Origin of the sequence: Asaia bogorensis (assembly GCF_900465345.1) — a bacterium.
In the GTDB taxonomy this organism is placed as follows: Bacteria; Pseudomonadota; Alphaproteobacteria; order Acetobacterales; family Acetobacteraceae; genus Asaia; species Asaia bogorensis_A.
The window spans coordinates 114,063-171,733 of the sequence record NZ_UEGO01000001.1 but is presented as its reverse complement, the minus strand read 5'-3'; the positions used below and the strand labels follow the sequence as shown (position 1 = coordinate 171,733).

51 protein-coding genes and 2 tRNA genes (2 of these 53 cut by a window edge) are annotated in these 57,671 nt (G+C 60.3%); 25 read left to right on the top strand and 28 right to left on the bottom strand.

The features are described from left to right. Positions 1-900: the 3' portion of an SGNH/GDSL hydrolase family protein gene (locus ED655_RS00820; RefSeq protein WP_122048621.1), read on the top strand. It extends 441 nt beyond the left edge of the window; 900 of the gene's 1,341 nt are visible here — the last part of the coding sequence; its start codon lies off the left edge, out of view; the stop codon is at positions 898-900. Between the two features lie 161 nt (positions 901-1,061). On the opposite strand, the gene ED655_RS00815 is transcribed toward ED655_RS00820, so the two are convergent. Together ED655_RS00815 and ED655_RS00810 are read right to left on the bottom strand one after the other, a co-directional pair. Then, a tRNA-Thr gene (locus tag ED655_RS00815) sits at positions 1,062-1,136 on the bottom strand. Between the two features lie 474 nt (positions 1,137-1,610). Further along, positions 1,611-2,141, bottom strand: coding sequence for an SRPBCC family protein (locus ED655_RS00810; RefSeq protein ID WP_240993431.1), 531 nt, complete (start codon positions 2,139-2,141; stop codon positions 1,611-1,613). A 127-nt stretch (positions 2,142-2,268) separates the two neighbouring features. On the opposite strand from ED655_RS00810, the gene ED655_RS00805 reads away from it, so the two are divergent. Continuing rightward, the gene (locus ED655_RS00805) at positions 2,269-3,240 is read left to right on the top strand and encodes a LysR family transcriptional regulator (RefSeq protein ID WP_162993332.1); all 972 of its coding nucleotides are present in this window, start codon (positions 2,269-2,271) and stop codon (positions 3,238-3,240) included. Positions 3,241-3,296: 56 nt separating this feature from the next. Here the strand turns inward: ED655_RS00805 and glnA are convergent, their stop codons facing one another. Beyond that, positions 3,297-4,784 (bottom strand): type I glutamate--ammonia ligase, encoded by a 1,488-nt coding sequence (gene glnA / locus ED655_RS00800; RefSeq protein ID WP_122048619.1) that lies wholly within the window; start codon positions 4,782-4,784, stop codon positions 3,297-3,299. Between the two features lie 457 nt (positions 4,785-5,241). Here glnA and ED655_RS00795 point away from each other — a divergent pair, with 457 nt between their 5' ends. After that, positions 5,242-6,438, top strand: coding sequence for an aminotransferase (locus ED655_RS00795; RefSeq protein ID WP_122048618.1), 1,197 nt, complete (start codon positions 5,242-5,244; stop codon positions 6,436-6,438). Here the strand turns inward: ED655_RS00795 and treF are convergent. Then, positions 6,426-8,723 (bottom strand): alpha,alpha-trehalase TreF, encoded by a 2,298-nt coding sequence (treF, locus tag ED655_RS00790; protein ID WP_122048617.1) that lies wholly within the window; start codon positions 8,721-8,723, stop codon positions 6,426-6,428. The two genes, ED655_RS00795 and treF, sit on opposite strands and share 13 nt — an antisense overlap. Positions 8,724-8,939: 216 nt before the next feature. On the opposite strand from treF, the gene ED655_RS00785 reads away from it, so the two are divergent. Continuing rightward, entirely contained in the window at positions 8,940-10,073 is a 1,134-nt protein-coding gene (locus tag ED655_RS00785) for an MFS transporter (protein WP_122048616.1), read from the top strand. A gap of 126 nt (positions 10,074-10,199) precedes the next feature. Beyond that, a complete protein-coding gene (tldD, locus tag ED655_RS00780; protein WP_122048615.1) occupies positions 10,200-11,663 on the top strand; it encodes a metalloprotease TldD in 1,464 nt (487 codons plus the stop codon). Between the two features lie 87 nt (positions 11,664-11,750). Here the strand turns inward: tldD and ED655_RS00775 are convergent, their stop codons facing one another. After that, positions 11,751-12,191: a hypothetical protein gene (locus ED655_RS00775; protein WP_240993430.1), complete on the bottom strand. Its 441-nt coding sequence runs from the start codon at positions 12,189-12,191 to the stop codon at positions 11,751-11,753. 55 nt (positions 12,192-12,246) lie between these two features. After that, on the bottom strand, positions 12,247-12,681 hold the full coding sequence (locus ED655_RS00770) for a hypothetical protein (protein WP_122048614.1): 435 nt from the start codon (positions 12,679-12,681) through the stop codon (positions 12,247-12,249). Between the two features lie 364 nt (positions 12,682-13,045). On the opposite strand from ED655_RS00770, the gene ED655_RS00765 reads away from it, so the two are divergent. The 3 genes from ED655_RS00765 (at position 13,046) to ED655_RS00755 (ending at position 15,644) form a co-directional block, all read left to right on the top strand. Beyond that, entirely contained in the window at positions 13,046-14,092 is a 1,047-nt protein-coding gene (locus ED655_RS00765) for a hypothetical protein (protein WP_122048613.1), read from the top strand. A 176-nt stretch (positions 14,093-14,268) separates the two neighbouring features. After that, on the top strand, positions 14,269-14,532 hold the full coding sequence (locus ED655_RS00760; RefSeq protein ID WP_062163636.1) for a DksA/TraR family C4-type zinc finger protein: 264 nt from the start codon (positions 14,269-14,271) through the stop codon (positions 14,530-14,532). Next, complete coding sequence (locus tag ED655_RS00755; protein WP_122048612.1) at positions 14,529-15,644, top strand: hypothetical protein; 1,116 nt, start codon at positions 14,529-14,531, stop codon at positions 15,642-15,644. Before ED655_RS00760 ends, ED655_RS00755 begins: the two co-directional genes overlap by 4 nt. Here ED655_RS00755 and ED655_RS00750 read toward each other — a convergent pair. The 6 genes from ED655_RS00750 to ED655_RS00725 form a co-directional block, all read right to left on the bottom strand. Next, positions 15,611-16,546, bottom strand: coding sequence for a 2-hydroxyacid dehydrogenase (locus ED655_RS00750; RefSeq protein WP_122048611.1), 936 nt, complete (start codon positions 16,544-16,546; stop codon positions 15,611-15,613). The genes ED655_RS00755 and ED655_RS00750 overlap by 34 nt on opposite strands. A 136-nt stretch (positions 16,547-16,682) precedes the next feature. Next, positions 16,683-17,558, bottom strand: a complete 876-nt coding sequence (locus tag ED655_RS00745) for a 2-keto-4-pentenoate hydratase (protein WP_122048610.1) — start codon at positions 17,556-17,558, stop codon at positions 16,683-16,685. Positions 17,559-17,648: 90 nt separating this feature from the next. After that, positions 17,649-18,461, bottom strand: coding sequence for a hypothetical protein (locus tag ED655_RS00740; protein WP_122048609.1), 813 nt, complete (start codon positions 18,459-18,461; stop codon positions 17,649-17,651). Positions 18,462-18,563: 102 nt separating this feature from the next. Beyond that, entirely contained in the window at positions 18,564-19,043 is a 480-nt protein-coding gene (locus tag ED655_RS00735) for a YaiI/YqxD family protein (RefSeq protein ID WP_122048687.1), read from the bottom strand. Between the two features lie 173 nt (positions 19,044-19,216). After that, entirely contained in the window at positions 19,217-20,779 is a 1,563-nt protein-coding gene (locus ED655_RS00730) for a Do family serine endopeptidase (RefSeq protein ID WP_162993331.1), read from the bottom strand. Between the two features lie 107 nt (positions 20,780-20,886). Further along, positions 20,887-21,333: a nucleoside deaminase gene (locus ED655_RS00725; RefSeq protein WP_122048685.1), complete on the bottom strand. Its 447-nt coding sequence runs from the start codon at positions 21,331-21,333 to the stop codon at positions 20,887-20,889. A gap of 203 nt (positions 21,334-21,536) precedes the next feature. Here ED655_RS00725 and ED655_RS00720 point away from each other — a divergent pair, with 203 nt between their 5' ends. From ED655_RS00720 to ED655_RS00700, 5 genes are all read left to right on the top strand, one after another. Next, entirely contained in the window at positions 21,537-22,310 is a 774-nt protein-coding gene (locus tag ED655_RS00720; RefSeq protein WP_122048608.1) for a gamma-glutamyl-gamma-aminobutyrate hydrolase family protein, read from the top strand. Then, positions 22,307-23,113, top strand: coding sequence for a pseudouridine synthase (locus ED655_RS00715; protein WP_051757741.1), 807 nt, complete (start codon positions 22,307-22,309; stop codon positions 23,111-23,113). Before ED655_RS00720 ends, ED655_RS00715 begins: the two co-directional genes overlap by 4 nt. Further along, positions 23,113-23,667, top strand: a complete 555-nt coding sequence (rsmD, locus tag ED655_RS00710) for a 16S rRNA (guanine(966)-N(2))-methyltransferase RsmD (protein ID WP_122048607.1) — start codon at positions 23,113-23,115, stop codon at positions 23,665-23,667. Before ED655_RS00715 ends, rsmD begins: the two co-directional genes overlap by 1 nt. Before the next feature lie 420 nt (positions 23,668-24,087). Next, complete coding sequence (locus ED655_RS00705; RefSeq protein WP_122048606.1) at positions 24,088-26,754, top strand: FtsK/SpoIIIE family DNA translocase; 2,667 nt, start codon at positions 24,088-24,090, stop codon at positions 26,752-26,754. A gap of 47 nt (positions 26,755-26,801) precedes the next feature. Then, the gene (locus tag ED655_RS00700) at positions 26,802-27,491 is read left to right on the top strand and encodes an RluA family pseudouridine synthase (protein WP_240993429.1); all 690 of its coding nucleotides are present in this window, start codon (positions 26,802-26,804) and stop codon (positions 27,489-27,491) included. Here ED655_RS00700 and ED655_RS00695 read toward each other — a convergent pair. The 12 genes from ED655_RS00695 to ED655_RS00640 all read right to left on the bottom strand — a co-directional run bounded on the left by ED655_RS00695 (position 27,464) and on the right by ED655_RS00640 (position 44,123). Next, entirely contained in the window at positions 27,464-28,483 is a 1,020-nt protein-coding gene (locus ED655_RS00695; RefSeq protein ID WP_240993428.1) for a glycosyltransferase, read from the bottom strand. The two genes, ED655_RS00700 and ED655_RS00695, sit on opposite strands and share 28 nt — an antisense overlap. A gap of 2 nt (positions 28,484-28,485) precedes the next feature. After that, positions 28,486-29,388, bottom strand: coding sequence for a dTDP-4-dehydrorhamnose reductase (rfbD, locus tag ED655_RS00690; RefSeq protein WP_122048604.1), 903 nt, complete (start codon positions 29,386-29,388; stop codon positions 28,486-28,488). Then, complete coding sequence (gene rfbC, locus ED655_RS00685; protein ID WP_122048603.1) at positions 29,385-29,945, bottom strand: dTDP-4-dehydrorhamnose 3,5-epimerase; 561 nt, start codon at positions 29,943-29,945, stop codon at positions 29,385-29,387. The genes rfbD and rfbC overlap by 4 nt, the downstream gene beginning before the upstream one ends. 10 nt (positions 29,946-29,955) lie before the next feature. Further along, positions 29,956-30,867: a glucose-1-phosphate thymidylyltransferase RfbA gene (gene rfbA / locus ED655_RS00680; protein WP_122048602.1), complete on the bottom strand. Its 912-nt coding sequence runs from the start codon at positions 30,865-30,867 to the stop codon at positions 29,956-29,958. Beyond that, a complete protein-coding gene (gene rfbB, locus ED655_RS00675; protein ID WP_122048601.1) occupies positions 30,864-31,919 on the bottom strand; it encodes a dTDP-glucose 4,6-dehydratase in 1,056 nt (351 codons plus the stop codon). The genes rfbA and rfbB overlap by 4 nt, the downstream gene beginning before the upstream one ends. A gap of 491 nt (positions 31,920-32,410) precedes the next feature. Beyond that, a complete protein-coding gene (locus ED655_RS00670; protein ID WP_122048683.1) occupies positions 32,411-33,688 on the bottom strand; it encodes an MATE family efflux transporter in 1,278 nt (425 codons plus the stop codon). 321 nt (positions 33,689-34,009) lie between these two features. Beyond that, positions 34,010-35,797: a DUF885 domain-containing protein gene (locus ED655_RS00665; protein ID WP_122048600.1), complete on the bottom strand. Its 1,788-nt coding sequence runs from the start codon at positions 35,795-35,797 to the stop codon at positions 34,010-34,012. Between the two features lie 50 nt (positions 35,798-35,847). Then, entirely contained in the window at positions 35,848-37,347 is a 1,500-nt protein-coding gene (locus ED655_RS00660; protein WP_122048599.1) for an efflux transporter outer membrane subunit, read from the bottom strand. Further along, positions 37,344-40,436: an efflux RND transporter permease subunit gene (locus ED655_RS00655; protein WP_062163623.1), complete on the bottom strand. Its 3,093-nt coding sequence runs from the start codon at positions 40,434-40,436 to the stop codon at positions 37,344-37,346. Before ED655_RS00655 ends, ED655_RS00660 begins: the two co-directional genes overlap by 4 nt. A 34-nt stretch (positions 40,437-40,470) precedes the next feature. Beyond that, positions 40,471-41,616: an efflux RND transporter periplasmic adaptor subunit gene (locus tag ED655_RS00650; RefSeq protein ID WP_122048598.1), complete on the bottom strand. Its 1,146-nt coding sequence runs from the start codon at positions 41,614-41,616 to the stop codon at positions 40,471-40,473. 283 nt (positions 41,617-41,899) lie between these two features. Then, entirely contained in the window at positions 41,900-42,712 is an 813-nt protein-coding gene (locus tag ED655_RS00645) for an SDR family oxidoreductase (RefSeq protein WP_122048597.1), read from the bottom strand. A 250-nt stretch (positions 42,713-42,962) separates the two neighbouring features. Then, positions 42,963-44,123, bottom strand: coding sequence for an AI-2E family transporter (locus ED655_RS00640; protein WP_235075438.1), 1,161 nt, complete (start codon positions 44,121-44,123; stop codon positions 42,963-42,965). A 367-nt stretch (positions 44,124-44,490) separates the two neighbouring features. Here ED655_RS00640 and pqqA point away from each other — a divergent pair, with 367 nt between their 5' ends. The 5 genes from pqqA to pqqE all read left to right on the top strand — a co-directional run bounded on the left by pqqA (position 44,491) and on the right by pqqE (position 47,724). After that, positions 44,491-44,571 carry a pyrroloquinoline quinone precursor peptide PqqA gene (gene pqqA, locus ED655_RS00635; protein WP_023978294.1) on the top strand — a complete coding sequence of 27 codons (81 nt, stop codon included), beginning with the start codon at positions 44,491-44,493 and terminating at the stop codon, positions 44,569-44,571. Positions 44,572-44,685: 114 nt separating this feature from the next. Then, on the top strand, positions 44,686-45,597 hold the full coding sequence (pqqB, locus tag ED655_RS00630) for a pyrroloquinoline quinone biosynthesis protein PqqB (RefSeq protein ID WP_122048596.1): 912 nt from the start codon (positions 44,686-44,688) through the stop codon (positions 45,595-45,597). Beyond that, positions 45,594-46,340 (top strand): pyrroloquinoline-quinone synthase PqqC, encoded by a 747-nt coding sequence (gene pqqC / locus ED655_RS00625; RefSeq protein WP_122038379.1) that lies wholly within the window; start codon positions 45,594-45,596, stop codon positions 46,338-46,340. Before pqqB ends, pqqC begins: the two co-directional genes overlap by 4 nt. Continuing rightward, positions 46,337-46,645 (top strand): pyrroloquinoline quinone biosynthesis peptide chaperone PqqD, encoded by a 309-nt coding sequence (gene pqqD / locus ED655_RS00620; protein ID WP_240993427.1) that lies wholly within the window; start codon positions 46,337-46,339, stop codon positions 46,643-46,645. The genes pqqC and pqqD overlap by 4 nt, the downstream gene beginning before the upstream one ends. Continuing rightward, positions 46,642-47,724: a pyrroloquinoline quinone biosynthesis protein PqqE gene (pqqE, locus tag ED655_RS00615; protein ID WP_122048594.1), complete on the top strand. Its 1,083-nt coding sequence runs from the start codon at positions 46,642-46,644 to the stop codon at positions 47,722-47,724. Before pqqD ends, pqqE begins: the two co-directional genes overlap by 4 nt. A 104-nt stretch (positions 47,725-47,828) precedes the next feature. On the opposite strand, the gene hemJ is transcribed toward pqqE, so the two are convergent. Genes hemJ through hemE form a run of 3 tightly spaced genes read right to left on the bottom strand, consistent with a single transcriptional unit; the run spans position 47,829 to position 50,049 of the window. After that, positions 47,829-48,281 (bottom strand): protoporphyrinogen oxidase HemJ, encoded by a 453-nt coding sequence (gene hemJ, locus ED655_RS00610; RefSeq protein ID WP_122048593.1) that lies wholly within the window; start codon positions 48,279-48,281, stop codon positions 47,829-47,831. After that, positions 48,281-48,985 carry an HAD family hydrolase gene (locus tag ED655_RS00605; protein ID WP_122048592.1) on the bottom strand — a complete coding sequence of 235 codons (705 nt, stop codon included), beginning with the start codon at positions 48,983-48,985 and terminating at the stop codon, positions 48,281-48,283. The genes hemJ and ED655_RS00605 overlap by 1 nt, the downstream gene beginning before the upstream one ends. Before the next feature lie 8 nt (positions 48,986-48,993). Continuing rightward, entirely contained in the window at positions 48,994-50,049 is a 1,056-nt protein-coding gene (gene hemE / locus ED655_RS00600) for a uroporphyrinogen decarboxylase (protein WP_122048682.1), read from the bottom strand. Between the two features lie 318 nt (positions 50,050-50,367). Here hemE and ED655_RS00595 point away from each other — a divergent pair, with 318 nt between their 5' ends. The 7 genes from ED655_RS00595 (at position 50,368) to ED655_RS00565 (ending at position 56,904) form a co-directional block, all read left to right on the top strand. Beyond that, positions 50,368-51,000 (top strand): Maf family protein, encoded by a 633-nt coding sequence (locus tag ED655_RS00595; RefSeq protein WP_122048591.1) that lies wholly within the window; start codon positions 50,368-50,370, stop codon positions 50,998-51,000. Positions 51,001-51,082: 82 nt separating this feature from the next. Further along, a tRNA-Ala gene (locus ED655_RS00590) sits at positions 51,083-51,158 on the top strand. A 170-nt stretch (positions 51,159-51,328) separates the two neighbouring features. Beyond that, a complete protein-coding gene (locus ED655_RS00585; RefSeq protein WP_122048681.1) occupies positions 51,329-51,622 on the top strand; it encodes a YtcA family lipoprotein in 294 nt (97 codons plus the stop codon). Positions 51,623-51,631: 9 nt separating this feature from the next. Next, positions 51,632-52,654 carry an efflux RND transporter periplasmic adaptor subunit gene (locus tag ED655_RS00580; RefSeq protein ID WP_162993329.1) on the top strand — a complete coding sequence of 341 codons (1,023 nt, stop codon included), beginning with the start codon at positions 51,632-51,634 and terminating at the stop codon, positions 52,652-52,654. An 86-nt stretch (positions 52,655-52,740) separates the two neighbouring features. Then, positions 52,741-54,855 (top strand): FUSC family protein, encoded by a 2,115-nt coding sequence (locus tag ED655_RS00575; RefSeq protein ID WP_162993328.1) that lies wholly within the window; start codon positions 52,741-52,743, stop codon positions 54,853-54,855. 28 nt (positions 54,856-54,883) lie between these two features. Beyond that, entirely contained in the window at positions 54,884-56,461 is a 1,578-nt protein-coding gene (locus tag ED655_RS00570) for a TolC family protein (protein ID WP_122048588.1), read from the top strand. Continuing rightward, a complete protein-coding gene (locus ED655_RS00565) occupies positions 56,458-56,904 on the top strand; it encodes a MarR family winged helix-turn-helix transcriptional regulator (protein WP_031240455.1) in 447 nt (148 codons plus the stop codon). Before ED655_RS00570 ends, ED655_RS00565 begins: the two co-directional genes overlap by 4 nt. A 77-nt stretch (positions 56,905-56,981) precedes the next feature. Here ED655_RS00565 and ED655_RS00560 read toward each other — a convergent pair whose 3' ends face one another. Then, positions 56,982-57,671: the 3' portion of a pyridoxal-phosphate-dependent aminotransferase family protein gene (locus tag ED655_RS00560; protein WP_122048680.1), read on the bottom strand. The gene runs 438 nt beyond the window's last position; the window shows 690 of its 1,128 coding nt (coding positions 439-1,128); its start codon lies beyond the right edge, outside the window — the gene reads right to left on this strand; the stop codon is at positions 56,982-56,984.

Sequence of the window (57,671 nt, the reverse complement as noted above, 5' to 3'; positions counted from 1 at the left end):
CTCGTATTTACCAGAGTCGTCACGGCCCACGATGCCTATAGCGTTGCTTACCTCGCCGGGCCTGCGCCCAACGGGAGTGTCGTTCCGGGCCGGTTCCTGCCTGTGCCCCACGGCGAAACTGCCGAATGGGGTTTCGCCCGGGGTGACTTTGTCAATTCTGACAGAACAGCCATGAGGCTGAGCAATACAACCCGAGACATGGCCCTCTTTTATGTTGCTGGCCTCGTTTACAGCAGTCATACCCCGGGCCTGACGCTCATGGCCGTGGGCGACAGCCTGACGCAAGGCTATGCAACAGCGTCCGACTATGCTGGTTTTGGCCGCATCGCCGCAGCTATGCTGACGGCTTCCGGCCAGCCAACGTCATATGTCGATGCTTCCTGGGCCGGGCAGACAACCGGGGAGTTCCTCGCGCGCGCCTATGCCCTGCTCGATCTGGGCATACGGCCTGACTACCTCACCATCCCGATTGATAGTCCCAATGATTATGATGAGAAATCAGGGCAATTAAGCGGGCGTCCTGGGGCTCAGACAGTCATGATGCAACATATCTCGGCTTTTTCCCTGGCCGAGTATGCTCGATCTCTGGGCGTTGTTCCGATCATGATCCCGCCACTTCCCCTAGGGACGAAAGGGCAATGGGACGCTCCCGAGCGCTTTGATCCAGCAAACTACATCCCAAAAAGCGCAGGAACAGAGAACATCTGGTTCAATGCCCCTGCACTTATCTGTTCCTGCAAGCCTTCAATGTCGACGATACCTGAAATACCTGTCGTTGATCTGGCTCATGATCAGGCACATTACTCTGCCGCGCTGCAATATCGCCTTGGAACTGCGCTGGCAGACCTCATTATGCATCATCCCGGAGGGGGTACATCAAGACCATCCGGATCTCCATAGATGCGCTTCCACCTCACATGACCTGACACTGGCGAATCCTGGTCACGGCTTTGCCGCAGGTGATGGAAAATCCAACGGGAGCCGGACAGCTCGCCTCTCGCCCATACCTGGGGGAACCGAGACATGTCGGATTTGGGCGAGGCGTCAATTTCGGAGGATCATGGTGCCGGGTGAGGGATTTGAACCCCCGACCTTCGGTTTACAAAACCGCTGCACTACCACTGTGCTAACCCGGCATGGCGCATGAACGGGATGCTTTTCGTCGTTAATCGCAGATTCGTCAAGATCTTTCCCGCGCAACGATGATGACGAACTGCTCGGCCCCTCGCACCTCGGCGGCACGTTCACTTGTGAAGGGTCATTCCTTTCGATGCATGCACGGGCCTGAGAACAAGACAAACTTGAGCCCGATATGTATCCCGATGCTAGCCAAGCAGCCTTTTTCCGATCCCCACATGCCGGTTTCATACGCGCACGGATGGAACGCATCCGACTGCTGAGGGTACAGCCGCACACTAACCGGACGCGAGCGCCGCAACGCTCTCAGCTCTTGATGGAACCGTTATGCCTCTTACCGCTGCAACGCCCTGAACCGAACCTGCACCAGAGTTGCCGACAGATCGACCATGCCGCCAAACCGATAACAGTCATCTCTCGGGCCTGTCTCAACTGCGCCATTGACGATTAACCCCCTGGCTTGGATACCGATGTCAGAATGAGGCCTGCGCTTCTCTTATCAGCCCATCCAGCCAATCCTGATGGCCATTGAGCATCGGGTTGGGCCGGATCGTGGCCAGTGCCTTGGCGGGTGCCCCGTTTTGGGTCTCCTGCGTCAGGACACGCAGACGGTTGCCAGCCAGCATCTCGACAAGCCAGGCATGATGCACGTCAAGCCGCGTCTCGGTGCCCTTCTCTCCCGCCCAGCCATGCCAGGCCAATCTGCCGGGTCTGCCGTGTTCGGGTGCCACATATTCCGTGACGTGGGCCTCGACAGGGAAACCGAAGGTTTCAAAGGCAAAGTGACATCCTGCCGATAATTGCGGGCCATCGCCCTTGTGAATACGCGGGTTGGCGGCGTTCGCGTAGTAGCGGGGCCATTCGTCCGGATGGGTCAGAAGTGCCCACACGCGAAGCAACGACATGTCAGCCACGATGCACTCATTGGAAACGAAATTATCCGCCTGGCCGGGTAGGTACCCCTCAGGCCAGAGAATGGCGTTCATCACAGGATAGGGGGTCATGGGGGTATCTCCTCTTCACTACTCCCTGAACTGTCAGATTTGTCCCATCATGAAAAATCATGGTTGATAATCCAATCCATCACTTTATGTGATGAATCGAACATCCTTCGTGGAGGGGAAAGCTCTTATGGACAGGCTCGGAAGGCTCGATCTCACACAGCTGCGTGCACTCGACCTGCTCGTCACCACACAAAGCGTCACCCGTACCGCATCCCTCATGAGCGTCACACAACCTGCCATAAGCAACATGCTTGCCCGGCTGCGTGAGACCTTTGACGATCCGCTCCTCGTGCGTCAGGGGCGGTCACTCGTCTGCACCCCCCGTGCCCTTGCCTTGGCCCAGCCATTACGTGCGATTCTGACTCAGCTCGATAGTCTGGCAGAGCCTGTCATTTTCGATCCGGCAACCGCCTCTCTTACCCTGTCTGTTGCCGCCACCGATTATGCGATCCACACGGTTCTCCTCCCCTTTATCGCCAGATTGCGGGTCGTGGCGCCTGGCATACGCATTGCCCTGCATGACCTGAACGGGGAGACAGCGCAGGACCATCTTGAACGTGGGGTTCTCGACTGGGCGTTGCTTGCCAGCGAAGCCTGCACGCCAGCACTGCATGCACAAAAGCTTTTTCATGAGACATGGCTCTGTGCGACCCGTCTTGGGCATCCCGCCCTCTCCGGAAGCATGACACTCGACCGGTTCTGCAAGGCTGATCATGTGGTGGTATCGCCGGACGGAGGCGGCTTCGAGGGCATGACCGACGTTGCGCTGCGCCGTTTGAGCCTGAAACGCCACGTGGCCGTTTCGACCTCGGGCTTCCTCATGGTGCCTGATCTTCTGACCCGCACAGATCTTGTCGCCGTGCTGCCCTCACGCCTTCTGGCGACACGTCATGATCTGACGGTTTTCGCGCCACCTGCGCCGCTCGTCCTGCCGGGGTTTGACAAATATCTTGTCTGGGGAGAGCGCACCCATGTGGATCCTGCCCACCGCGCCTTGCGTAAGCTGCTATCCGAGACGTGCCAAGACCTGGCACTTCCCTCTCCCAACCAGCACGGCCACAGCCTGACAACCGAGGTCATGCCAACCCACGCAGGGTGAGAGAAATGGCGCAGACATAAAAAAGCCCGGCGCGAAGGCCGGGCTTTTTCCTCGGGTCAGACCGAGTAGTACATTTCGAACTCGGCCGGGTGCGGCGTGTGCTCGAACTTGTAGACTTCTTTCCACTTCAGCTCGATGTAGCTCTCGATCTGGTCCTTGGTGAAGACATCGCCTTCGAGCAGGAACGCGAAATCGGCTTCAAGGGCCTGAAGGGCTTCACGGAGCGAACCGCAGACCGTCGGGATCTGGGCCAGCTCTTCCTTCGGCAGTTCGTACAGATCCTTGTCCATGGCTTCGCCCGGATGGATCTTGTTACGGATGCCGTCGAGACCAGCCATCAGCATGGCGGCGAAGGCAAGGTAGGGGTTGGCGGTCGGATCCGGGAAGCGGACCTCGATGCGCTTTGCCTTCGGACCTACCGAGTACGGAATACGACACGAGGCCGAACGGTTGGCAGCCGAGTAAGCGAGCAGAACGGGGGCTTCAAAGCCCGGGATCAGACGCTTGTAGGAGTTGGTCGACGGGTTGGTGAAGGCGTTCAGCGCCTTGGCATGCTTGATGATGCCGCCAATGTAGAACAGCGCATCTTCCGACAGGCCAGCATACTGGTCACCTGCAAAGAGCGGCTTGCCATCGCGCCAGATCGACTGATGCACATGCATGCCCGAGCCGTTATCGCCAGCGATGGGCTTCGGCATGAAGGTGGCCGTCTTGCCATAGGAATGGACGACGTTGTGCACACAGTATTTGTAGATCTGCATGAAGTCGGCCGACTGCACCAGCGTGGCAAACTTCGTGCCCAGCTCGTGCTGCGACTGTGCCACTTCGTGGTGGTGCTTTTCGATCGGCAGGCCCATCTCACCCATGGTGGAGAGCATTTCGGCACGCAGGTCGCCTTCGCTATCGACCGGAGCAACCGGGAAGTAACCGCCCTTGACCACCGGACGATGGCCCATATTGCCTTCCGGGTAGTCCTTCATCGAGGCGTCAGGGCCTTCGATGCTGTCGAGCTGATACGTGCCGTAATTCGGGCCCGTGCCGAACTTGACGTTGTCGAAAATGAAGAACTCGGCTTCAGGACCGAAGAAGGCGGTGTCACCCAGGCCTGTGGTCTTCAGATAGGCTTCAGCAGCCTTGGCCGTCGCGCGCGGGTCGCGGGCATAGAAATTGCCGGTGCGGGGCTCGACGATATCGCAGATCAGGATCAGCTGCGGCTTGGCCGAGAACGGGTCCATGACGGCTGTGGTCGGGTCGGGCAGGAGCACCATGTCGGATTCGTTGATGGCCTTCCAGCCAGCAATCGACGAACCATCGAACATGAAGCCTTCAACGAAGGTGTCTTCCTCAATGGTGGTGTGCCACTGGGTCGTGTGGTGCCACTTGCCCTTCGGGTCGGTGAAGCGCAGGTCAACCAGCTCGACGGAGTGTTCCTGCATCAGCTCGAAAACGCGCTTTACAGCGGCGCTGTCCGGCTTGCCCGGCTTGGGCGCTGCAATCGTGGAGGACGCAGCCTTGGACGCCGCGGCTGGAGCTTTTTTCGCCATTTGTCAACTACCTGTTTCTGCCTCAAGGGGCCGCACTGATCGGCTGCAAAACGATTAGGACAGGATTCGCGAACTGTCGAGTATTCCAAAGGTTTTTTACGCGTCTGACATAACGAAAAAGACCCTCTTCGAGCCCCATCCGACCCCCCATATCCCTTTCCGGAAGCAAAACGACGCATGACTGACCAACAAAAATAGCATATCGGAGCGTTTCGCTCCCTTATCGTTGTTTTTTTCTGCCTCGCACGCGACTGTGATGTGCCTTGACCGGTGGAGTCCCGGTTTCAACCGGGCTGACAGCCGACAGGACTGCGAGGCCACGCCCCTTTCACACGGCCGGAACCACGCCGAGCCCCCATCGACACCATGAAGGTGCGACAGCACGCGGGATCGGGCCGATTTTACACCCCGCATTAAGCCGGTATCATGCCCTGTCCCTTTCCAGCGCAGGCCCGGCATGAAAAAACCAAACGCCTTTCTCAGCTCTTTGCCAACCACCATTTTCACCACCATGTCCCAGCTTGCCGCTGCACATGGGGCGGTGAATCTGGGGCAGGGCTTTCCCGATACGGAAGGCCCCGCTGCGCTGATTGATGCGGCTGCGGAGGCGCTGAAAGACCAGCGCAACCAGTATGCTCCCCTGACCGGCCTGCCCGAACTGCGTGAGGCAGTGGCAAGAGCCAATGCCCGTGACTATGGCTTGCAGGTCGATCCGGCGCAGGAAGTGATTGTGACGGCAGGCGCCACGGAGGCGCTTGCCGTCAGCATGATGGCACTCATCGAGCCTGGTGATGAGGTCGTGCTGATCGAACCGCTTTACGACACCTATCTGCCCATGCTGCGTATGCTTGGTGCCGTGCCGCGCTGTGTGCGGGTGGAAGCCCCTGACTGGCACCTGCCTGAAGCCGATCTGCGGGCGGCCTTTTCGGCCAGAACGAAGCTCCTTCTGCTCAACTCGCCCATGAACCCCAGCGGCAAGGTCTTCACCACAGACGAGCTCGATCTTATCGCCTCGCTTGTGCTCGAGCATGATTGCTATGCCCTGTGTGACGAGGTTTACGAGCATCTGACATTCGGGGTGAAACATATCCCGCTTATGACACGGCCCGGCATGCGCGAACGCGCCATTCGCATTGGCAGTGCCGGAAAGAGCTTCTCGGTAACCGGGTGGAAAATTGGTTACATCACTGCCTGCCCTGATCTCGCCGCCGTCATCGCAAAGGCTCATCAGATCGTAGCGTTTTCCAGCGCACCGAACCTTCAGCGCGCTGTCGCGAAGGGGCTGGATCTGGGAGAGGCGTTCTTCACCGAACTATCCGACAGCCTGCGCGTGCGACGCGACCTGTTTGCCAATGGGCTTCATGCGCTCGGCTTTCCTACCCTACCCGCTGACGGCAGTTATTTCGTCGTCGCCGACATTACCGCCCATGCCCGGGGACGCGATGACGTGACGTTCTGCCGCGATCTCGTGACCGAGGCCGGAGTCGCCGCGATCCCGGTCTCGGCCTTTTATGACCCGGAAGGTGCGCCCCCACCGCGCCACCTGATACGCTTTGCGTTCTGCAAGACAGACGCCGTGCTTCACGAAGCGCTCAGGCGTCTGGCTCTCTGCTACACACCGACCCCAGATCAGAGTTCTGTTCAGGAAGGCTGATAGGCGGTCATCTTGCGGGTCGGCACACGCTGATCGAGGGGGGTGGGCTCTGCACCGCTCGCTCCATTGGCCGCCCCGTTGGCCGCTTCCCTGGCCGCAGCATCATCCGACGCTTCACCAGGCTTCTTGGCCGGGTTGGCTACGGTCCCCTCAGTAGAGGCCACCTTGGATGCGTCCTGCTGCGCGTCACCATTTATGGCGCTCGCATGGGCGGTTTTCTCCTGAGCACCGGTCTCGACATCCCCTGCCGGTTTCGCCGGGGCCATCACTGGATCATTGGCCTCGGGACCAACCGCGCTATAGGGGTCGCTTGGGGGCAGAACATCAATAGGCGGCTGGCTGGCAAGCGGGTTACGCTGAAGTATCTTGCTCGTATCACCAGGATAGCGACGCATCAGCCCAAGCAGGGTGCCATTGGTCCAGCCAAAGCCGATCTGCATGGGATACTCCCCCCCGCCCTTGCCTCCGGTGGCACTGATTGTCGGGGATTCGACGTCGTATTTCTCGAGCAGCACACCTGATTTTTCATAGGTGCCGATCACACGCGCCATCCAGCGCCGGGCAATGGTTTCAGCCAGTTCCGTATCGCCGTAGTTGTTGAGCCCCTTTATGGCCATCCACTCCTCAGGTGCCCAGCCATTGGGCGCGTCCCATTGCTGCCCACTCTCATGGTCGGTCGCCATGATGCCACCGGGCCGCAGAAGCTTGTCCCTGATCGTTTCCGCAACCGCCATCGCCTGATCCTGCGAAGCAATACGCAGGAAAAGGGGCATGGCTGTCGCCGCAGAGAGCACATCGGTCAGGCGACCCTTGCGCCAGTCATAGTCGTAAAAGGCCTGACGATCATCGTCCCAGAACACACGCCGCATGACGGCCACGCGCTCATCGGCGCGCTGACCATAAAGACGGGCCAGCTTGCGTTGCCCTGTCAGGGCGTAGGCATGTTCGAGTGTCTGCTCCAGATGCACCATCAGGGCGTTCACCTCAATGGGTGCCAGATCGGTCGTGTGAATGGTCGCCAGTGTATGGCCATCGGCCAGCCAGCGTGACGAGAAATCCCAACCGGTTTCCGACCCGGCCCGCAGATCACGATAGACATCCGCAGGTGCGCGCGATGGCGCGCGGGCAGCCGTTGCAACGTCTTCAGGATAGCTCTCATCACGGGGCGTATCGAGATCATCCCAGTGGCGCAGCAGCAGGGTTCCGTCATTCAGGCGCACCACATGGCGATAGGCCTGCCCCGGCTTGAGCGTGTCCGCCCCTTCCATCCAGTAGGCGTACTCTTTCTGCAATTGGGGAAGGTAGCGTTTATAGGCCCCCTGCCCGTCATGCTGCGCCAGAAGATCGACCATCAGCGAAAAGAAAGGCGGCTCTGAACGGCTGAGATAATAGGTGCGTGTGCCATTGGGGATATGGTCATAGCGATCGATCAGCGATGCCATATCGCCGATCATCCCGCGCAGAAGATCCCACTGCCCGGTCTCGTACAGACCGATCATGGTGAAATACGTGTCCCAGTAATACAGCTCCGAAAAACGCCCTCCGGGCACCACATAGGGATGAGGCAGGGGTAGAAGCGAGGAGTAGGACATGGGCTTGTCAGGCTGACGTGTCAGAACGCCCCACATGCCCTGAATATAATCATAGATGTTCTCATCCGCCTTGCGACGGTAGGACACATCACGCCTGATCGGCGGCGAGAAATGCTGCTGATAGAAATCACGCAGATTGAAATCCGGGTGATGACGCTGCGTTTCCCAGTCGTTCAGGAGATCGGCTGGGGCCTCGTCTGGGCGCGAATCAGCGACATTCTTGAAGTCGGGCGCCAGATGCGCACCACCGATGGCGGCAAAAAGCCCACCCAGCGCGATGGAAGGCGAGCGCAGATCCTGAGGCACGGAGGCGACATGCAGCGACTGTGCGGCTTCGCTTGCTACCGTAACGCGGCGTGATGGTGCCTGCGAGCCTGTGCTCTCGGGCTGCGTCGCTGATGACGCAACCGGGGAGTCACTTGCCTTGCTCGCATTATCCGGATTTCGGGTTTGTTTTTCAGTGCCTGTTGCATCGACACGCGCTGGAGTCTGGGGATTCGTTGCGCTGGAGACAGACGCCTTGGCTCCGGCGCCGTTATCCTGAGCCTGCGCCCAACCTCCGCCCAGAACGAGCAGGGACACGCCCAGACAAAGCAGTTTCGACGCCGATAATTTGCGCTGACGCGTCCATTGCCCAGCGTTTCCGGTCTGGCGTTGTGGCGGGAAAGCAAGGGAATGGCCCGACTGCGTCATGAATTCTCCTTGAGCGCGGTTCTTCAGTGAACACGATCCTTCAGGGGCTGGTTTGCCTTCTCCGTATCAGGCTCCCGGCTTCACCGGGCAGCAGGCTCTTCACGATCTCGCCCGGACGGCATGGCATTGTTTTGTCATGCGCACCCGCGCTGTCCGATGGCATTGGAGAGCCCTGTTGAGACATGGACGATGCATGCCACTGAAGGACGGGTTTTGATGATGAACAGGCCAGAGCTGAAGAGGTTGCAAAACAGCACACGAACCGTCTTCTTTCTGACGGGGGCCATATTTGCCCTCTGGTCATGCCTTGTCCCCGTCGTGAAACATCATGGCGGGCTCAACGATGGCAGCCTGGGCCTGCTTCTGCTTTGTCTCGGCTGCGGGTCCGTACTGGGCATGCCTCTTGCCGGATCATGGGTGGGTCGCTGGGGCTGCCGTCCCGTCGCCCTTGGCGGGCTGGGCCTGGCCAGCGTGGTACTGCTGCCCCTGTCATGGCTGAGTTTTCTGCCCGCTCTGGCGCTGGGCATTTTCCTGCTGGGCGCAGGGCTCGGTGCGGTGGAAACAGCCATCAACATCCAGGCTGTGGAGGTCGAGCAGCGCAGCGACACGCCCCTGCTTTCGGGGTTTCATGCCTGGTTCAGCATAGGGGGTGCCGCAGGCGCCGCGGCTTCTCCTGTGCTCACCCTGACCGGTATGCCGCTCTGGTCCATCATCCTGTCAGGACAGATCCTTGTGTTTGTTCTGGCCCTTCGTGTGTGGCCCGGGCTGCTGCATCAGCCCGAACCGGGCGGTGGCGAAGGTTTCGCGCTGCCCCGTGGGCTGGTCTGGGTGCTGGGACTCCTGACGGGCATTGCCTTTCTGGCCGAGGGCGCGGTGCTCGACTGGGGGGCTGTGTTTCTGCAGGGGCGACCCTCGTTCGGCATACAACCGGGCTGGGGCTACGCCGTGTTTGCGACGGCCATGACCCTTGGGCGACTGAGTGGCGACCGCGTCATTGCACTATGCGGGCGTCCGCTCATCATGGGTCTGGGCGGGCTCTGCGCGGGGAGCGGATTTGCGCTGGTCGTGATGGCCCCTGTCGCCCCGCTCTCACTGGCGGGGTTCTTCCTGATCGGGCTTGGCTGCGCCAATATCGTGCCTGTGCTGTATAATTGCGCCGGGCGACAGCAGGTCATGAAAGCCTCGACCGCCGTCGCCGCCATCACCACCCTTGGCTATGCCGGGATTCTGGCCGGACCGGCCCTTGTAGGTGCCGTCGCTCATGCCACCAGCCTCTCCAGCGCTTTCCTCATGCTGGCCGCCCTGATGATCGTCGTAGCCGGATTCTGCCGTCTGGCCCGCCAGAGCTGATGCTACCAACCTGACACCACCAACCCGGCCATCAGGGATGTTTTTTGTCCCTCTGTCGGGTTTCCCCTCGCATTTGAAGGGCGGAGAGGCCATGTGTCTGGGTTCAAGAAGGAGCTTTTGGGAATCATGACCTCTCACGCCGACGCCACGCCCCTTTCTGCCCTTGCTGTGACCGATCGCCTGTTTTTCGAACGGGCAGACAGCACCCTGACGCGGGATGAGGCGGAGAAAATCGTCAGCCGGTCGCTTGAGGGCATCGAGGATGGCGAGCTCTTCCTCGAATATCGCGAAAGCGAGTCCATTGTGCTTGATGACGGCGTGATACGCTCCGCCAGCTTCGATACGTCATCGGGGTTCGGTCTGCGTTCCGTCATCGGTCCCGAAACCGGCTTTGCCCATTCCGACGAGATCAGCAAAAGCGCCCTAGAGCGTGCAGCAGGTGCGGTCTCGGTCGTGCGTCAGGGGCGCAGCGGCACGCTTGCCGCGCCGCCGCAGGCCACGAACCGCCGTCTTTACGCAGCTGAAAGCCCCCTGAGCGATACGGATTTTGCCGCGCGCGCCGCCGTACTGGGTGAGATTGACACCTATGCGCGTGGTCTCGGGCCCGAAGTTGTGCAGGTTTCGGCCAGCATCGCGACAGAGTGGCAAGCGGTACAGATCATGCGCGATTCAGGCTTTCGTACAGCTGATCTGCGCCCCCTCGTCAGGCTCAATGTGTCGGTGGTGCTTGAGCGCGATGGACGTCGCGAGAGTGGCAGCCGCGGTATGGGCGGACGCTACAGCCTGTCACGCCTGCTGGGGCGCGAAACATGGCAGGAAGCGGTGGACGAAGCGGTACGCCGCGCCAAGGTAAGTCTCGAGGCCGGCCCGGCACCCGCTGGCGAAATGGATGTCGTACTCGGCCCGGGCTGGCCCGGCATCCTGCTGCATGAAGCGGTCGGGCACGGGCTGGAGGGTGATTTCAACCGCAAGGGCACGTCGAGCTTCAGCAATATGGTCGGCAAGCGCGTGGCCGCCCCCGGCGTGACCGTGGTGGATGACGGAACGCTGGCTGAAGGGCGCGGCTCGCTTACCATTGATGATGAAGGCACTCCCTCGGGTCGCACGGTCATGATCGAGGATGGCATCCTGCGCGGCTTCATTCAGGACCGGCTGAATGCCCGATTGATGGGCGTGGCGCCGACCGGCAACGGGCGTCGCCAGTCCTATGCCCATGCGCCGCTGCCACGCATGACCAACACCCTCATGCTGGGCGGTGATGCCACAACAGAAGAGATGATCCGCTCGACCAGAAAGGGCCTCTATGCGGTCGATTTCGGGGGCGGACAGGTGGACATCACCTCGGGAAAATTCGTCTTTGCCATGTCGGAGGCCTATCTGATCGAGGAGGGCAAGGTGACACGCCCCGTCAAGGGCGCAACCCTGATCGGCAACGGGTTCGATGCCATGAACAAGATTTCCATGATCGGTCAGGACGTGGCGCTGGACCCCGGTATTGGTACATGTGGCAAGGCGGGTCAGGGCGTGCCCGTGGGTGTGGGTCAGCCCACACTGAAACTGGCCGGGCTGACAGTTGGCGGAACAGCCTGACGGAGCCTTTCGGCAGGTACGCACCCGTCATGTTCTCGCGCCCCGCCTGATCGCAGGCGAGGCGGGAACGTTCTGAGGGGCGTTGGTTCAGTCCTTCCGGCGGCGTGTGGCGCCAAAAGCCATGCCCGTCACCATGGCCGCATAGACCAGCGCCATATCCCGCTTTGAAAAGACCAGTTCCCAGCCGGGGGTGAAACGCTTTGGGGTCGCCTTGTAATCGACCAGGGCTGAAACCGGACCAAGAGCCAGCGTCACCAACAGCGCCCTGAACAGGCCCGGCTGTTTTCCCAGTGCCCGATCGTACAGCACGGCCCAGAACAGCACGGCTGCCACATTGGTGGCGGCACCGGTGCCGGAATGAATCAGATCCACCTCGTCACACGAGGCGGCATCATCTCCCTTCAACCAGTGAGCGGTGCAATTAACCCCTCTGACCGCCCTGCCGGTTCTGGCCTTGCCAAGTGCCAGAAGTGCTGCATTGCAGGCAAGGGAGCCGTAAAGCGTGATGGCAGGAAGACGGGAGCGCATGAGCATCAGTCCTTGAAAACCATTGAATATCGGGATTTTTCGGTCCTCTGACCGTTCAATAGAGGATAAGGCAGATTGCCCCACCAATGATCCCCATCACCCAGAACGTTGAAATAACGATCTGATGCCGTATGGCGCGCAGCGCCAGCATGCGCATCAGGGGATCGAGCCGATAGGGCAGAGGGCGAGAGGTGTAAGGTGACCGGGGGGCATGGCTGTCCTCCATGTCGGCGGCGGGGCTCAGCCTGTCCTCAGCGCGGACCAGAACGGATACGCACCATTGCTCTCGCAGCCTGTCCAGTTCACTACGTCGATAGAGGCGCTGGGAGCGGATTGTCAGCACACCCGGGCCACAGCGGAAGAAATGCAACGTTCTAAACAGACCATGTGTGAGCCCAAGATGAGCCGCTGCCTGAACTGAATCGAGCAGTTCCTGCTTAGGAAGCGCCCGGACCACCGAAGCGCCATTCCCCTGATCGAGACGTTCCACGCTCTTCCCTCCCTCTCAGCGTCGTGAACGAAAGCCAGGGAGACGGGTTCGGCTTATTTCCGGCGCCGTGACAAGTCGCGCTCCTCAACGCGGCGGTCCATAGGAACCAGAGAGGAGACCTGCCGAACACACTTGCCAAACCGCAGTGAAAAGATCGCAGCAGCCGGAACCACATGGGCGCTCAATGACCCGGTCGGATCCAACGCCCCATTGTCATGCGGCTCGATGATCCCGCACGACAATGTGGCTTGCCCGGGAAGCGGCTCCGGACAGAGGATTGGCATAGATACACTGATCCACCAGCCGTTGTCAGATCTACCGACGGCTTGGATCAGTGATCGCAGCAGCGAGGATGATAGCCGCGATGAAACAGGTTCTATCTGCTTTTTTCTGCGCAATACTCAGCCTGCTTGTTTTGACAAGCCATCCCCGTGCACAGCCTGACTCATGTATTCTGGGCGCATTCACCCTGCCGATTCTTGGTGGGCTGGGCGATGCGCCTGTTCTCCCGGCAACGATGCAGGGAAAACCTGTCGCTCTCTATTATTCGACAACCGTCGATGGGCTTTATGGCGGCGATATCGCGGCTTACGGCGGTCGTGACACCGGCACACATACGACGATTGTGCAGGATGGTGCGCAAATCAGCGATACCCCCCTCATGAAGACAGGAGAGCTCAAGCTCGGCACACTCGATCTGGGAACAGTTTCCATGGTCAGATTGCCGCAATTCCCCATGCGCTCCGTCGGTTTGCGCCCGGTGATTGGGGTGATCGGCGCACATCAATTCGATGGTCTGGCGGTCCTTATGGACATTCCGCATAGCGCGTTCGCACTTATTCGCTTCAGTTCAGACAAATCCTGCGAAGGGGCTGCCGCAAGATTTCTCGGCCCCGGTGAAACGCATCTACCGCTCGGCGCAGAGCATCGCGCGCAGATTACCCTGCACGGGGTAAGGCGGTCTCTGGCACTGGACCCAAACGCAGCATTCAACACCCTGCCTGCCACCTGGATGACGACACCTGACATTAAGAAGGATCGCAGCGTTTCGGGCGAGTGGCCTGCGCCACCATCCCCCCGTGATGAAACGATCACCCTGCCGGCAATTTCCGAAATCGCCGGGACAGCTTTTCATCTGCAGGGCAGCGCAGGCTCCGGTTCATCCGGTGACGACAGCGGGGGCGTTCTTGGGCAAGTATTCTTCGAGCACCACGTCGTTCTTTTCGATTATCCAAACCATGTGGTCCACTTCCTGCCCTCACGTCATCAGAGATCAGGGAAAGGAAGCGCGCTGCGCTTTCCTCATACTCTGAGAAACGAAGGGGAGGACCTCATGATCCGTCCCCCTTCAGGGACATGGCCGCTCACACCCATATATTCTGGTGCAGGGATCCAACCCGGCCTGAATTGAGCAGATACCAACCAGAGGGCACATGATGGCCTTGTGACCTCTATCGAGGCATGGCCCAGCAAACGACACAGGGCTGCACGCGTGCTGAAAGCCTGAAAGGCGCATTGTGCACGGGCCTTGAGAGCGGGAGATAGAATACCAACATCTGTCTTGTTCAGAATAAAAGGATCAGGCTGATGGCAACGGGTTGGGCTCCCGATGGAGCCGTTCAGGATCAGATCGATGATACGATTGCCGATGCGGTAAGCCGTGCACGTGCGGCCATGCCGCATGGCGAGAGCTGCGCCGAATGTGTGAATTGCGGAGAGGACATTCCTGCCGCCAGGCAAAAGGCCTTACCCGGCGTGCGGCTTTGCATTGATTGCCAGTCCGAGCGCGACAGAAGGCCGGTTTTTACAGGAATCAATCGCCGCGGAAGCAAGGACAGCCAGCTCAGATGAGCGTGGCAGGCGCCATACTGCATATACTGGCGCGGTGTTCCTTCATTCGTCATGTAATGCGTGGGGCCTTCTGCCTTGTCCTCCCACTCTGCGTTGTCTCTTGTCTTGCGGGAGAGGCTTCAGCCCAGGGGCAACCGGCACCGCCCGATTGCATCGAAGGCGCGGTCACCTTGCCGCTTCTGGGTGGATCGGGCGACTCACCGATCATCCCTGCCACGTTGAATGGCCGCCCCATCGCTCTGTATTTCTCTCATGGCTTCGACAAGCTTTATGTCGGGAATATGGACGGCTTCGACACTTACGACACCCACCGATCCGGCATGATCACGACAAATGGGATCTACACTGACCCTCAGCCCATCATTCAGGCAGGACAGCTGGCAATAGGCCCCCTCGATATGGGAACGCCGGACATGATCCAGCTTGAGGATTATCCAACCCAGAAGATCGGCTCACGGCCTTTGATCGGGGTGATTGGGCGCGAAGCTTTCTCACATCTCGCCGTGCTGGTGGATATGCCCCATAGCGCCTTCGCACTGATCCGGTTCAGCCGTGATGCGGCGTGCCGCTCTGCACCCGCCGCTCTGATCGGCGCTGGAGCACAGGCCCTGCCTTTACATGGAAAAGGGCTGATCCCGGTCAGCATTGATGGTGTGGCCCGTGATTTCGTGCTCGATGCCGATACACCGGTCACGACGATACCGGCGATATGGCTCGACCCGGTAAAGGACGATCCTGCTGACCCGGCAGGAAATTCCGGCGTCGCGCTTTACGGCACCATTCACTCGCACCTCAAGCGCACAACCGTGAGGTCGATGCATATGGGGGCGATATCACTCGATCACATGTCGGTCTATGCTCAGGACGATCTCGGCATGGGGTTGCTCGGAACCGATTTCTTCCAGAACCATATCGTCCTTTTCGATGATCCGGATGACCGGGTCTATCTCCTGCCCAGCGCATCGCAGCCCAAAAAACCGGGGGAAAACCTCCATTTCGACCGGTTTCGCACCGGTCGAACGAGCGTGGAGGATCTTTCAGGCAGGGCGCGCCGTATTGATCGTAAAAACCGGGCCGGTCAGAGCACTGGCGTCAGAAGCGGCTTGCCCTGAAAAAACGCGGCAAGGTTGTCGAACACCAGACGCCCCATGGCGTGACGCGTCTCGACGGTCGAACTCGCCCGATGGGCCTGAAGCACCACGTTATCCAGTGCCCAGAATGCTTCATCCATCCTGGGCTCCTGCTCGAAAACATCCAGCCCGGCACCACGAATGGCCCCGGTCTGCAAGGCCTCGAGCAATGCGGCCTCATCCACCACGCTGCCGCGTGCCACATTGATGAGGAAGCCGGTCGGCCCAAGCGCCTCGAGCATCTCACGATCAATCATATGGAAAGAGCGCGCGCCGCCCGAGACACACAGCACCAGCACATCGGCCCATTCGGCCAGAACGCGCAAATCTGGATAGAACGGGTATTGAGGTGTGTCACTCTGCTCACGCGAACTGAAATAGGCGATGGTCATGTCGAAGGCGGCAGCGCGCTTGGCCACGGCCTTGCCGATGGCCCCAAACCCGGCAATGCCCAGCTTGCGCCCCTTGAGCGTCCATGAGTTTGGCACGGTTTCATGGCCCCAGCGCCCGGCGCGTACGAAACGATCACTTGTCGTGATGCCCCGCATCGTATCGAGCATCAGACCCATGGCCATATCGGCAACATCTTCAGTCAGCACGCCCTGAGCCGTAGCCAGACGGATCTGTCGGCGGCGACATTCATCGAGGTCGATCCTGTCGTAACCCACGCCATTGACCGAGATGACTTTAAGATTGGGCAGGGCATCCATGATGGCGCGTGGCAGGCCACTGCCACCACCGGTTGTCACACCCTCTATCCGCTCAGCCAGCGGCCCAAGCGCCTCCAGCGAGGTGAACTGATGCAGATGAAAAGGCGACCCAAGCTGCTCGTTGAAGCTGGCAGGCATCGGGTCGATCATCAGAATATCTGTCTTGGTGGCCATGATACGTCCGTCATGCGGGTTGCAGATCCTGCAACCCTAGGAAGAACCCGACCACTTTGTGCATCACCTTGGCGTGACGCGAAGAATACGCCGATGATGAGTCCACACGTGGCCGGTATGATCCATGCCAACGCGCTTAGCTGCGAAAGGGCGCACCTATGCGGGTTTCGACCGGGAAAAGCCCCTCGAAGGCAACACAGATTTCGGCCGGATCTTCAAGAAACAGTGTGCCCATGGTCGAGCCTGTCGTGACCACATCGCCAGCCTTGAGCGGGCGTCCGCGTTCGATAGCGTGATTGGCCAGCCAGGTGAGAAGACGAAGCGGGTCGCCCGCCTTGTTGCCACCTTTCTGATCGTAGCGCTTCTCGCCATTCACCAGCATGGTCATGGGCAGGGTGGTGGGGGTGAAGTCGCGCCACTCGGTAACGCCACGCCCGACCACCAGCACGCCATGGCTGCCCTGATCGGCCAGATGCGACAGATTGTGCTGTGTATCGGGCGCGACGAAACGCGTATCCAGCAATTCGATGGCAGCGTGGATGCCCCCGATGGCTCCGGCCACCTCTTCCACGGTCCAGGGCGTCTCACGCGCAGGCAGATCTTTCGCGAAGGAATAGGCAATCTCTGCCTCAACGCCATGAAAGCGGCAGAAGGACGGAGACAGATCATGTCCGCTTTCGAACACCGTTGCCCGGTGCAGCGGTGCACATGCCGGAGTCGCCGTGGGTGTGGCTGCGCCCACCTTCCATCCCACGATCTCCCCCTTGCCCGACGCGCTCAATGCGCGTGCTACAACGTCCTGCACCGCATAGGCGGCCTTGGGATTGATGGGAACGATGGTCTCGGGGACGGTATGCAGCGGCTTGTTTGTGCGCCGGGCATCGAGAAGGAGCGAGGCCAGATGTTCATCCGGCGCTGTTTCCCGGGCGGTATCCTGTATCGAAGCGGTCATGAAATCGGTCATTTCCAGAACAAGGTCGTCAGCAAGAAGGCATAGGTCGTCATGCACCATCCTTCCGTTCAGCCAGCCGAATGGGGGACAATCTGACCACAGGATCAAGATGACACAAATGTAAGAATTTGGCCATCTTTGGTTTTGAGTTCATGAATGCCCGAAAAGATTGCCTGTCCCGGTCTGTTCGGGTCGGTCGAGCGCGAGAGCCTGGAAGAAGCGCAGATCGAAGCTGCGGGAGACGACATGGTGCGCTGCAGCGATCAGGGTCGCGACCACAAGACATCCCGCTATCAGATACGTGCCAGGGGGAGAACTGGCGGTGATTTTCTCCAGCAGAACAGTCGCCAGAGCGAAAGGGATGGCCATAACGACATTCCAGAACACGTAGCTCCATACATGCCCTTTCATCGCCTCGAAGCTGCGCCTGATCCGAAAACCTGCATGCCCGCTTTCCCACGCCACATAGCTCATCATGAGGCAGCGCACGATCAGCCAGATCCAGAAAGCGCCCAGCAGACACAGGAAAAGCATACCCCCTGCCTTCGCCGGAAAACCCGCGTTTCCGTTGACATAATCACTGAGGCTGGAGGCCGCCAGCAGGGTCAGTACGGTCGGAAGGCCCTGAACGATCACGTTGACGCCCAGTGACTGCCATGCGCCCCGGTCCAGCCGCCAGAGGCTGACACCTTGCCAGGGTGTCAGACTGGCCCGGGTAACGGTGAGCGTCAGAAACCACATCGCGATCGTGTCGAGACCACCCAGCATCAGCGGCTCAAAATGCGCTGAAACGCCATGACCTGTTATCCCGTCCGGCCAGTTCGTCTGTCTGATCGCCGCAAACAGACAACTTGCGATGATCAGACCGCCTGACAGCGTCAGGACATCCGTGCGGTTGAGGAAGCCCAGTCGGAAACTCTCGCGCATGAGTCGGCCAGCGTCCGAAAAGGAGATCTTTTTCATTCCCGCAGATCCTGTTTCTGAAGGGCCCGGTAACGGGGAGAGGGAGTCACGAACGAGGATCGCTCAGCGCTTTTTCACGAGGGAGATAATTTCGCCCGGACACTAGCTGGGCGGCAGGGTCATGGGGCGCAGGCGCGGTTTGCGCGCCTTGTTGACCAGCGTATCCAGTGCGGAGAGGAAACGCGAGCGATCGGCCTTGCCAAAAGCAGCACCACCCGGCGTCATCATCCCTGCCGAACGCAGATCGGTCATGAGGTTACGCATGGCCAGTGCCATGCCGATGGCATCGCCATCGAGCATACGCCCCTTGGGGTCGAGAACATGCACACCTTTTTCGACACAACGTGCGGCGAGCGGGATATCGGCGGTGATCACGATATCATTCTCGACTGAACGCTCGGCAATCCAGTCATCGGCCACATCAGGGCCGGCCTCAACCACAACACGTTCGATCAGGGGGGAGTCAGGCAGGGCAATCATGCGATTGGCCACAACCAGCGTATGCAGGCCATAGCGCCCGGCCACGCGATAGACCTCGTCCTTGACCGGACAGGCATCGGAATCAATGAAGATACGGGTCATGCCGCTACTGTGCCGCAGCCCGGTCATCGTCGCAAATCCTGCGCGACCGGCCCTGACCCTGCCGCTATGAAAAAAGGGGCAGGGTTTGCTTACCCCGCCCCTTTTTTCAGTCTCTCACAGCCTCACGAGGGCTGTTTTCCCCATGCCGCTCAGGCATGGAGCGTCTGACGCACTCAGTTGCCGTCATCATTGCTGTCATCATCGCTGTCGCTGCCGCCCGGAGCGATGGCAATGAAGATCTGCTGACCATCGCGCAGCACGCGCAGCAGCACGGGCTGCTTGTTCCTGAGCACACCACGCACGGCGGTCAGCACAGCGCGGGGGTTGTCGACGGCCGTATTGCCAACACCCTGAATGATGTCACCCGGACGCACACCAGCCTGTTCGGCAGGTGACCCGGGAACGATCTGGCTGATCACCGCCCCCTTGACGGTGTCATCCACACCAAGCTGCTGGCGCATGTCGCGCGAAAGCGGTGCGAGGGAAATACCGATCTTGCCGCCATTGGTCTGGCCGCTATCGTCTCCGGCGCCGGAATCCGCTCCCTCGCCATCTTTGGGCATATTGCCGATCTTGGCGGTGATGGTCTGGCTCTTGCCGTCACGCAGGATGGTCAGCGTCGCATCCGTGCCGGGTTTCATCGAGACGGTATGCACGACTAGATCGTGAACGCTCTTGATCTTGGCCCCGTTCAGCGCCGTTACGACGTCACCGCTCTTCAGGCCAGCCTTGTCGGCCGGGCCGCCCTTGGTGACCTGCGCCACAAGAGCCCCTTCAGGCGGCGCCCCCGGCTCGCTCGGCTTCAGCCCGAGAGCCTGCGCCAGCGTGGGTGAAATGCGCTGCATCAGCACACCTAGATAGCCACGCGTGACGTGACCGGAGGTGCGGAGCTGGTCCACCACACTCTTGACCGTGTTGGACGGAATAGCAAAGCCAATGCCGATCGACCCGCCTGAGGGCGAGATGATGGCCGCGTTCACACCAATCACCTTGCCATTCTGGCTGAAAAGCGGACCACCCGAGTTGCCATGATTGATTGGCGCATCGATCTGGATGAAATCGTCATACGGTCCGGCATTCAGATCGCGACCGCGCGCCGAGACGATACCCGCCGTGACCGTGCCACCGAGACCGAACGGGTTACCCACAGCCACAACCCACTCACCCGGCTGCACATTGTCTGAATCGCCCAACTCGATGAAAGGCAGCTTGCCGTTGGGCTTGATCTTGAGCAGGGCCACATCGGTCTTGGGGTCACGACCCACGATCTTGGCAGGCAAGGTCGTGCCATCGTCCAGCGTGACCGAAACCTTTGTGGCACCGTTCACCACGTGGTTGTTCGTGACGATATAACCATCATTGGAGATGATGAAGCCCGAGCCGCGGGCCTCGACAGTGCGACGGGGCTGCTGCTGCTGCGGCATCATCTGGAATGGGAAGGGGAACGGGAAGGGCATGCCCTGCGGCATCTGCTGGCCGCCACCGCCGCCGCCTTCTTCCTGCTCGGCCACATCGGCGCGGATGTGGGAGGTGATGGAAACGACAGCAGGCTTCACCTGCTTCACCAGATTGACGAAATTCGGCAGCGTCTGAAGCTGGGTCTGGGGCGTGATCGGCCCTTCTGCCCAGGCGGGAGACGAGGCACCAACCCCGATGGACAGCGCAGTGGCTGCAACCAGAGCCAGTGAACGGAATGTGCGTGAAGGCGTCAAACGAACAGGCATGGCGTCAGTCATGATCTTTCCAGCTTTGGCACCATCAGGGTGCGGTGTGATCAAGAGAACTTATGAACCGTCCTTCGGTTCGTCCAGAATAGGGGCGCGTAAAAACGTGGTAATCCGTTTCAGGACGCGCGCGATTCCCGCAATGTTATGAAAAACTTCTTCAGCAATTCAGCATTTTCATGCTCGCGCACCCCGCCAATCACTTCAGGCCGATGCAGACAGGCCGGTTGCTCAAAAATACGTGGTCCATGATCGACCCCGCCCCCCTTGGGGTCGTAGGCACCATAAATCACCCGTCCAAGGCGAAAATGCGTCATGGCGCTTGCACACATGGGGCAGGGCTCCAGCGTCACGACCAGGGTGCACGAGGCGAGCGACCGCGACCCGAGCACCCGCGCCGCTTCCCTCATCGCAAGAATTTCCGCGTGGGCACTGGGGTCGAGCCTTTGCTCAACCTCATTCGAGGCACAGGCCAGAACCTGTCCATCTGCCCCAAGCACGATCGCACCCACGGGCACCTCGCCCCGTGAGGCCGCATCACGGGCTGCGTCTAGAGCACAGCTCATGGCCTCGGACGGGTCCAGACGCGGCGGGTCAATGCCATCGTCACGCCTATCAGGGGGGGCGCTTTCATCCCCCGTCCGGGTGAGAGAGGAGGGGTGATGACTGTGCTTCTGCCCCATGCCGTATGACCCCCCTCCCATCGTTCGTCGTGCTATCCTGCACGCCTGCCTTCTGTTTGCCGGAAAACCCTGCTTACATCCACCTCATGACACGCGTGCCCCTCATCGGCCTTACCCTCGATATCGAGGCGGGTGGCCCAAAGGATTTTTCCCGCTGGCCCTATCACGCCCTGCGGCAAAACTATTTCGATGCCATCCGCAACGCAGGCGGCCTGCCGGTGGGGCTGCCCCACGAGCCCCATCTGGCGCAGGCCTATATGGGGCGTCTGGACGGGCTTGTTGTCACCGGAGGCGCGTTTGACCCCGACCCTGCACTCTATGGTGAGGCCCTGCATCCGCAGACGACCCTCAAACCGGGACGCACGGACGCCGAACTGGCCTATATTGCAGCCGCCCGCCATCGTAGCCTGCCGGTACTCGGCATCTGCGGCGGCATGCAGCTGATGGCCATTGCCTGGGGTGGGACACTGCACCAGCATCTTCCCGATCATGCACCGGGGCCGATCGCTCATGAACAACCCAACCCGCGCGACGAAGCCGGTCACGATGTGATCCTCGTCCCCGGATCGCGCCTGGCCCACTACACCGGGTGCACCACCATGCGGGTCAATTCCTCCCATCATCAGGGCGTGCGCGACCCTGGGGGTCTGTTGGTGAGTGCCCGTGCCCCTGATGGCCTGATCGAGGCCATCGAGGCCCCCGACGCCGACACGGACACCGGCAACGACATTGGCAACGGAATTTTTTATCTGGGGGTGCAGTGGCACCCGGAATTCGCTATCGATCCGGGTGACGCGCGTCTATTGGCTGGTTTCATCGACGCGGCCCGACACGCGACACCACAGGACAGACGAGCATGACCGAAGAACAGAAGGGCGAACGCATCGCCAAATGGATGGCCCGCGCAGGTGTGGGCAGCCGACGCGACATCGAACGCATGATCGAGGCCGGTCGCATCCGCATGAACGGCTCTTCGGTCGAGCATCCCGCCACCTTCGTACAGGATGGCGACATCATCCAGCTCGATGGCAAGGTGATCGGGGGCAAGGAACACACCCGTGTCTGGCGCTATCACAAGCCGGACGGGCTCATGACCACCCATCGTGACCCGCAGGGACGACCCACCGTGTTCGACTCCCTGCCTGAGGGCATGCCGCGTGTTGTCAGCGTCGGGCGTCTGGACATCAATTCCGAAGGGCTGCTTCTGCTCACCAATGACGGTGAGCTTGCCCGCCGCCTTGAGCTGCCTTCCAATGCCTGGATACGCCGCTATCGTGTGCGCGTGTTCGGCGTTGTGGACGAGCGCAAGCTGGCCGCTCTGGCTCATGGCTCGGAATTCGATGGTGTGCGCTATGGTCCCATTGAAGCCGGTCTGGACTCGCAGAAGGGCGATAACGCCTGGCTGACCGTCAGCCTTCAGGAAGGCAAGAACCGTGAAATCCGGCGCGTCATGATGGGTCTCAACCTGCATGTCAGCCGCCTGATCCGCGTCTCCTATGGCCCCTTCCAGCTTGGCACGCTGCAAAAACGCGAGATTGAAGAGGTGCAGGGCAAGATCCTGCGCGAGCAGATCCCCGGCCTTGCAGCGGCCCCACGTCGCGTGCGCCGGGTGGTCAGGGATACAACCCCCGACACGACCAGCCCGGATGCCGAAGAAGAATAATGCGTATCGTCGGCGGTGAACGCAAAGGCGTCGCGCTTCAAGCGCCACGGGGCGAGACCACCCGCCCCACTTCCGATCGCGCCCGTCAGGCCGTGTTCGACATGCTGGCCCACGCCCCCTGGGCCGGTTCGGACTTCCTGAGCAGCGCCCATGTGCTCGATGCCTTTGCCGGCACTGGCGCGCTGGGGCTCGAAGCCCTGTCACGCGGCGCCGCCTCCGCCGTTTTCATGGAGCAGGACCGCAGCGCCCGCGCCGTGATTTCGGCCAATATCCGCGCCTGCCGCTTCGAGGACCGCGACCTGTCCGTGCTGACCTGCGATGTTACGCGAGCGCCACGCGCGCCGCGCCCCTGCACGCTCGTCTTTCTGGACCCGCCTTATGGCAAGGACCTTATCCCGTCTGCCCTCAAGGCTCTGGCCCGCTCTGGCTGGATTGCCCCTGAAGCCATTATCGTGGCTGAGACCGCAGTGAAGGACGAACTCGCCATCGAGCTTCCCTTGTTGACCGAACGGCGCTTCGGTGTGGCCCAGGTCAGGATCTGGCGCGCATCCTGACGCCAGATCGTCTCAGCAGGGCTCTTTGCGGCGTCCGAGCAGGAAAATCGTATCCGCTCAGCGCCTGACATCAGACAGTGCCCCAGACGACCACCGTCCCCTGGTGGAAAACGATGCAGTCTTCCAGCACAACCTGCCCTTCCGGCGCTCTCTGTGGATCCGGGCGGGCGAAAGCTCCTGCTCCTCCTGTCTCTGCCCGGGAAACGCCCGGCCCACGATCCTTCTGTGGCATTGGATGGGATCGCCTCCTGTCGAGCAGGGCAATAACACCTCGTTAACGGCAGATTTCGGCCTTTTTTGCTCTCGTCTCCGCACGACGTTCCGCTATAGTTCTGCCACACGACACGTATAGATCCAGACGATGCTCGATGCCCCATGCGCGGGGTATGATGTATTGCGCAAAGACAGGAAGACGCGAATTTGGCTTCGTTCAGCCGCTTCTTTTCATCAGGCACGACAAATCCCAGAGAGCGTGGCCCGTTTCAGGACAGGCTGACGGAACTTGGCGGATTTATCCTGCTGGCCCTTGCTCTCGCGCTGGGTGTGGCCCTGTGGAGCTATAACCCGCAGGATCCGTCATTCGACACGGCCACGACAGCGATGCCGACGAACCTGCTGGGTCAGCCTGGGGCAACACTGGCTGATGGGCTGGTGCAGTGGCTCGGACTGGCGAGTGCGTTGCCGATTATTGTCATGCTGTGCTGGGCCTGGCAGATCATGCGCCATCATGCGCTGAGCGTACCGGTACTGCGTTTCATTGCGTTTTTCTGCCTTTTGCCCGTAGCGTCAGCCCTGATCGCCACATTGCAGGTATTGATACCAGCACTCACGACAAGCTGGCCCTCCCGCGCGGGGCTGGGGGGACAACTTGGCCTTGTTCTGGCGAGCCATCTTGTTGCCACGGGTCATGCAATCATGGGACGTGCGGGAGGCGTTGTTTTCTCCCTGCTAGGATTGCTGCTGGCGATACTGCTCGTTCCGCTGGCTGTTGGACTACGTCGCAGTGAATGGCGTGCCCTGTTTCATGGGGTACGTTCAGTGGGGCGCGGTTCGGAAAACCTGGCGCGACGCATGAGCAACAAGGCACGCCAGTCCGCTCCGCCAGACTGGAGCAGCTATGAACCTGTCGAGGCGAACGCCTATCGGCACGAACATCCCTATCCTGCCCCGAGGCGCGGCCAGGAAGCGGCGCGTGCCCCTTTCATTCCAGCCAATACCGGCTGGTTGCAGCCCCCTGAGAAGATCGAAGAGCCAGTACCAGCCACGCGCACGCCGCAGGCGTCGAACCCTGCGCCGGTGGCTGTCCAGAAACAGCCCCCCTCCAACCCCTACGCCATGCAACTCGCCCAGATTGCGCGTGATCAGGATAGTGCGCCAAGAGCGGCAGCCGTAACGCGCTATTCAGAAATCGAAGACACGACATCATTTACGGAAGAACAACCTTCACCGCCGCCGCAGGAAGAAGAGCCCAAGCGTGGATTTTTCGGCTTTGGTCGCACACGCTCCGAGCGCAGCGCTCAGCCCCAGCCTGCACCCGCCGCCCGTCAGGGTTGGGAGAATACAGGCTGGCAGCCGCCATCGCTGGGCCTGCTGCGCAAGGCACCTGCTCATGGCGGCAATGGCCCGTCCAATGAGGTCTTGCAGGCAAATGCCCGCCTGCTGGAACAGGTTCTTTCCGATTACGGTGTGCAGGGTCAGATTGGTGATATCCATGCTGGCCCGGTGGTCACGCTTTACGAGCTCGAACCGGCACCCGGTATTCGCTCGGCCCGCGTGATCGGTCTGGCGGATGATATTGCACGCTCGCTTTCGGTGCTGAGTGTGCGTATCGCCACCGTGCCGGGGCGCAATGTCATTGGTATCGAAGTCCCCAACGCTTCGCGCGAGACGGTGTATTTCTCTGAGCTGCTGGATACACCCGAATTCCATGAACCGGGGGCGCAGCTGCGTCTGGCGCTCGGCAAGGACATTGCAGGCAATCCGGTTTATGCCGATCTGGCCAAGATGCCGCATCTGCTGATTGCCGGTACCACAGGCTCGGGCAAATCGGTGGGCGTCAATGCCATGATCCTGTCGCTGCTCTACCGGCTTACGCCGGAAGAGTGCCGCCTTATCATGATCGACCCGAAAATTCTCGAACTCTCGATCTATGACGGGATTCCGCATCTGCTGACGCCTGTCGTAACCGAGCCGAACAAGGCCGTGGCCGCGCTCAAATGGACCGTGCGCGAGATGGACAAGCGCTACCGTTCCATGGCGCATCTGCAGGTGCGCAACATCACGGGCTATAACCAGCGCGTGCGTCAGGTCCGCTCGACGGGAGAACTGGTGACGCGTCGCGTGCAGACCGGTTTCGACCCCGAGACCGGCCAGCCGGTTTTCGACGAACAGCAGCTTGCACTCGAGACGATGCCGCATATCGTGGTGGTGATCGACGAAATGGCCGATCTGATGATGGTGGCAGGCAAGGAAATCGAAGCTGCGGTGCAGCGTCTGGCTCAGAAAGCCCGTGCGGCCGGCATCCATGTGATCATGGCCACGCAGCGTCCCTCCGTCGATGTGATTACCGGCACCATCAAGGCCAATTTCCCGACGCGTATTTCCTTTCAGGTGATCAGCAAATTCGACAGCCGCACCATTCTCGGTGAGCAGGGTTCCGAGCAGCTTCTGGGCCAGGGCGACATGCTCTACATGCAGGGCGCGGCCCGTATCACCCGCGTGCATGGACCTTTCGTGGCCGATAGCGAGGTCGAGGATGTGGTGGCCGATCTGCGCAGCAAGGGCGAGCCTGTCTATAACGACGAGGTGATTTCCAGCCTCGAGGATGAAGGTGGAAGCGCCTCTTCGAGCGGAAACGGTATGGGTGGCGGCAATTACGATGCCGAATCCAGCCTGTTCGATCAGGCTGTCGATCTGGTAACGCGTGAGGGCAAGGCCTCGACCTCATTCATCCAGCGTCACCTGTCGATCGGCTATAATCGCGCGGCCAAGATCATCGAGCAGATGGAGAAAGAGGGGATCGTGAGCGCTGCCAATCATGTGGGCAAGCGCGAAGTCCTCGCCCGCCGTCAGCGCGACGAGGATTGACCCCCCCCCTCCCCTGCCCTGACGCCGTTTCATGCCCAGCCTGTACGATGACTGACCGCCCGATGACCGACAATGCGATAAGCGACCGCTTTCCCTATCCGGTTCTTTATGAGAGCCCGCGCCTGGTCGTGATCGACAAACCTGCCGGGCTTCCGGTCCATCCAGGGCCCAAGGCACGCCATTCTGTCGAAGCGCTTTTTCCCCTGCTGTCGCGTCGCAAGGATGGCCCGTGGCTGGTGCACCGCCTCGATACAGACACCTCCGGCTGTCTGATGATTGCCCTGCGCAAGCAGGCCCTCGTGGAGGCACAGGCGCTTTTTGCCTCAGGCAATGTCCGCAAGACCTACTGGGCGGTCGTGCATCGCGGTCCTAAGGAAAACGAAGGTCTGATCGACGCCCCCCTGCGCAAGGTAAGTACGCAGGCTGGCTGGCATATGGAAACACACCCCGAAGGACAAAGCGCCCGCACCTCATGGCGTGTCCTTTCCCGCGGCAGGACTCATGCCCTTCTTGAACTGACCCTGCTGACAGGGCGCACTCACCAGGCGCGCGTTCATTGTGCGCTGCTGGGTTGCCCCATTCTGGGTGATGAGCGCTATGGCGGCGGACAGGCTGCCCTACACCTCATGAGCCGCTCGCTCGATCTGTCTTTGCGCGATGATCAGGTGAGTGCACGGGCAACCCCTCCTGGTTTCATGCGCGAGAGCTGTCAGAGTTTCGGACTGGAATTGCCGTAAAGCAGGAACCACAGCCGGAACAGCCACGTCTCGGCCATACGCTGGCGCACAAAGCCACGTTCCTCGATCAAGAAACGCAGTCGCTCCCTGATTCCGCCACCCAGCGCCTTGCGCAAGCGCAGCAGAAATGCCCGTGATTGCGGCTTGAGATGCACCGAAAGATCCGGTTGCAGAAGATGCGTCACCAGCGCGACATGAAGGGCCATGAACGATGTGGGACCGCGCCGTATGGCACGCAGACCACGGGTCAGGATCGAGCGTTCGACCCCGACTGCATTGCGACGATGCTGCCGGTAAAGTGCCACACAGCGCTCATCGAAAATGAATTGTCCCCCCATACCCAGAACGAGGGCGTAGCTCCACCAGTCATGAAGTATGCCCTTGGGTGGCAGGGTGGAGCGTATCAGTGCTGACGCTGCCGGATTGAGCAGGATGGTATGGCCCGTAGCCAGATTCTGGATGAGAGATGTACGAAAATCAGGCCGACGGCGAAGCGGCAGCGAAGGCCCCGATACCGTAAGAGATTCGTCGGTCAGATACTGACGCGCACAATAAAGGGCAGGTCCCTCGCAGCCCCTCAGGGCCTGACGGCCCCATTGCAGTTTCTCGGGAACCCAGACGTCGTCCTGATCTGCAAATGCGATCAGCGCATCCGGCGGCGCCGCATCGAGCAGGAGCACATAGGAACGGGCAACACCGATATTGCCGGGTTCAGCGTCAATCTCGATGCAGCGCCCCTGACCACGATGCTCCTGAAAGGAGAGCATGATGGCGCGTGAGGCATCATGCGAGCCATCATCACGCCAGTAGAGGCACCAGTTTCTCTCTGTCTGTGCCAGAAAGCTGTCGAGCTGCTGGTTGAGATACGCCTCACCGTTATAGACGGACAACAGAATCGCAACGGGCGGCACCGAGGCCGCCCGCTCCGTATCACGTCCACCCACCGCATAGAGATGCGGTGGTGAGGTCAGAACACTATTGCCCTGCGCCACGCTCAGGCCGACTGCGCCGCAAAATGCTCGTCAACAGCACGGGCAACGCCATCGCGCCATTCAGGCAGGCGGATACCGAAGACCTGTTCGAGCTTGCTGCAATCAAGGCGCGAATCCTGCGGGCGCTTGGCCGGGGTAGGCCAGTCCTGCGTACGAATGGCGGTCACCTCGACCGGCATGGTCTGGCCATGACGCACGGCCTCTTCGAGGGCAGCAACCGCCAGGCCATGCCAGCTTGTCTCACCTGTGCCACAGGCATGATAGAGGCCGGCAAACCTCTCCTGCCAACCGGCCTCGATCTGGTCCGCAATCCCCAGAATGGCCTTGGCCAGATCATCGGCATTGGTGGGGCAACCATACTGATCGCCCACAACCTTCAGATGGGTGTTCTTGGCCCCGGCATTGACCATGGTCCGCACGAAGTTCTTGCAGTGCCCGGAATAGACCCAGGCCGTACGCAGGATCACGCTCTTCGGCTGCGCCTTCAGCACGGCCTGCTCGCCTGCCGCCTTGGTGCGACCATAAACCGTCTGCGGCGTGACAGGGTCGGTTTCGACATAGGGCGAGCCCTTGTCACCGGCATACACATAGTCGGTCGAGACATGAATGAGCGGAATGTCCTGCGCCGCGCAAAGACGGGCCAGCTCGGCCGGACCGGTCTCGTTGGCCGCTTTTGCGCCCTCGATTTCGCTTTCCGCCAGATCCACCGCCGTCCAGGCTGCCGCGTTCACCACCAGAGAGGGCGTGTAACGCGCCAGCGTCGCTGCCATGGTCTCGGGGCTGGCAAGATCGAATTCGGGACGACCGACAACGATCACACGATCTCCGCCAAGGGTCTTCAGCGACGTGGCGAGCTGACCTTGTCCACCCGTGACGAGGATCGTTTTTTCAGATGTCGTGCTCATGAATACTGGAACCATCCCTTGGCTTCAGTGAAATGAGGCGCAACCTGATCCTTGTCGGACAGAACGACCTCATCTGCGCTGATTGGCCAGTCAATGGCCAGATGCGGGCAGTTCCAGATGACAGCGCGTTCCGAGGCCTTGTCGTAAAGCGACGTGCACTTGTACTGAACCTCGGTGTTTTCCTGCAGGGTCACGAACCCATGCAGGAAGCCCGGCGGCACCCAGAGCTGCGACCAGTTTTCCTCGGACAATTCCGCTGCGACCCATTTGCCGTAGGTGGGCGAGCCGGTGCGGGCATCGATCGCCACATCCCAGATCGCGCCCTTGGTGCAACGGACAAGCTTGCCCTGGACATAAGGCGCAACCTGGCAATGCAGGCCGCGCACGACGCCCTTCTGAACGGAAAGGCTCTGATTGTCCTGCACGAAGGTCAGATCGATCCCGGCCTCAACCATCTTCTGATGGTTGTAGGTTTCCGAGAAGAACCCACGTGAGTCACTGAAGCGCCGCGGCGTGACGAGGATGACGTCAGGAATGGCGAGACGTTCGACTTTCATGAACCTGCTCCTAGTGACGGCCTGAATGAGACTGGTTTGCCAGCTCAAGCAGCATACGACCCAGTTCGGTCTTCTTCTTGGCGTTCCCCTGGATCAGAAGCTGTTCGCGATCAATGAAGCCCATGCGATAGGCTACCTCGGTCGGCGAACCGACAAGCATACCCTGGCGGGACTGGATCGTCTGAACGAACAGGCCGGCCTGCATCAGGCTGTCCGGCATACCGGCATCAAGCCACGCGCATCCACGGCCAAGACGATCGACCTGAAGCGTGCCTTCTTCCAGATACATCTGGTTCAGGTCAGTGATCTCAAGTTCACCGCGCGGGCTCGGCTTGACCCGCTTGGCAAATTCCACAACGCGATGATCATAGAAATAGAGGCCGGTGACAGCCCAGCTCGACTCGGGATGCGTCGGCTTTTCAACAATGCCGAGCGCGCGGCCGCTCTCGTCGAAGCTGACCACGCCGTAACGCTCGGGATCACGTACCTGATAGGCGAAGACGGTCGCCCCTTCAGGACGAGACGCCGCCGCACGCAGCAGCACGCCCAGATGGTCGGCGAAAATCAGGTTGTCACCCAGCGCCAGGGCACAGGGCGAGCCGTCAATCCAGTCTTCCGCAATCAGGAAAGCCTGGGCCAGACCATCGGGAGAGGGCTGCTCGCGATACTCGAAACGCACGCCAAACTGCGACCCATCGCCAAGCAGACGCTTGAACTGCGGCAGGTCATGAGGCGTGGAGATGATCATGATATCCTGAATGCCAGCCAGCATGAGCGTGGTCAGCGGATAATAGATCATCGGCTTGTCATAAACCGGCAAGAGCTGCTTCGAGGTCGCCAGCGTCATGGGATGCAGGCGTGTGCCCGATCCACCAGCCAGAAGAATGCCTTTCATCGGCTTGGATGCAGCGATGGCGTTCATGCTTTTGTTCCCAGTCTCTGTCCGGTGTAGCGGCGGGCGCGAATGCCTTCCCACCAGTTGCGGTTATCGAGGTACCATTGGACCGTGCGACGGATGCCCGTTTCGAAATCGTGCTTTGCCTTCCAGTCCAGAGCCTTCTCGGCATGGCTGGGGTCGATCTCGTAGCGGAAATCATGGCCGGGTCGATCCGTTACAAAACGGATCAGACGCTCGCGCGGACCTGCCGGATCGGGCGACAGCTCGTCAAGTACAGCGCAGATGGTCTTGACCACATCGAGATTGGTGCGCGGCTGACGGGCACCAATGGCGTAGGTCTCGCCCGGTTGGCCCCGTTCAACGGCCTTCACAAGAGCCTCAGCGTGATCCTCGACAAACAGCCAGTCACGGATATTCTCGCCCTTGCCATAGACAGGCAATTCCTTGCCTTCGAGCGCGTTGATCGTCACCAGCGGGATGAGCTTCTCGGGGAAGTGCCAGACGCCGTAGTTATTCGTGGTGTTCGTCACAAAGGTCGGCAGCCCATAGGTATGATACCATGCGCGCACGAGATGGTCCGAAGCAGCCTTGGATGCTGAATAAGGGCTGCGCGGATCGTAGGGCGTCGTCTCGGTGAACGGCGGATCATCGAGCTCGAGATGCCCAAAGACCTCATCGGTCGAGATGTGATGAAAGCGAAAGGCCTTCTGCGCGTCGGCATCAAGGGTCTGCCAGTAACGTCGCGCGGCTTCCAGTAGCGCATAGGTGCCGGTCACGTTGGTTTCGACAAACACCCCGGGCCCGTCAATGGAGCGATCGACATGGCTCTCGGCCGCCAGATGCATGACAGCATCGGGACGATACTCGTCAAAAAGCTTCTGAAGCTCGACACCATTGACGATGTTGACGGCCGCATGGCGATAGCGTGGATCAGCCGCCACTTCGCCCACAGTCTCTTCCGAGGCGGCATAGGTCATGCAATCCACGTTGAGAACTTCGTGTGAGGTCTGACGGATCAGATGCCTGACCACGGCAGATCCGATGAAACCACACCCACCTGTCAATAATATACGCATCGCTACTCTCAGTCACAGCATTCAATACAGGCAGCATCTGGGCCACTTTGGCCCGCGCCAAGGGTACCTGATTACAATCCGAATGGGGCATGTGGAAAGACGATATATATAACAAAATACGCTGAAGTAGCGTCACATTGCTCGCTCATAACAAACATTGCATATGATACAAGGCAGGCATCCGATCCGATGCGCAGTACCGGACTTGCCGGGGTATTATATTCTCGAAAAATAATATTAAAACTTCAAATAAAATCTTGCCAAAATCTGTATCATCATTATTTTATATTTTATTTACAGAATAATATACTGTAAATATGTGGCATTGGCTTTTATATATTTACCGATTTTCCATTATAACATGAAATTGTCATTGTTTATTGCTTCTATACAGGTTGCGATTTTCCTCTCCTATGTCGCTCCTGTGCGAAATATAAGCCCTGATTCCATGTCTCTGGCAGGGTCAACAGCCTGTGATCATCACGGGAACGTCATATGCGTCTTATCACCCTGAAAGCCGTCAGTGCGGCAAAACTGCCAAACAGAACCACGCCCAGCGACTGACCAACCAGAATGCCTATGGGGCCATAATGCGACCCTATCCAGACGAAGGGGATCGTTCCCAGTGTCGCCCGGCCCCAGTTGAACGCGGTCGAATAGAGCGGATGGCCCAGATTATTGAAGGCCGTGTTCGAGACGAACAGCAGCCCCACGAAGAAATAACTCGCCACCAGCCAGCAGCAGAACAGCGTGACGATCCGGATTGCCACCCCCTTGGAGGCGAACAGGTGCAGGATAGGGGTATGAAATGCAGCCAGAATGGCCCAGGTGAGCAAAACACAAAGTCCGGTCAGCTTGAGCGAGGCATAGAGCGTCTCGCGCACCCGGTCTTTTTTCCCTGCTCCCAAGTTCTGCGACATGATCGGCCCGACCGATCCGGTCAGGGCAAACACGAAAGCAAAGGCGACCGGCACGATGCGATCGATCGTCGCCTGCCCGGATATTGCCTCCAACCCGAACCCGGACATGAAATGGGTGGTGAACAATCCGCCAACAGGGGTTGCCAGATTTGTCGCAATGGCAGGCAAGGCCACAGCACCGATCTGACGCGTTGCAGGCGCAATGGCCCATAGGCGTGGCCATTCGAGCATACGGTGCTCACGCAGGCTCACAAAGCCAAACAGCACCACAGCGCTGCGGGAGAGAATTGTGCTGATCGCCGCCCCGGTCAGCCCCATATGGAACCCAAAAATCAGAATAGGGTCGAGAATGGCCGAGACAAAAGCACCTACCAGCGTCACCTGCATGGAGCGGCGGGCATCTCCCACGCAACGCAGCAACGCCGATTGCGCCATGCCGTAACAGACCAGGGGCAGGAATGGTGAAACCAGATGTAGGAACCCGGTTGCCTGCGCCAGAGCCTCCCCTCGTGCACCCAGCAGGGCCAGAAATGCCGAGGCGAAAACCGCTGTCAGACAGCCCAGCACGGCCGTCACCGCGATCATGACGACCATGAACGCCGAGGCAAACCGCCGCGCCCTGATGATCCGACGCGCACCGATGAGCCGGCCAATGACTGCCCCGAGCCCAATGGTCATGCCAATCGACACTGCTACCTGAACATAGCCCAGCGCAGCGGCAAAACCGATTGCCGCAGTCAGGGCCGGGTCATGCAGATGCGAGATATACCAGAAATTGAGCAGATCGACCGCAAAGACGGCCATCAGTCCGATAGCCCCTGTGCCCGCCATCACGATGACATGGCGCATGATGCTGCCATGAACGAAACGCGCGGGTCGGGTGGCCTTCAGATCAACCGCAGGTTCCGAGTCCTGAACCGTTGATGCATCAGGGGATATCTTGGCGGGGGAAGGAGCAGTCAAAGACATATCCTCCCGATCCTGCCCGTTTCCCGCCCTTCTGGAAACGACAGAAATCCCCAATGATCCTTTTTTTGAGAGCCGCCCTATCGATCAGAGCGCTCAGGGACGAGTGCGAGGCTTTGTCCTGCCCTCATCCCTGCTCGTCCCGCGTCGCTTGCGCAAGAACGACCATCCACTATCGAGGCGAGTGCCCGCGCCTCCCGGGTCTTACTTTTCGCTCTTCACTGTCTTGATCCAGGCATCCACCCGGTCGGCGAGAAGGTTGAGCGGCAGGGCGCCACCAGAGAGAACGACATCGTGGAACTTGCGAATGTCGAATTTCGGTCCCAGTTCCGTCTTTGCCTTTTCGCGCAGGCGAAGAATGGTCTGCTGGCCCAGCATGTAACCCAGTGCCTGACCGGGCCAGGCAATATAACGGTCGGTCTCGGCCTGCATGTCCGGCTCGCTGGTGGGCGGATGGGCATGGAAGAATTCCAGCATCTGGGCGCGGGTCCAGTGCAGGTCATGCACACCGGTATCGAGCACCAGACGATCGGCACGCAGCAGCTCGCCATTCAGGCGGCCATAATCGCTGTAGAGATCCTTGTAGAAGCCCAGCTCCTTGCCAAGGCCCTCGGCGTACAGCGCCCAGCCCTCGATATAGGCGTTATAGGAGCCCTGCTGGCGAAAAGGCGGCAGCGGCAGGGATTGAGCGGTGGAGATCTGGAAGTGATGACCCGGAACACCCTCATGATAGGCGGTATCCTCGATCGTGTAGATATCGCGCTTGGCGAAATCGCCGGTGTTGACGAACACGATGCCGGGGCGTGAACCATCGGGCGTTCCCTGATGGTATTCGGCACCGGCAGCCTCAGCCTCGCGATAGCGCTCGACGGGGCGTACTTCCAGCTTCGTGGTCGGGATCTTGTCGAAATCGCGGGTAAGGGCGGGCTCCATCTGCGCGATATACTTGCGGTACAGATCGATGATCTGCTCGCGCGACGTTGCGTAGAGCTTGGGATCCTTGGCTACCGAAGCGCGCAGGGCTGCAAGGTCGGCAAATCCGAGCTTATGAGCGATCTCGCCCATTTCGCCCTCGATCCTGGCAACCTGATCGAGCCCGAGCTGATGGATTTCCTTGGGGGACATGGTGGTGGTGGTCAGGGTGCGGATATCGTAGCGATAAAGCGCATCGCCACCGGGGAGGGCCCATACACCATCCTGAGCCCGGCCATGCGCCGTGTAGCCCTGCTTCATGAAGGTCGCGAGGCGCTGATAGGCTGGGCGCACATCATGATCGATCGCCGTCAGAATAGCCTTACGGAGTCGCGCCTGATCGGCAGCAGGCACAGCGGTCGGGAATTTCGTGACGGGTTCGCCAAACGGGCTCTTTTCGCCAGCGGGCGCCGCAATCTGCTCCACCTGCTGCTCTGCCTTCTCAAGGAGGAAGCGCGGCGGCATCAATCCGTCTTTCTCGCCAAGACGCGCCAGGGCAATTACCTGATCGATCGCCTTGGGGATGGCGCGCAGGCGAGCAAGATAATCCTCATACTGCTTCGTGGTGTCGAAGGGGATGCTCGAAACGAAACCCGGATATTCCAGCTGGGCACCATTCATCTGGTCGATCGGCATCTCATAGGTCTTGAGACGGATCCCTTCGAGCGTGTCCTGGATCTGCTGGATGATCATCGCGCGGCTGATCTGTCGCTGGTCATCAAGTGACGCTGGCGCGATAGCCTCGAACTTCTTCAGAAAGCCCGTCAGAACAGGCACAGACCCCTTGATATGGGCAAGGGACAGATCGCTCCAGCGGTCGTTGTAACGGTAATCGCCAATCGACGTCGCCAGTTCAGGCGCGTCTTTAAGCTCGTACTGCCACTTCTCGTCCAGAAGGCGATCGAACGCGGCCGCCGCCTTGTTCTCCGACGGTGCAGCAGGGGCTGCCAGAGCCGTTGTCGAGGCAAGAAGGCAGCCAAGCCCCATCAGGGCGAGGCGTGAGGAGCGGGGGAATCTCATAAGCGTCGGATCTCCTGAAGCGCGCCGGACGCACGGAGATCCGAACCGGGTCAGAACGCCGCGTGCCAGTCTGTCGAGGGAACCTTCATAGCGGTATCGTTACGATGCCACCACCCTCCCCCGAGAGCCTGAAACAGGGCGACGCTATCGGTAAAGCGCGTGGCTCTGGCCTGAATCAGGTTGAGCCGCGCCTCAAGTTCGATCTGCACCGCCGCCTGGAGCAGCACCGGGCTGATATCGCCATAGGACATCTGGCTTTGTGAAATGCGCAGACTGCGCACAGCCGCATCCTCATTGGCTGCGCTGATGGTAAGCGCGTCGGAATCATCCTGAAGGGCATGCAGCGTGTCAGCCACGTTCTGCATCGAAGTCAGCACGGTGTTCTTGTACTGCTCGGTGGCCGCCAGAAGATTGGCGCGCGCCTGACGCTCCAGATGCATCAGCTCAAAACCCTGAAAGATCGGCTGGGCCACCATCGCGCCGATCGACCAGTTGCCATAGCCGGGGGTGAAGAACTGGCTCATGGCATTGATGGCCTGACCCGGTGTCGCGGAAAGCTGCACATTGGGCAGACGGTTGGCAATGGCGACGCCCACCTGTGCACTGGCGCTGTGCATCTGCGATTCCGCAGCGCGTATGTCGGGGCGCTGGGTCAGAAGCGCGCTGGGCAGGCTGACCGGCAGGGTCGCGGGCAGGCGATAGGCCTCAAGCGGAATCTCCGGCAACACCTCGTCGGGCGTCGTGCCGACCAGTGCAGCAATCTGGTCGTGAGCCTGCTCGGCCTGCAGATGCAAGGGGGGCAAGGTCGCCTGCGCCTGGGTCACCGCGGCTTTCTGGGCCAGAAGCTGGGCTTCCGAAATATCCCCAAGCCTGAACTGCTTTTCCATCACACCAAGAAGCTTCTGCTGGTTGGCAATGATGTCGCTCGTGGCGTTGATCTGGGCGTTGAGGCTCGACTGCGTGATGAGCGAGACAATCAGCGTATTGATCAGCGTATTGGTGGTGGCAATCAGCTGGAAGCGCTGCATTTCTGCCTGCGCCGCCTGGGATTCCACCTGACGGCGTAACCCGCCCCACAGATCGGGCTGATAGGAAATGTTCAGCTGAAGCGTGTGCAGGTTATACAAATATTCATTATTGCCCGGCACAGGTGACAGCGCCTTGGACGTCTTGTTGCGTGTCGGGTTGAATGAGGCCGAGATGCTGGGCAGCAAGGGTGCGCCCGCGACCTTGGTTTGTTCATAGGCAGCCTTGAGCGTCGCCTGTGCTGATCTGAGTGACGGGTTGTTCTGCAATGCCCGTGTAACCAGGGCATCGAGTTGCGGCACACCCAGCGCCTGCCACCAGGCGCCCGACAGATCGGCCCCGGCGGTCAGGGTCTGGGCAGCTCCCGCTGAGCCGGTTCCGGTCGTGCCATGAATGGAGGCTGGGAGGGCCGTACTCTGGTAACCGCCCGTTCTGAGCATGTCAGGACGATGGAAATTCGGGCCAATGGCGCAGCCCGAGAGCGCCAGACTGGCGGCGCAGGTCAAAAGCACACGGCGTTTCATGACACACCTCCCGAACGGCGCGCCTTGCGGCGTTCGATGTAATGCTCCAGCTCGAAAAAGAAGACCGGCAGAACAAAAAGGGTCAGCAGGGTTGCAATGCCGAGCCCGCCCACGACAACCGTCGCCAGACCACGCTGCACGTCGGTGCCGACGCCTGTTGCGAGTGCTGCGGGCAGCATGCCAGCGCTGGCAACCGTAGCCGTCATCAGCACGGGGCGGAAACGTTCAGCTGCACCGGCCAGAACGGAATCATGGATGCTCAGCCCCGCGCGATGATGGCGGTTGATGGCCGCAATCATGATGATGCCGTTCTGCACCGCCACGCCAAACAGCGCGATAAAGCCCACAGCCGTCGCGATATTGAGTGTCTCGCCGCGCAGATGAAGCGCGATGAGCCCGCCCAGCGTGGCCAGCGGCACAACACTGAGCACCAGCACAGCATGACGGAACGTCCCGAACTCCATGAAAAGCAGCAACAGCATGATCGAGAACATCACGAGCAACGCCACGCCCAGACGGGCCTGCGCACGCTGCTCCTGCTCGAAGCTGCCAGCCCATTGCAGGCGATATTTGCGGGGGTCAAAATGCACCTGTGAGGCGATGCGCTTTTGCGCGTCCTCCAGATACTGCGAGAGTGGGCGCACACCATTATCGACGCGAATGGTGATCTGACGCTCACCCATCTCATGGGCGATATTGCTCTCACCCATATGCAGCCCGACATCGGCCACCTCGGCCAGTGTCACCGGGGCGCCTTCGGTCGAGCGCAGGGGAAGCGCGCGTATGGAAGCCAGATCGGTCAGATCATGCGAGCCGACATGCAGCGTCGCGTTATACACGCGATCTTCCACATAGACCTGTGTGATGGCGCCATCGCCAATCGCGTTCTGCACAACGGTGCTGATGTCGGACACGTTGATGCCATAACGTGCCGCCTGCTCGCGGCGTGGCGTCACCATCAGCTGCGGAATCTGCGGCTCCTGAAAGATCGAGGCATCGGTCGTGCCAGGCACCTCATGCAGGATATTCACGATCTGACGGCCAATGCGGCGCAGTTCGTGGAAATCATTGCCATAGACACGCAGCACGAGCGGCGAATGGGCACCGCCCACCAGATCGTTCATGCCATCCTGAATCGGCTGGCTGATCCCGAAGCTGATGCCGGGGATCTGATAGAGACGCTCGCGCAGGCGGGCGATGAACTGGGCCTTGGTCTCGCCGCTGGCCCACTGGTCATAGGGCTTGAGACCGACCGGCATTTCGATATGCGAGAACGTCCACGGATCGGTGCCGTCATCGTTACGACCAAGCTGGGTGATGGCGTAGGAAGTCTCGGGGAATTCGCGGACGGCAGAGCGAACCTCGCTTGCAATACGGCTGCCTTCATCCAGCGAAATGCCCGTGGGCAACTGCACCTGAAGCCAGAGCGCGCCCTCGTCCAGATCGGGCAGGAACTCGCGCCCGACCGTGGCCCCCAGAATGACCACCGAGAGCAGCGCCGCACCACCCCCGATATAGGTCACGAGCGGGCGGGCCAGCATGTGATTGAGCCCACGCTCATAGGCATGATGCAGGGCTTCGAGCGGGCGGTTATGCCAGATGCGTCTTGGCTTGTACAAAGCCAGATAGCTCAGCGTCGGGATCAGGCAGAGGGCACAGGCCAGCGCGCCCATGAGCGCAAAGCTCACCGTATAGGCCATGGGCCGGAACAGCTTGCCCTCGCTCCCCTCGAACGCGAAGAGCGGCGAATAGGCCACGATGATGATGAGCGTGGAGGAGAAGATCGAGCGTCCCGCGATACGCGCCACGCTCAGGACTTCGGTGCTGGTCAGGGTGGCCTTGGGTGATTCCTCGCGCAGGCGCAGGATCGCCTCGGTAATCACGATGGCCCCGTCCACGATCACACCGAAATCGATGGCCCCGAGCGAGAACAGATTGGCCGCCATGCCAAAGAAATGCATGAGCACGAAAACGGTGGAAAGCGCGAGTGGTATGGTAACGGCAGTAACGACCGCACTGCGGGGGCTGCCGAGGAAGAGAGTCAGAATGACCAGAACGAGGCCGATACCCTCGACCATGGTCTCGCCAACCTTATGGGTGGTGGCCTTCACCAGATTATCGCGGTCGATATAGGGAACAAGCCGTACATCGAGCGGCTTCAGGCGCTCCTGAAGCCCGTCCACCACGTGATGCACGTTGTCCAGAACGAGAGACGGGTTGGCACCTGACAGCATGGTCACGATGCCCTCGATGGTATCGGGGTTATTGTCCTTGCCCAGAATACCTTCGCGGATCTGATGCCCGAACTGCACCTGCCCCAGATCGCTCAGCAGCACCGGCGTGCCGTTATGCTGCGCCACGACGATGCGCTTCATGTCGTCCAGCGTGTGGATCATGCCCACACCACGCACGATATAGGACTGCTCACCGCGCGTGATACGCCCGCCCGCCGCATTGGCGTTGTTGTTCTTGATGGCGTTGACCACGTCATCGGTGCTCAGCCCGTAACGCAGCAGGGCGTCCGGCTTGAGCACGAGCTGATACTCGCGCGTCAGACCGCCGAAATTATTGACGTTGACGATGCCCGGCACACGCTGAAGCGTAGGGATGACAATCCAGCGCTGCACGTCCGAAAGCTGCATCAGATCCATCGAATCCGATTCCAGCGTGTAGCGGAAAATCTCGCCGGCAGGTCCGGTGATCGGGCCAAGCTGCGGGGTCACGCCATCGGGCATGCTCGCCGTGCCGAGCAGTTCCAGCACCAGCTGGCGCGCCGTGAACACATCGATGCCGTCATGAAAGATCAGGGTGATCAGCGACAGGCCGAACGTGCTGCTCGAACGGCTCTCGGTTACGCCCGGCACGGCTGCCAGAGCACGCTCGAGCGGCACGGTAACCTGCTGTTCCATTTCCTCGGCGGCCAGGCCGGAAACCTGGGTGGTGACCTGTACATTGACCGCCCCGAGATCGGGATAGGCCTCGACGGGCAACACACGCCAGGCATAACCGCCCGCAAGAGCCAGAAACACGGCGCAGATGAAAACGATATGGCGGCGCGCAAAGCACCAGGAAATCAGGGTCGCAATCACGGATTAGGAAGCTCTCATCTGCGGCGCTGACAAATCAGTCGTTATCGTTGAGAAGAATGGCGCCGCGCGTGACGATATGCTCACCACCCTGCAAGCCCGAGAGAACGCGAACGCTCTCCCCCTCATCATAGCTGACCGTTACGGCGCGACGGCGGAAATGCATGGGAGCACCATCCTGCACGAAGACCGTAAGGCGGTCGTTGTTCATCAGAAGGGCGGTCTTGGGGATGATCACCATGTCCGGCTGCTGAACCGCAATCTCGACATCGGCAAACATGTTGGGGCGCAGGGCTCCATCAGGATTGTCACACAGGATATGCGCAATGACCCGGCGCGTATCGCTGTGCAGGGCAGGGTCGATCGACTGAACGGGGGCTATGCAATGCCGGCCGGGCAGGGCGCTGATGGCAGCATTCATCGGCTGGCCAACGGACACCATACCTGCGGACTCCTCGGGAATTTCAGCGTCGATCTGCACCTGGGAGATATCGAGCAGAACCGCCTGAACGGCTGTGGCATCTGTGATATTTACACCCGGTGCCAGCGTAGTGCTGGCCACCAGCCCGTCTATCGGTGCCACCAGTCTCACCAGACCCTCGCCATCCTGGTCGGTGCGGCTGTTGAGGGATTCAAGACGACGCTCGGCACGCTGACGCTCGGCGCGGGCCTGAGCCAGATCGTTGCTGGCAGAATCCAGATCCTTGCGGGCATTGCCCCCGATGGAGAGAACCTCTTGGGCGCGTTTGACCACCTGCGCCTGATAGGTCTCCTGCGCCCGCGCCTTGAGCAGATCGGCATAGGCCTGATCGAGATCGCCCGAGGCCAAAACGGCCAGAACATCACCCTTATGCACGATCTGACCGGGCTGAAGGCTGGTTGCCGTTACATGGCCCGTAACCGGCGTCAGGATATTGATGCTGCGTGTCGGCTGCGCCTGAATCATGCCGGGCACACGCAACCCATGGGCCAGCCTGCTCGTTATGACAGGCTCGACATGCAAACGCTTCATGAGCGGGGAGTCATCGGTTACGATAACCATACCGTTCTCACGGGCGAGCTGGGCTCTCGGCCGATCGGAATGGGATGCCCCATGTTCATGGATGATCGTGATAACGATCCCGAGAAGGACAATGGCGATGAGCGCTGCCAGACCAAGGCGGCGTAGGAAAGGTGCCTGCATGGTCAGGCAAGGCCGTCATGGGAGCGCATCAGAACCTCGGCTCAGGATGTTTTGAAATAGTTTGTCGCGGTTGATAGCCGTTCAACCATGCTTCGCCAAGCGGTCTCCAGCCTCAGAACGATGTTCTAATAGGACAGGTCGGTTGAAGGCGCATGATAATTTCATGTCATACGCCGGACCAGGGGAATTTCGTACTGAATTCGAGCGAAAGCGGGCGGCGTCGGACACCGCATCAGGCATCCCCTCGGGGCGCCCTGCCCGTCCGATTACCTGCCCGGCAGCGCTATGGCGTGCCGTAGAAAAACTGGGCGGTTGCACCACCGTCGATGAGGAAATCACTTCCCGTTATATAGCCACCTTCAGCACCGGTAATCAGGGCGGCGAGTGCGGCCACCTCATCGGGTGTTCCTGCGCGGCCTGCCGGGGCATCGGCAAGCATCTGGCGATAAAACGCTGCCCGCTCACCATGCAACTCGTCATAGGCAAGCGGCGTGATGATGATCCCGGGACTGATTGCATTGATGCGTGCGCCGCGTGTTCCCCAACGTGGCGCTTCTCCCCTGACCCGCAATGAGTTGCAGCGCTTGGACATCTGATAGGCAAGAAGCGTGTCCGTAATCTCCCGCACAAAGGGAAGGGCGAGGAGCCTATCAGCAGGCGTTGTGGCCAGCTGTCTGTCCTGCTCGGCACTGAGAGCCGGCATTCGATGGCCCGACTGGGATGAGATCACGATCCCCGATCCCCCTTTTGCGACAGCCTGCCCGAACTCTTCGAGCAGCATGGCTGTTCCGTAGAGGTCAACCTTGAGGATGGTCTCTACTGGCGCCTGTGATGGCGATACACCGGCTGCTTGAACGAGAGACATGAGCGGGCCGATCTTACCGGCCGCCTCGACAAGGGCCCGGACAGACCGCCTTTCCGAGACATCGACAGTGATCACACTTGTCTCGAATCCTGCCAGTTCGAGAATACGGGCCGCCTTCTCTGCATTTTCCAGGTGCAGATCAGCGAGCACGACGTGACGTCCACTGCTTATACGGCGTGCAATCGCCTGACCAATCGACCCAGCCCCGACAACGACGGTAACATCCTTCATGCGCTCTCCCTGATTTCAGGAACCCTGCCCCCACCCTGCAAATGCAGAGGGTGGTTCCGATCAGATAATACAAAGCCCGTGTGCCGCCCATTAGTGCCCGTTCCGGACATGGCTTTATGCATCTGGTTCATGAAACCAGACTCGTATGCCCCCCGATTGCTCGTATGCCAGTCACAACAGTGATCAAGATTGTGACGATCTCATTTCTGCCCGATCTGCTCCCACCGGGTAGCACGCCAAACCATCCCTGTCAGGGTGTAGCCTCGGGCTTGACCTCAGGACCGAGCGTACGGAGCGATCGTGGTCTTACAGGTCCGCCCAGCACGTGCCCGATGGGTGAAAGCCCCTCGATATGGTCGCAGAAGATCTTGAACACGGCGAGCATGGGCACGGACAGGAACGCTCCGCCAATCCCCCACATCCAGTCCCAGAACAGAAGGGAAGCCATGACCAGCACCGGGTTGAGCGTGAAGCGCTTGGCCAGAAGCATCGGGGTGATCGTCTCACCTTCGAGGATATGGATGCACAGATAGATGGCGGGTGGCAGGAGCGACATCAGGAAAGACGGAAAACTGATCAGCGCCACGCAGAAATAGACGACCACGCCAGTCAGCGGCCCGATGATCGGTACGTAATTCAGCAGGAAGGCCAGAACACCCCAGAGCAGCGGATTGGGCATACCGGTCAGCCAGCATTGCAGCAGGTTCAGCAGCCCAACGAGAATGTTCATGATAGTAATGGTGGCAAGATAGAGCGAGACATTGCGCTCAATCTGCGTCGTGATCTGCACCAGCCGTCTCTTGTCGGAGTAGGTCGGCATGATCTCCACGATACGACGCAGCAGGCTGTCGCCTTCCGTCATCAGGAAGAACAGCATCAGCAGCATGGTGAAGAACTCACCCATGAATGCCCGCGTCCCGATCAGGAAGGAGGACCCCCAGACGCGCAGCGTCTCAGCGCCATTCGAGGCCGATGACGCCGCCGCCGAGGCAGCGGTCACATGATGATGCCCGCCACTGGACATCAGGGCGATCACTCGCAGGTAGCCGCGCTGGACCGAGTCAATCGGCCCCTGAAGAAAGGCGAGTTTCTGCTGAAGCGCAGGAAGGCTCTGCGGCACTTTGGTCAACCACGCCGCAGCCGGCACCGAAATGGCGGTGCCAATGCAGACGACCAGCAGGAACATGGCGATGATCAGCAACAGCGCCGAGATGGGCTTCGGGATACGCAGCCGCCCATGCAGAAAGCGCATCGGCCCGATCATCAGCAGATTGACGACCATCGCAAAGACGAACGGCAGCACGATATCGGCGGCAAAATAGAGAGTGTAGAACACCGCCAGAAGAGACAGGATGAGAATGCCGACATCACGCAGGCCGAGGCTGTGACGCATCATGGCCTTGCGGATCATCCCGGCCTGATGCACGTCATTCCGCACTTCGGAATTATCGGTATCTGACGGGGCATCGGGCATGACTTTTGCCCCTGCGCCGGTTTGGGCGAGGCGTGGCACGCCCCCCTCGGACCCGGTTTCAGGCTGGGGCATGTCCGAAGTCAGCGACGGGCCTGACATGGCGGGCGTTTCTTTCCTGAAAGACGGGTTGCTGCGCGAGAAAAGGCGCTGTCATGAACGTCGATCAACCGCCCGGGACCACAAACGTTGCCATCAACGTGATGCACGTTACATTTTATTGGGTTGAATCACGTTGGCTTGCAACCCATTTTCGGGTTCTATCTTTAGGCTGATACAGCACATTGTTTCATTGAAGGATATCGTCATGGCCTGGAACACCCCGAAGGTTACCGAAATTCCGCTCGGCGCCGAAATCAACTCCTATGTCTGCGGCCAGAAGAAGTAAGTTCTTCGCAGGACCGTTTACCTCCAACAGCCGCACCCCATGTGCGGCTGTTGTCGTTTCTGGCCGGGCTGAACCGCCCTCTGCCAGCCGATCACGAACAGACCGATCCTGACCATGCTCGATATCATCGTTCTTGGCAGCGGCGCCGGTGGTGGGTTTCCGCAATGGAATTCGAACGCCCCGGCCTGCCGTGCCGCAAGAGAGGGCAGAATTCCCTCACGCAGCCAGGCCTCCCTCGCCGTCAGCGGCGATGGCAAGCACTGGTTTCTGCTCAATGCCTCGCCTGATCTCAGAGCCCAGATCCTGGCAACGCCGGAACTGCATGCGCAGGACGCGCTGCGTTCCACGCCGATACAGGGCGTTATTCTGACCAATGGCGAAATCGATTCCATCACCGGGCTGCTGACTTTGCGCGAGCGCGAGCCCTTCCGGCTCTATGGCACGTCCGCCACGCTGGCCCAGCTGGATGCCAATCCGATTTTCGAGGCCGTAAACCGCGAGATCGTGCCGCGCCTGCCGCTCGATGACGAAACACCCCTCACCCTGCCCAACAAGGACGGCACAGCCTCAGGTCTGACGCTCACCGCCTTTGATGTGCCTGGCAAAGCACCGCTCTATGCCGAGCATCTGCCAAGCCAGAAGGGCGAGACGATCGGACTCGAAATTACCGACGGAAAGCACACAATGGTCTTCCTGCCAGCCTGTGCCGATCTCACCCCATCCATACGCACACGCATTCGCGCTGCCGATGCGCTGTTCATGGAAGGAACACTCTGGCGTGATGACGAGATGATCCGTGCCGGGCTCAGCCCGAAAACCGGTCTGCGCATGGGGCATATCTCGATGTCCGGCCCGGAAGGCATCATCGAGACCTTGCATGATGCGCCCTCCCATCGCGTCTTCATTCACATCAACAACTCGAACCCCGTCCTCGTACCGGACTCGCCGGAACGCCGGATGGCGGAAGAAGCAGGCTGGATCATCGGTGAAGATGGCCTACGCCTGACCCTTGGAGAAAGATCATGACGGTTCTGTCCCCCGATGCCCTCGAAGCCCGCCTGCGTGAAATCGGTGCCGAGCGCTATCACAACCGTCATGCCTTCCATCGTGCCCTGCATGACGGCAAGCTGAACCGCACACAGGTTCAGGCCTGGGCCCTCAACCGCTACTATTATCAGGCGTCCATTCCGGTGAAGGACGCCACCCTGCTCGCCCGCCTTCCTACAGCCGAGCTGCGCCGCGAATGGCGACGCCGCCTTGAGGATCATGACGGCAACGAACCCGGCACGGGCGGCATTGCGCGCTGGCTGAAACTGACAGACGGGCTTGGTCTGTCGCGTGACTATGTCGAGAGCCTGCAAGGCATGCTGCCCGCGACCGGCTTTGCCGTGGAAGCCTATGTGCATTACGTGCGCGACCGCTCCGTTCTGGCGGCCATCGCGTCATCGCTTACCGAACTTTTCTCGCCCACCATCATCAGTGAGCGCGTCTCCGGCATGCTGCGCCACTACGATTTCATTTCGGAAGAGACACTGGCCTATTTCGCCCCACGCCTCACCCAGGCGCCACGTGATTCCGATTTTGCGCTGGCCTATGTGAAGGAACACGCCCGCACTGCCGAGCAGCAGAAAGAGGTCATCGACGCGCTGATCTTCAAATGCAACGTGCTCTGGACCATGCTCGATGCGCTGCAGCATGTGTATATGGAAGGCCATCCCGCCCCCGGCGCCTTTGCCGGTGCCCATACCCCGGAGGCTTTCAGCGCGTGAGCGTTTCGGAAGACAGCATTCTGAAATTTACCCGCGGTCATCGCCTTCAGCATGACCGCGTGCGCGATGTCTGGCTCGTTCAGGCTCCTGAAAAGGCCTTTATTGCTGATCCCATTGCCGCTGCCATCCTGCGCCTCGTCGATGGCGCCCGCCCCTTGAGCGCCATCATCGAAGACCTCGCTGCAACCTATCATGCCCCCCGCGAAATCATCGCAGCCGATGTGCAGGTTCTGCTTGCTTCGCTGATGGATCAGAAAGTTCTGGTCGAACAAAGCCCTCGGAACGGGCAAACTCCCGCGTCATGAGCTTTACCCCGCCTCCCATGAGCCTGCTGGCCGAGCTGACCCATCGTTGCCCGCTCGCCTGCCCCTATTGCTCCAATCCAATCGATCTGGAGCGACGTGCGTCTGAAATGACCACGGCCGGCTGGCTGCGCGTGCTGGACGAAGCTGCGGCACTCGGGGTGTTGCAGGTTCACTTCTCAGGCGGTGAACCCATGGCGCGGCATGATCTGCCCGAACTGGTGCGTCACGCCAGTGCGCTCAATCTCTATACCAATCTCATTACCTCAGGCGTGCTCATCAACGAGGCGACCCTCTCCGCCCTTGATGAGGCTGGCCTCGATCATGTCCAGCTCTCCTTTCAGGATGTCGAGGAAGCGGGCGCAGAGCGTATCGGCGGCCTACGTGGTGCGCAGGCCAAGAAGCTCGAAGCCGCCCGCCTGATCAAGTCACGCGGTATTCCCCTCACGCTCAATTTCGTCGTGCATCGCGAGAATGTAGCGCGTGTGCCTGACATGCTCAATCTTGCCCATGAGCTCGGTGCCGGACGCGTGGAGATTGCTCATACCCAGTATTATGGCTGGGGCCTGAAGAACCGCGATCTGCTCATGCCATCGGCCGCGCAGCTCGAAGCCTCGACGGAAGCGGTGGTGAAAGCCCGTGCCCGCTTCGGCAACAGCCTCGCCATCGATTATGTCACCCCGGATTATCACGCTGACCAACCCAAGCCCTGTATGGGGGGGTGGGGCCAGCGCTTCGTCAACATCACCCCCTCCGGCAAGGTGCTGCCCTGCCATGCCGCCGAGACCATTCCGAATATCACCTTTCCCAGTGTCACAACCGACTCTCTGGGCGCGATCTGGCAGGACTCCCCCCTGTTCAACCTGTTTCGCGGCACGGACTGGATGCCCGAACCCTGCCGTGGTTGCAGCCTGAAGGAAGTCGACTGGGGCGGTTGCCGTTGTCAGGCCCTCGCCCTGACAGGCGATGCGGCAGCCACCGACCCTGTCTGTGCCCGCTCCGACCGTCATGCTTTGGTCATGGAAGCCTCAAGGGCCGGACATGATGGTGATTTTACCTATCGGCGATTTTCCAAGGCGTAAGATACGCGGCGGGCGGCTCTATACCCCGCCAAGGGAAAGTCGTCCTTATGGACCCTGATGGACTTAACGGAGCTGTCCCCTCCGCGAGTGCAGGGCTTTACCCGTTATCCCGAGAAAGGCCGCGCCACGATCATGATGACGATAACGATCATCAGCAGTGTCGGCACCTCATTGGCAATACGGTAGTAGCGCTCGGGATGAAGCCGCAGGTCATGGGAAAACTCGCGGCGCCACCGGGCACAGAAGCCGTGGAAACCGCAAAGCAGCAGAACCGTGACCAGCTTGATCCACCACCATGGGGCGGACCAGTCGATCACACCTGGAAGCGAGGCGAGAAGACTGCCAGAGATCAGGGTGGCGATCATGGCCGGTGTCATGATGGCGCGGAGCAGACGACGCTCCATGATCTGAAAACGGTCGCTTTCAGGCGTGCCGGGCTGAACCTGTGAATGATAGACGAAAAGCCGCGGTAGATAGAAATTGCCCGCCATCCATGAGGTGAAGGCGAGGATGTGCAGCACCTTGAGCCAGGGAAACCAGGGAAGAAGGGCGCTCATTAGTTTTGCTCTTCCATAAGGCTGGCCAGCATGGGGGCAAGTTCATCGAGATGGGCGATACGGCGTAACCCTGGCCAGTCGAGTGCGGGCGATGGCCCTTCGGCACGCAGCAGGATGCAGGCCATACCGGCATCATGTGCCGCCTGCACACCGGTATCGGAATCCTCGATCACCACGCAGGCAGAGGGTGCAACGCCTTCCTGTTCGGCGGCATGAAGGAACACATAGGGGTCTGGCTTGGGCCGCATCATGTCACGAGCCGAATGGACCCTCTCTTTCGGAAAGAAGGGCTCAAATCCGACACGGGCGAATTTGACCTCCATCTCGGGCCATGAGGAATTCGAGCCGACGCGAAAAGGCAGACCGAGCGCCTGCACGGCTGACAGCATGGCAGCAGCGCCCTCGATCGGCGCCGCTTCATCGCGCATCAGATCGACCAGTCGGTTCTGCATGATGGCGACGTAGTCATCACCCAGATCGAGGCCGGTCTCGGCTTCAAGTTCGCGCTTGACCTGGCCCAGTGCCTTGCCTGCAAAGCGGTGCAGGGCCTCATCATCGCTCAGGGCAATGCCGTGATCGCGGGCAGCACTGGCCACCAGACGGCAGGAAGGCCCCTCACTGTCGATCAGCACGCCATCACAATCAAAGATCACGAGACGAAGCTGACCGGAGGCACAAAGGGCTGAAGGGCGCGTATCGGACATGATGAGCGTCAGCCAATATCGCGCACGGCATCGACCAGTGCGCCGACATGCTCGGGTGGGGTATCGGGCATGACACCGTGACCAAGATTGAACACATGCGGCCGCCCCTTGAGGGCATCGCGGATGGTGCGTGCCTCGTCAATCAGACCTTGTCCGCCATTGCGCAGAATGATCGGATCGAGATTCCCCTGAAGGGCCAGCGTGTCAGGGCAGAGCGTCGCCATCTGCGCCAGATCGACCGACGTGTCACAGGCCAGCGCATCGACACCGGTCTCACGGGCATATTCGAGGGCCATCAACCCGGCGAGACGGGGAAACCCGATGATCTTCACACCGGATCGGGCAGCGCGGATGCCCTGAACGATGGCGCGTGTCGGGGCGATCACATGCTGGCGGAACTGGGAAGGAGGCAGCAGACCGGCCCAGCTGTCGAACAGCATGACAGCCTCGGCACCGGCATCGATCTGGCCGATCAGCATGTCGGTCGTTGTCCTAGTCAGCAGGGCGATGAGATCGCCATAGAGCTCCGGGTCCTGTAACGCCATGGCACGGGTGACACCGAACTCCCGCGAGCTGCCGCCATCGACCATGTAGCAGGATACGGTGAAGGGGCTGCCAGCAAAGCCCAGAAGCGTGGTGGACTGAGGCAGTTCGCGAGCCAGAATCCGCAATGTTTCCTGGATTGGCGCCACGGTTTCGGCTACGCGGGCAGGAGACAGGGCCTCAAGCGCAGCCCTGTTGCGGATCGGCTCCATAACGGGGCCGCGCCCTTCGATGAATTTGAGATCCTGACCCATGGCCCAGGGCAGGACGAGGATATCGGAAAACAGGATGGCGCCATCCATGGCAAAGCGCCGGATTGGCTGAAGGGTCAGTTCGGCTGCGATGTCCGGGGTGGTACAGCGCGTCAGGAAGTCTGCCTTGGCACGCTCGGCGCGGAATTCGGGCAGATAGCGTCCGGCCTGACGCATGAGCCATACCGGAGGCGGCCACACGGCCTCACCGTGGAGGACACGCAGGAGCGGTTTTGCAGGCGCTGACTGGGGTGAATTTTCGCTATCCATACCGACCAATAACCATAAAAGAAAAAAGATAGATATCCTGTCGGATAGGTTGATCCCTGTGGATGACGGGGTACCCAACTTTCCAAAAACGTACCCCGACTTACCAACACTGTGTACAAACGATAAACCCTTTGGTTTGAGGCATTTGCGCAGGTTATCCCGAAATACCCACAGAAGGCCTGTGTACAACCCACCGGTTCTGCCGAAGGAAGTACAATCCACGGTACTCGGTACGCCCTCTCTCCCAGGTTCGTACAATCCCCATGTACCCCAGTACTGACGGTACTCATTCACCCCTGATTTCAAAGGAGACTCGAGATGGAGTCGAAGCGTGCGAATCCCGGAACGCCAAGGCTGGTACTGGCCAGTGGATCAACGGCCCGGCTTGGTTTGCTGCGTGGTGCCGGTCTCGATGTGGTGTCCTGTCCGGTGGCGCTGGATGAGTCTGTACTGCGTGACAGGATGCGGGCGGAAAACGCGGGTCAGAACGCCATCGCACTGGCGCTCGCAAATGCCAAGGCTCTAGGGTTTTCAACGAATCCGCATTTTATGAGCGCCGATTTCGTGATCGCGGCAGACCAGATTCTGGAGTGCGATGGCGTCGGTTTCGACAAGCCGGAAAACAGGCAGGCGGTCAGGGAACAGCTTATCACCCTGCGTGGGCGTACGCATCGGCTCCAGACGGCTGTCGTGCTGTACAAAGGTGGAGAGAAGCTCTGGGAGCATCTGGCGACACCCGAACTCACCATGCGCGATTTCAGCAATGGCTTTCTGGAGGCCTATATGGAGGCTGAGGGAGATGTACTTCTGTCCTGCGTGGGTGCGTACCGGCTAGAGGGGCCGGGTGTACAGCTTTTCAGTACGATCAGGGGTGATCACGATGCCATTCTTGGTTTGCCCCTCCTGCCCTTGCTGGCTGTACTGCGCGATTTCGGTATCGCGAAAAAATAGTGTCTGGGGGGGTTGCCAGAGGCAGAACCCCCCGCTATACCCGCGCCACTGGCCTGACCCAAGGGGCCGGTTCTGATACGGCGGGGCCATAGCTCAGTTGGGAGAGCGCCTGAATGGCATTCAGGAGGTCGTCGGTTCGATTCCGATTGGCTCCACCATCATCTTCCTCAAAATTCGACTTACGATGCTGCGCTAGGCAAGAATGCAGACGCGCGTGCTTTCTCATGCGACCGAACGGCATGAGATCTTCGTGTTATCAATATGGTTGATATGTAAACCATATCTGTGTCATGGTTCAGGTCTCATTATCAGGATCGACGAGCCAACCATGCGCCTCACCCCATATCCCAGCCGACCAGGTTCGGCCCTGTGGCGGTCACTCCCGTTTTTCATGGCGCTTGGCCTTGCGGGCTGTACACGGGCACCGTTGCAGGATGTGCTGGGATCGTTTTTCCCGTCATGGATGCTGTGTGCCACGATCGGTGCCGTAGCAGCCGCTCTGCTGCGCGCAGTCATCGGGGGCGTCAGTCTGCAGCAGGCTGTGCCTGCCCCGATGCTGACCTATCTCGCTTTCATGGTCGCCATTACCTTCATGGTCTGGCTTGTGTTTTTCGGTCACTAGGCGGTGTCCATGCGCTCTCTTCCATCCCGCATCGGCGGTATCTCGCTCCTTATCCTGTCGCTGGCGGCCTGTGTGATTCTGGGCTTTCTGGTGCTGGATCGCCTGCACAGCCGGCCCCGCACTGAAGATGCCTATATCGCGGCTAATATCGTCCACCTTGCCCCTGAAGTGAGCGGACGCATCGTGTCCCTGCCCGTTCATGACAACCAGAAGGTCAGGCGTGGCGACATCCTGTATGTGATTGATCCTGAGCCTTATACCTACCGGGTGCAGCAGGCACAGGCGCAGGTCGATGGTCTGCAGGCCCAGATTGATGTGCAGACCAGTCAGGTCAGTTCCCAGATATCCCATGCCGGTGCCGAGGCCAGTTCGGTAACCAGTGCGCGTGCGCGGCTGACCCTTGCCCAGGCCACACAAGCCCGTCTGTCCCCTCTGGAGAAGCAGGGTTTCGTGACCCGTGAGGCGCTGGATCAGGCACGGGCTGAAACACGCAGTGCCGAGGCAAGCCTGCAATCTGCCCTGCAATCCGCGCTGGCCGCCCGCCAGGCCGTGCGCAGCGTGGCGCCCCTGCGGGCCGATCTGGCAGCAGCCCAGGCGGCCCTGCGTGAGGCAGAGCGTGACCTGCGTCTGACCACGGTAAGGGCACCCTGTGATGGCATCGTGACAGACCTGAATGTGGCCGCTGGTGAATACGCCACGACAGGCAAGCCAGTCTTTACGCTGGTCGATAATGAGAAATGGTGGGCCATCGCGAATTTCCGCGAAACGCAGCTTGCCGGGCTGGCGCCGGGCCAAAAGGTGACGGTGTATGCCATGGCGCAGCCTGGCACACCTATCAGTGGGACACTCGAGAGTCTCAATGCAGGTGTGGTGCCCGATGAGGGGATGAGCGCCAATGGCCTGCCCAAGGTGCCGCGCACCCTGAACTGGGTGCGCATCGCACAGCGTTTTCCGGTTCGTATCCGGCTTGATAATCCGCCGACTGACCTGATGCGCATTGGTGGCACGCTGGTTGTGGTCGTGATGCGATGAACACCGCCGGGCAGGAGGTGGTGTTGCCAAGGCGAAGGATTTGGCGCGAGGAAACGCCCTCGACCTTTGCCTTCCTCAAAAAGGAAATGACCCCATCTCCCGGTCGGGCACGCAATACGGCCCTGCTCGTGTTTCAGGTGATTGTCACGATCCTGATTGGCGAGACATTCCGCATCCCCGATCTGCCGGTTCTGGTCTTCATCTGCTTCTTCCTGTCAGGCAATGACGCCGCCTCCAATACCAGCACGGCGCTGATGGGCGGGGCGGTGATTGTGGCAGGCACAGGGCTGACGATCCTTTTCCTGATGCTCAGCCTGTCCGAGCCCGGACTACGTCTGCCCCTGATGCTTCTGCTGACTCTTGCAGCAGGGTTTCTGTCACAGGCCATGACCATGGGGTCTCTGGCCAATATCCTGCTCTTCTGGATCGTCTACATGACCATGAGCGCGGATATGCTGCAGAATGTCGGCTATTCGCTGGACGGGTTCATCGGTAACACGACCGATAGTGCCGTGCCCGATGCGGCTTTCATGCCACCCGAAGAAGCCATGTTGCATACCCTGCTATGGGTCGGCGTGGTGTTTGTCATCGCGCTGTCGATCATTGCGGTGGTCAATCGTCTCGCCGGGTATGATCCGCTGACCATGCTGCGGGCCGGGCTTGAACAGCGCTTTCGAGCTGTGGCTCAGGGGTGCGAAACCGGGGCAAGACCTGACACGGCCCAGATGAGGCAGATTGCCTCACTGGCCGATCAGGGCGTGGCCTCGCTGCGCCAGTTTCATGACCTGAGCGTCAAGCTCCATCCTGAAATCACAAGCCGCCATGTCGGGATTGCGATGATCCGCAACACGGCCCGTCTTGTCATGATCCTGCTGGCCTGGAGCAGGCTCGATACAACCGGGCGGGGCACGGCCTTCCTGCACCGTATGGGGCTGATCGTGGCCCAGTGCGGCGCTGTCTATCGACAGGGGCGCGACAACGTGGCCGTGATCGATTTTGACGAGGCTGCGCTCCAACGCCTTGCCGATGAATTCAGCGATGACCCAAAGCTCTACCCGCTGGCTTATGAATTCATTCGTTCAGTCACCATCATTCATGGCCTGCTTGTCCGCCCCGAGACGGTGGCCGCGCAGTTTGCGCCCGAAATCAAGGCGGCGGCTCGCAGCTTTTTCAAGCCGGATGCCTTTACGAACCCGGCCTATCCGCAGGCGGCCATACGGATCGCACTTTCGGTGGTCATCTGTTACGCCATCACGCGTTTTACCTCCTGGCCGGGTATCCAGACCTGCGTCGTGACGTGCTTTCTTGTCTCCCTCGGCACAGTGGGTGACTCCGTTCACAAGATGCTCCTGCGTGTCACGGGCGCCATGATCGGGGCGGTATGCGGCATTGGCACTATCCTTACCCTCATGCCATCCCTCACCGATGTTCTCGATCTCATTCTGGTGGTGATCCCGGTGGCTGCCTTTGCAGGCTGGATCAAGAGCGGCAGCGAGCGCATCTCCTATGCCGGTGTGCAGATTGCGATGGCCTATTTCATGACTATCCTGCAGGGCTATGGCCCGACGCTGGACATGGAGACGGCGCGCAACCGTGTTGTGGGTATCCTGATCGGCAATGTCGTCGTGTATCTGATGGCTGCGGCGCTATGGCCTGTGAGTGCGACCAATGTGGCGCGCAGCCATCTGGTCGGAGCGGTGCGCCAGCTTGGCGGGCTCATTGCCGTGCGGCGCAAGCATCCTGAACAGGCTGTCGATATCGGGCAGGAAATGGAACGCGAGAAATTCGGTCGCGCCATTGCTGCAACGCGTATGGCCCTGCGCAATGCGCCCTTCGAGGAAGAGCGTCTGAAGGGCAACGCCTTCATTCCTGATATCACCCTGCCGCTTGTGCGTGACATCCAGCTTCTTGCCATTCCCGTGGCCGTCATCTCGGATGTGAGGCGCGCGCCTGACGACACTGCACAGGCGCAGGTCGACCAGCTTGTGGGATGGTTCAGCGAACTGGCGCAATGGCTGGAAGACGGCCGCGATGGTCTTGCCCTTCAGATGCGTCTGCCACCCCTGCCCCTGTTGCCTCATGACCCCCAGCGCATGGTGTGGTTCGGTCTGCTCGATGAGGGACTGAGACTGATTATCCAGCGCTATGACCCTGACGCTGAAGCACGGCCCGGACAGGGCGCCATGACAGAACAGGCCTGATGCCCGCCATGCAGCACGGATTTTTCCGATGACCCCAAACCTCGTCTTACACCGCACCCTCCTGTTGCGCGGTCTTCCTCTTCTGATGCTCGGTGCGATGTTGGCCGGATGCAATGACACGCGCGATCTGGCGCCGCAGAGTGCTGATCACGCCTGGCATCCCCACGGGGCGACGGGTCTCACCCTGCCGCCCGACATACGCAATCCTTCTCCCGACTGGCCAACAGGCAAGGGTGTCGGAGGGGCATCATCCGGCGCCGGCCATGCGCAGCATGCCTTGCCGGAGGGACAGGATCATGTGTTGTCGCTGCCGCAGCTGATCGATCTGGCTGAGCGCAACAACCCGCGCACGCGCATTGCGTGGGAGAGCGCGCGGCAGGCGGCCATCGGTGTCGGTATGTCGCGTGCCGCCATGCTGCCCCAGCTTACTTTCTCGGCCATGGGCGGTTTCCAGCGCATGGCACTCCCCCTGCCCAATTATCTGTCGAGCCGCGGTTATCTGACATCGAATGGCGCAGCGGCATTTCCCAAGCTTGAGCTCGATTATCTGCTTCTCGATTTTGGCCGCACGCGGGCCAGAATCAATGAAGCGAAATTCCAGACGCTTGCCGCCAATTTCGGGTTTTCGGCGGTTCATCAGCAACTCATTCTGGATGTGATCAGTGCGTATCACAGCCAGCAGGCGGCGCAGGCCATTGTCGCGGCCTCTCATCATGCCGTGGATAATATGGCGCTTTTGCTGCGTGCTGCGCAGTCGCGTCATGAGCATGGCGAAGCAACGATCGTCGATGTGGCTACGGCGCAGCGTAATCTAGCTCAGGCACGTTTCGATCTGGACAAGGCGGTCGATGCCGAGCATGGCGCCCATCATGCCCTGTTGGAGGTGACCGGCCTGCCTGCCACCCTGCCGCTCGAGATAGAACCGATGCCTGTACAGGCCCTGCCCCAGAGTTCTCCGGGTCAGATCAGGCAGCTTGTGGATCAGGCTCTGGCGTCGCGGCCCGATCTTCTGGCCGATATTGCCAGATTGCGCGCGTCCGACGAAGCCATTGCGGAATCCAAGGCCGCGCTTTTGCCGCGTGTTGCCTTTGCCGGAACAATGTCGGGCTATCTGGGGGCGCTCAAGACCTATGGCACGGGTCGTTCGGCGCCGGCCTCGGCCATTGCACAGCCTGAAGCCGGGGCTTTTCTTCAGGTCAGCTGGCCAATCTATCAGGGGGGCTTGCGTGCCAATGCCATCCACATGGCGCAGTCGCAGCATGATGCAGCCGAGGCGACCCTTCTCAAGGATCGTCTGAGCGTCGAGCGGCAGGTGGCCGACAGTCAGGATGCGCTTGAAACGGCACTTGCCCAGGTAAAATCCGCCCGTGTTCTGAACGATGCCGCCCGCACGGCCAATGAAGGCGCCAGTCAGGCCTATGCGCATGGGGTTGGCACCATGACGGATGCGTCTACAGCAGCTGCGGCCCTGTTCGAGGCGCAGGCATCGCTTGCCGTGAGTGTTGCTCAGGCGTTTACCAAGGCGGCAGCGCTGGCCCATGCAACCGGGCAGCTTGATCTGGCAAATAACATGCCCGACGACATGAATACGGCAGCGCCCCGGTGAGCACAGTGGAAGAGAGCCTGACTCTGGGACGCATGATGGGGCTGATTGCCCGGCGCTGGCGGCAGATCCTCGATGTCAGGCTACGCCCTCATGATCTGACCGATGCGACATGGCAGCCCCTGCTGGAATTGCAGCGATATGGTCGGCCCATGCACCCCAAGGAAATTGCCGAAGCCCTTCTGCTCGACAAATCCTCCATGGTGCGCATCCTCCGCACGCTAGAGGAAAAGGGCTTCATAACCCGTGAGCCCGATGAGGCAGACCGACGGGCCTTTTACGTGCGGATCACCCCGGAAGGTGCCAGGCGCCTCGATGAAGTCCTGCGCTTCTCGCGGGCCATCGAGCAGACCGTCACCGAAGGGATCGATGCCGAGGAACTGGCGATTACCCGCAAAGTAATCGCCCGGATTCACAGCCGACTGAATGGCCCCGGTCTGGATTAGTCCGGCCACGATCAACCGGGCCGGGTCGGCCGAGCCCTGATCGAATGGCTCGGGTCTCACTTGGCCTGCGAGAGTGGTCAGGCCTCGCTCTCCAGAACGGCCTTGAGGGCGGCCAGAGTCAGACGCACCTTGTGCTGCTCGGCATTGTAGCCCATCGCGCCCAGACGCCAGATCTTGCCCACCAGCGGACCAAATGCGGTGCCGATCTCGATCTGGTATTCGTCGCGCATACGGGCCCGCACACGCTCACCATCAATGCCTTCAGGGATATAGACCCCGGTGACATTGCTCATGCGATATGCATCCTGACCGTAGAGCGCCAGGCCAAGACCACGCAGCCCTTCAGACATCGCCTTGCCAGCGGCCACATGACGGGCGAAGCGGTTCTCCAGCCCCTCCTCAAGCACCAGACGGGCACATTCGCGTGCGGCGTAAAGCATCGACGTGGCTTCGGTATGGTGGTTCAGGCGCTTTTCGGACCAGTAATCCATGACCATGGCGAGGTCGAAATAGTTCGAACGGATGAACGGTCGTGTGCCATCGCTGATGTCATCACGACGAATACCGCTCTCGACCTTGCGGCGTGAGAAAATGAACTCGGCAGCCCGGTCAGAGATCGTGATGGGCGCGCTCCCCGGCGGCCCGCCCATGCATTTCTGCAGTCCGGCCGAGACCACGTCGATCTGCCATTCATCGGTGCGGACCGGCATACCGCCGAGTGTCGCCGTGGCATCGACATAGGAAAGAGCACCATAGCGGCGGCAGAG

Excerpts from the sequence above, each read along its gene's own strand:
- ED655_RS00810 (WP_240993431.1), bottom strand. The coding sequence starts at position 2,141 with ATGACCCCCTATCCTGTGATGAACGCCATTCTCTGGCCTGAGGGGTAC.
- ED655_RS00805 (WP_162993332.1), top strand. The coding sequence starts at position 2,269 with ATGGACAGGCTCGGAAGGCTCGATCTCACACAGCTGCGTGCACTCGAC.
- glnA (WP_122048619.1), bottom strand. The coding sequence starts at position 4,784 with ATGGCGAAAAAAGCTCCAGCCGCGGCGTCCAAGGCTGCGTCCTCCACG.
- ED655_RS00795 (WP_122048618.1), top strand. The coding sequence starts at position 5,242 with ATGAAAAAACCAAACGCCTTTCTCAGCTCTTTGCCAACCACCATTTTC.
- treF (WP_122048617.1), bottom strand. The coding sequence starts at position 8,723 with ATGACGCAGTCGGGCCATTCCCTTGCTTTCCCGCCACAACGCCAGACC.
- ED655_RS00785 (WP_122048616.1), top strand. The coding sequence starts at position 8,940 with ATGATGAACAGGCCAGAGCTGAAGAGGTTGCAAAACAGCACACGAACC.
- tldD (WP_122048615.1), top strand. The coding sequence starts at position 10,200 with ATGACCTCTCACGCCGACGCCACGCCCCTTTCTGCCCTTGCTGTGACC.
- ED655_RS00775 (WP_240993430.1), bottom strand. The coding sequence starts at position 12,191 with ATGCGCTCCCGTCTTCCTGCCATCACGCTTTACGGCTCCCTTGCCTGC.
- ED655_RS00765 (WP_122048613.1), top strand. The coding sequence starts at position 13,046 with ATGAAACAGGTTCTATCTGCTTTTTTCTGCGCAATACTCAGCCTGCTT.
- ED655_RS00760 (WP_062163636.1), top strand. The coding sequence starts at position 14,269 with ATGGCAACGGGTTGGGCTCCCGATGGAGCCGTTCAGGATCAGATCGAT.
- ED655_RS00755 (WP_122048612.1), top strand. The coding sequence starts at position 14,529 with ATGAGCGTGGCAGGCGCCATACTGCATATACTGGCGCGGTGTTCCTTC.
- ED655_RS00750 (WP_122048611.1), bottom strand. The coding sequence starts at position 16,546 with ATGGCCACCAAGACAGATATTCTGATGATCGACCCGATGCCTGCCAGC.
- ED655_RS00745 (WP_122048610.1), bottom strand. The coding sequence starts at position 17,558 with ATGGTGCATGACGACCTATGCCTTCTTGCTGACGACCTTGTTCTGGAA.
- ED655_RS00740 (WP_122048609.1), bottom strand. The coding sequence starts at position 18,461 with ATGAAAAAGATCTCCTTTTCGGACGCTGGCCGACTCATGCGCGAGAGT.
- ED655_RS00735 (WP_122048687.1), bottom strand. The coding sequence starts at position 19,043 with ATGACCCGTATCTTCATTGATTCCGATGCCTGTCCGGTCAAGGACGAG.
- ED655_RS00730 (WP_162993331.1), bottom strand. The coding sequence starts at position 20,779 with ATGACTGACGCCATGCCTGTTCGTTTGACGCCTTCACGCACATTCCGT.
- ED655_RS00725 (WP_122048685.1), bottom strand. The coding sequence starts at position 21,333 with ATGAGCTGTGCTCTAGACGCAGCCCGTGATGCGGCCTCACGGGGCGAG.
- ED655_RS00720 (WP_122048608.1), top strand. The coding sequence starts at position 21,537 with ATGACACGCGTGCCCCTCATCGGCCTTACCCTCGATATCGAGGCGGGT.
- ED655_RS00715 (WP_051757741.1), top strand. The coding sequence starts at position 22,307 with ATGACCGAAGAACAGAAGGGCGAACGCATCGCCAAATGGATGGCCCGC.
- rsmD (WP_122048607.1), top strand. The coding sequence starts at position 23,113 with ATGCGTATCGTCGGCGGTGAACGCAAAGGCGTCGCGCTTCAAGCGCCA.
- ED655_RS00700 (WP_240993429.1), top strand. The coding sequence starts at position 26,802 with ATGACTGACCGCCCGATGACCGACAATGCGATAAGCGACCGCTTTCCC.
- rfbD (WP_122048604.1), bottom strand. The coding sequence starts at position 29,388 with ATGAGCACGACATCTGAAAAAACGATCCTCGTCACGGGTGGACAAGGT.
- rfbC (WP_122048603.1), bottom strand. The coding sequence starts at position 29,945 with ATGAAAGTCGAACGTCTCGCCATTCCTGACGTCATCCTCGTCACGCCG.
- rfbA (WP_122048602.1), bottom strand. The coding sequence starts at position 30,867 with ATGAACGCCATCGCTGCATCCAAGCCGATGAAAGGCATTCTTCTGGCT.
- rfbB (WP_122048601.1), bottom strand. The coding sequence starts at position 31,919 with ATGCGTATATTATTGACAGGTGGGTGTGGTTTCATCGGATCTGCCGTG.
- ED655_RS00670 (WP_122048683.1), bottom strand. The coding sequence starts at position 33,688 with ATGCGCCATGTCATCGTGATGGCGGGCACAGGGGCTATCGGACTGATG.
- ED655_RS00665 (WP_122048600.1), bottom strand. The coding sequence starts at position 35,797 with ATGAGATTCCCCCGCTCCTCACGCCTCGCCCTGATGGGGCTTGGCTGC.
- ED655_RS00660 (WP_122048599.1), bottom strand. The coding sequence starts at position 37,347 with ATGAAACGCCGTGTGCTTTTGACCTGCGCCGCCAGTCTGGCGCTCTCG.
- ED655_RS00650 (WP_122048598.1), bottom strand. The coding sequence starts at position 41,616 with ATGCAGGCACCTTTCCTACGCCGCCTTGGTCTGGCAGCGCTCATCGCC.
- ED655_RS00645 (WP_122048597.1), bottom strand. The coding sequence starts at position 42,712 with ATGAAGGATGTTACCGTCGTTGTCGGGGCTGGGTCGATTGGTCAGGCG.
- ED655_RS00640 (WP_235075438.1), bottom strand. The coding sequence starts at position 44,123 with ATGATCCGCAAGGCCATGATGCGTCACAGCCTCGGCCTGCGTGATGTC.
- pqqA (WP_023978294.1), top strand. The coding sequence starts at position 44,491 with ATGGCCTGGAACACCCCGAAGGTTACCGAAATTCCGCTCGGCGCCGAA.
- pqqB (WP_122048596.1), top strand. The coding sequence starts at position 44,686 with ATGCTCGATATCATCGTTCTTGGCAGCGGCGCCGGTGGTGGGTTTCCG.
- pqqC (WP_122038379.1), top strand. The coding sequence starts at position 45,594 with ATGACGGTTCTGTCCCCCGATGCCCTCGAAGCCCGCCTGCGTGAAATC.
- pqqE (WP_122048594.1), top strand. The coding sequence starts at position 46,642 with ATGAGCTTTACCCCGCCTCCCATGAGCCTGCTGGCCGAGCTGACCCAT.
- hemJ (WP_122048593.1), bottom strand. The coding sequence starts at position 48,281 with ATGAGCGCCCTTCTTCCCTGGTTTCCCTGGCTCAAGGTGCTGCACATC.
- ED655_RS00605 (WP_122048592.1), bottom strand. The coding sequence starts at position 48,985 with ATGTCCGATACGCGCCCTTCAGCCCTTTGTGCCTCCGGTCAGCTTCGT.
- hemE (WP_122048682.1), bottom strand. The coding sequence starts at position 50,049 with ATGGATAGCGAAAATTCACCCCAGTCAGCGCCTGCAAAACCGCTCCTG.
- ED655_RS00595 (WP_122048591.1), top strand. The coding sequence starts at position 50,368 with ATGGAGTCGAAGCGTGCGAATCCCGGAACGCCAAGGCTGGTACTGGCC.
- ED655_RS00585 (WP_122048681.1), top strand. The coding sequence starts at position 51,329 with ATGCGCCTCACCCCATATCCCAGCCGACCAGGTTCGGCCCTGTGGCGG.
- ED655_RS00580 (WP_162993329.1), top strand. The coding sequence starts at position 51,632 with ATGCGCTCTCTTCCATCCCGCATCGGCGGTATCTCGCTCCTTATCCTG.
- ED655_RS00575 (WP_162993328.1), top strand. The coding sequence starts at position 52,741 with ATGACCCCATCTCCCGGTCGGGCACGCAATACGGCCCTGCTCGTGTTT.
- ED655_RS00570 (WP_122048588.1), top strand. The coding sequence starts at position 54,884 with ATGACCCCAAACCTCGTCTTACACCGCACCCTCCTGTTGCGCGGTCTT.